Annotated in this window: 61 protein-coding genes (2 of these 61 running past the window's edge); 12 read left to right on the forward strand and 49 right to left on the reverse strand. The window is 48.7% G+C overall.

Annotated features, from left to right (window positions below; translation table 11 throughout):
- The 15 genes from K9N75_RS14575 to K9N75_RS14645 all read right to left on the reverse strand — a co-directional run.
- Positions 1-74, reverse strand: the 5' portion of a protein-coding gene (locus K9N75_RS14575) for an ABC transporter permease (RefSeq protein WP_039185427.1). It extends 643 nt beyond the left edge of the window; the window shows 74 of its 717 coding nt (coding positions 1-74); it begins with the start codon at positions 72-74; the stop codon falls past the left edge of the window.
- A complete protein-coding gene (gene hisQ, locus K9N75_RS14580) occupies positions 71-757 on the reverse strand; it encodes a histidine ABC transporter permease HisQ (protein ID WP_008814039.1) in 687 nt (228 codons plus the stop codon). Before hisQ ends, K9N75_RS14575 begins: the two co-directional genes overlap by 4 nt.
- 81 nt (positions 758-838) lie before the next feature.
- Positions 839-1,621, reverse strand: coding sequence for a histidine ABC transporter substrate-binding protein HisJ (gene hisJ / locus K9N75_RS14585; protein ID WP_008814040.1), 783 nt, complete (start codon positions 1,619-1,621; stop codon positions 839-841).
- A 366-nt stretch (positions 1,622-1,987) separates the two neighbouring features.
- Positions 1,988-2,569 carry a UbiX family flavin prenyltransferase gene (locus tag K9N75_RS14590; RefSeq protein ID WP_008814041.1) on the reverse strand — a complete coding sequence of 194 codons (582 nt, stop codon included), beginning with the start codon at positions 2,567-2,569 and terminating at the stop codon, positions 1,988-1,990.
- Positions 2,566-2,946, reverse strand: a complete 381-nt coding sequence (locus tag K9N75_RS14595; RefSeq protein ID WP_008814042.1) for a helix-turn-helix domain-containing protein — start codon at positions 2,944-2,946, stop codon at positions 2,566-2,568. The genes K9N75_RS14590 and K9N75_RS14595 overlap by 4 nt, the downstream gene beginning before the upstream one ends.
- A gap of 256 nt (positions 2,947-3,202) precedes the next feature.
- Complete coding sequence (purF, locus tag K9N75_RS14600; RefSeq protein WP_004092690.1) at positions 3,203-4,720, reverse strand: amidophosphoribosyltransferase; 1,518 nt, start codon at positions 4,718-4,720, stop codon at positions 3,203-3,205.
- Between the two features lie 21 nt (positions 4,721-4,741).
- Complete coding sequence (gene cvpA / locus K9N75_RS14605) at positions 4,742-5,257, reverse strand: colicin V production protein (RefSeq protein WP_008814043.1); 516 nt, start codon at positions 5,255-5,257, stop codon at positions 4,742-4,744.
- A gap of 255 nt (positions 5,258-5,512) precedes the next feature.
- Positions 5,513-6,310 (reverse strand): cell division protein DedD, encoded by a 798-nt coding sequence (dedD, locus tag K9N75_RS14610; protein WP_008814044.1) that lies wholly within the window; start codon positions 6,308-6,310, stop codon positions 5,513-5,515.
- Positions 6,300-7,586: a bifunctional tetrahydrofolate synthase/dihydrofolate synthase gene (folC, locus tag K9N75_RS14615; RefSeq protein WP_191279003.1), complete on the reverse strand. Its 1,287-nt coding sequence runs from the start codon at positions 7,584-7,586 to the stop codon at positions 6,300-6,302. The genes dedD and folC overlap by 11 nt, the downstream gene beginning before the upstream one ends.
- A gap of 164 nt (positions 7,587-7,750) precedes the next feature.
- On the reverse strand, positions 7,751-8,659 hold the full coding sequence (accD, locus tag K9N75_RS14620) for an acetyl-CoA carboxylase, carboxyltransferase subunit beta (protein ID WP_008814046.1): 909 nt from the start codon (positions 8,657-8,659) through the stop codon (positions 7,751-7,753).
- 308 nt (positions 8,660-8,967) lie between these two features.
- A complete protein-coding gene (locus K9N75_RS14625; RefSeq protein ID WP_008814047.1) occupies positions 8,968-9,642 on the reverse strand; it encodes a DedA family protein in 675 nt (224 codons plus the stop codon).
- Positions 9,643-9,706: 64 nt separating this feature from the next.
- On the reverse strand, positions 9,707-10,528 hold the full coding sequence (gene truA / locus K9N75_RS14630; RefSeq protein ID WP_199372007.1) for a tRNA pseudouridine(38-40) synthase TruA: 822 nt from the start codon (positions 10,526-10,528) through the stop codon (positions 9,707-9,709).
- 35 nt (positions 10,529-10,563) lie between these two features.
- Positions 10,564-11,574 carry an aspartate-semialdehyde dehydrogenase gene (locus K9N75_RS14635; RefSeq protein ID WP_224451775.1) on the reverse strand — a complete coding sequence of 337 codons (1,011 nt, stop codon included), beginning with the start codon at positions 11,572-11,574 and terminating at the stop codon, positions 10,564-10,566.
- A 166-nt stretch (positions 11,575-11,740) separates the two neighbouring features.
- Positions 11,741-12,868, reverse strand: a complete 1,128-nt coding sequence (gene pdxB / locus K9N75_RS14640) for a 4-phosphoerythronate dehydrogenase PdxB (protein ID WP_224451776.1) — start codon at positions 12,866-12,868, stop codon at positions 11,741-11,743.
- Positions 12,869-12,976: 108 nt separating this feature from the next.
- Entirely contained in the window at positions 12,977-13,753 is a 777-nt protein-coding gene (locus tag K9N75_RS14645; RefSeq protein WP_008814051.1) for an AraC family transcriptional regulator, read from the reverse strand.
- Positions 13,754-13,905: 152 nt separating this feature from the next.
- On the opposite strand from K9N75_RS14645, the gene K9N75_RS14650 reads away from it, so the two are divergent.
- From K9N75_RS14650 to malI, 3 genes are all read left to right on the forward strand, one after another.
- A complete protein-coding gene (locus tag K9N75_RS14650; protein ID WP_096080624.1) occupies positions 13,906-14,835 on the forward strand; it encodes a DMT family transporter in 930 nt (309 codons plus the stop codon).
- 151 nt (positions 14,836-14,986) lie between these two features.
- A complete protein-coding gene (locus K9N75_RS14655; RefSeq protein WP_008814053.1) occupies positions 14,987-15,160 on the forward strand; it encodes a hypothetical protein in 174 nt (57 codons plus the stop codon).
- Positions 15,161-15,389: 229 nt separating this feature from the next.
- Complete coding sequence (malI, locus tag K9N75_RS14660) at positions 15,390-16,406, forward strand: Mal regulon transcriptional regulator MalI (RefSeq protein WP_193765250.1); 1,017 nt, start codon at positions 15,390-15,392, stop codon at positions 16,404-16,406.
- On the opposite strand, the gene K9N75_RS14665 is transcribed toward malI, so the two are convergent.
- The 7 genes from K9N75_RS14665 to K9N75_RS14695 all read right to left on the reverse strand — a co-directional run bounded on the left by K9N75_RS14665 (position 16,403) and on the right by K9N75_RS14695 (position 23,647).
- A complete protein-coding gene (locus K9N75_RS14665; protein ID WP_263481234.1) occupies positions 16,403-17,299 on the reverse strand; it encodes an isoaspartyl peptidase/L-asparaginase in 897 nt (298 codons plus the stop codon). The genes malI and K9N75_RS14665 overlap by 4 nt on opposite strands.
- Positions 17,300-17,337: 38 nt before the next feature.
- A complete protein-coding gene (locus K9N75_RS14670) occupies positions 17,338-18,090 on the reverse strand; it encodes a 6-phosphogluconolactonase (RefSeq protein ID WP_096080621.1) in 753 nt (250 codons plus the stop codon).
- A 10-nt stretch (positions 18,091-18,100) separates the two neighbouring features.
- The gene (locus tag K9N75_RS14675) at positions 18,101-19,678 is read right to left on the reverse strand and encodes a PTS transporter subunit EIIC (RefSeq protein WP_004092727.1); all 1,578 of its coding nucleotides are present in this window, start codon (positions 19,676-19,678) and stop codon (positions 18,101-18,103) included.
- Positions 19,679-19,944: 266 nt separating this feature from the next.
- On the reverse strand, positions 19,945-20,442 hold the full coding sequence (locus K9N75_RS14680; protein ID WP_224451777.1) for a protein disulfide oxidoreductase: 498 nt from the start codon (positions 20,440-20,442) through the stop codon (positions 19,945-19,947).
- Positions 20,439-21,182, reverse strand: a complete 744-nt coding sequence (locus K9N75_RS14685; protein WP_008814055.1) for a DsbA family protein — start codon at positions 21,180-21,182, stop codon at positions 20,439-20,441. The genes K9N75_RS14680 and K9N75_RS14685 overlap by 4 nt, the downstream gene beginning before the upstream one ends.
- A 4-nt stretch (positions 21,183-21,186) precedes the next feature.
- Positions 21,187-23,214 carry a protein-disulfide reductase DsbD family protein gene (locus tag K9N75_RS14690; RefSeq protein WP_224451778.1) on the reverse strand — a complete coding sequence of 676 codons (2,028 nt, stop codon included), beginning with the start codon at positions 23,212-23,214 and terminating at the stop codon, positions 21,187-21,189.
- Positions 23,215-23,266: 52 nt separating this feature from the next.
- Positions 23,267-23,647, reverse strand: a complete 381-nt coding sequence (locus K9N75_RS14695; protein ID WP_130961318.1) for a copper resistance protein — start codon at positions 23,645-23,647, stop codon at positions 23,267-23,269.
- Between the two features lie 257 nt (positions 23,648-23,904).
- Here K9N75_RS14695 and K9N75_RS14700 point away from each other — a divergent pair, with 257 nt between their 5' ends.
- From K9N75_RS14700 to K9N75_RS22760, 3 genes are all read left to right on the forward strand, one after another.
- On the forward strand, positions 23,905-24,270 hold the full coding sequence (locus K9N75_RS14700; protein ID WP_039185414.1) for a DUF4186 domain-containing protein: 366 nt from the start codon (positions 23,905-23,907) through the stop codon (positions 24,268-24,270).
- A gap of 144 nt (positions 24,271-24,414) precedes the next feature.
- Positions 24,415-24,846 carry an acid resistance repetitive basic protein Asr gene (asr, locus tag K9N75_RS14705; RefSeq protein WP_224451779.1) on the forward strand — a complete coding sequence of 144 codons (432 nt, stop codon included), beginning with the start codon at positions 24,415-24,417 and terminating at the stop codon, positions 24,844-24,846.
- 372 nt (positions 24,847-25,218) lie between these two features.
- Positions 25,219-25,350: a hypothetical protein gene (locus K9N75_RS22760; RefSeq protein ID WP_020303658.1), complete on the forward strand. Its 132-nt coding sequence runs from the start codon at positions 25,219-25,221 to the stop codon at positions 25,348-25,350.
- A 242-nt stretch (positions 25,351-25,592) separates the two neighbouring features.
- On the opposite strand, the gene K9N75_RS14710 is transcribed toward K9N75_RS22760, so the two are convergent.
- A complete protein-coding gene (locus K9N75_RS14710) occupies positions 25,593-25,991 on the reverse strand; it encodes a VOC family protein (RefSeq protein WP_224451780.1) in 399 nt (132 codons plus the stop codon).
- Positions 25,992-26,206: 215 nt separating this feature from the next.
- On the opposite strand from K9N75_RS14710, the gene K9N75_RS14715 reads away from it, so the two are divergent.
- Positions 26,207-26,428 (forward strand): YgdI/YgdR family lipoprotein, encoded by a 222-nt coding sequence (locus K9N75_RS14715; protein WP_008814061.1) that lies wholly within the window; start codon positions 26,207-26,209, stop codon positions 26,426-26,428.
- A 63-nt stretch (positions 26,429-26,491) separates the two neighbouring features.
- Here K9N75_RS14715 and fabB read toward each other — a convergent pair whose 3' ends face one another.
- Entirely contained in the window at positions 26,492-27,706 is a 1,215-nt protein-coding gene (fabB, locus tag K9N75_RS14720) for a beta-ketoacyl-ACP synthase I (protein WP_008814062.1), read from the reverse strand.
- Between the two features lie 173 nt (positions 27,707-27,879).
- Between fabB and mnmC the strand changes: the two genes are divergently transcribed.
- Positions 27,880-29,898 (forward strand): bifunctional tRNA (5-methylaminomethyl-2-thiouridine)(34)-methyltransferase MnmC2/FAD-dependent 5-carboxymethylaminomethyl-2-thiouridine(34) oxidoreductase MnmC1, encoded by a 2,019-nt coding sequence (gene mnmC, locus K9N75_RS14725; protein WP_185922780.1) that lies wholly within the window; start codon positions 27,880-27,882, stop codon positions 29,896-29,898.
- Positions 29,899-29,964: 66 nt separating this feature from the next.
- Here the strand turns inward: mnmC and K9N75_RS14730 are convergent, their stop codons facing one another.
- The 4 genes from K9N75_RS14730 to K9N75_RS14745 form a co-directional block, all read right to left on the reverse strand.
- Positions 29,965-30,315, reverse strand: coding sequence for a hypothetical protein (locus K9N75_RS14730; RefSeq protein WP_048797743.1), 351 nt, complete (start codon positions 30,313-30,315; stop codon positions 29,965-29,967).
- 75 nt (positions 30,316-30,390) lie between these two features.
- Positions 30,391-30,669 carry a YfcL family protein gene (locus K9N75_RS14735; RefSeq protein WP_004092755.1) on the reverse strand — a complete coding sequence of 93 codons (279 nt, stop codon included), beginning with the start codon at positions 30,667-30,669 and terminating at the stop codon, positions 30,391-30,393.
- A gap of 22 nt (positions 30,670-30,691) precedes the next feature.
- Positions 30,692-31,246, reverse strand: coding sequence for an elongation factor P hydroxylase (locus K9N75_RS14740; protein WP_020303657.1), 555 nt, complete (start codon positions 31,244-31,246; stop codon positions 30,692-30,694).
- A 132-nt stretch (positions 31,247-31,378) separates the two neighbouring features.
- The gene (locus K9N75_RS14745; protein ID WP_008814065.1) at positions 31,379-32,191 is read right to left on the reverse strand and encodes a sulfite exporter TauE/SafE family protein; all 813 of its coding nucleotides are present in this window, start codon (positions 32,189-32,191) and stop codon (positions 31,379-31,381) included.
- 221 nt (positions 32,192-32,412) lie between these two features.
- Here K9N75_RS14745 and cuyB point away from each other — a divergent pair, with 221 nt between their 5' ends.
- On the forward strand, positions 32,413-33,150 hold the full coding sequence (gene cuyB, locus K9N75_RS14750; protein WP_114445409.1) for a cysteate racemase: 738 nt from the start codon (positions 32,413-32,415) through the stop codon (positions 33,148-33,150).
- Here the strand turns inward: cuyB and hypT are convergent.
- The 7 genes from hypT to prmB all read right to left on the reverse strand — a co-directional run bounded on the left by hypT (position 33,133) and on the right by prmB (position 39,787).
- Entirely contained in the window at positions 33,133-34,029 is an 897-nt protein-coding gene (gene hypT / locus K9N75_RS14755; protein WP_064573340.1) for a hypochlorite stress DNA-binding transcriptional regulator HypT, read from the reverse strand. The genes cuyB and hypT overlap by 18 nt on opposite strands.
- An 84-nt stretch (positions 34,030-34,113) precedes the next feature.
- Complete coding sequence (iadA, locus tag K9N75_RS14760; protein WP_224451781.1) at positions 34,114-35,280, reverse strand: beta-aspartyl-peptidase; 1,167 nt, start codon at positions 35,278-35,280, stop codon at positions 34,114-34,116.
- A 10-nt stretch (positions 35,281-35,290) separates the two neighbouring features.
- Positions 35,291-35,755, reverse strand: coding sequence for a YjiG family protein (locus tag K9N75_RS14765; protein WP_008814069.1), 465 nt, complete (start codon positions 35,753-35,755; stop codon positions 35,291-35,293).
- 4 nt (positions 35,756-35,759) lie between these two features.
- Complete coding sequence (locus K9N75_RS14770; protein ID WP_008814070.1) at positions 35,760-36,440, reverse strand: nucleoside recognition domain-containing protein; 681 nt, start codon at positions 36,438-36,440, stop codon at positions 35,760-35,762.
- 241 nt (positions 36,441-36,681) lie between these two features.
- Positions 36,682-37,509, reverse strand: a complete 828-nt coding sequence (gene mepA, locus K9N75_RS14775; protein WP_114445415.1) for a penicillin-insensitive murein endopeptidase — start codon at positions 37,507-37,509, stop codon at positions 36,682-36,684.
- A 120-nt stretch (positions 37,510-37,629) separates the two neighbouring features.
- On the reverse strand, positions 37,630-38,715 hold the full coding sequence (gene aroC / locus K9N75_RS14780) for a chorismate synthase (protein WP_096080617.1): 1,086 nt from the start codon (positions 38,713-38,715) through the stop codon (positions 37,630-37,632).
- 139 nt (positions 38,716-38,854) lie between these two features.
- Entirely contained in the window at positions 38,855-39,787 is a 933-nt protein-coding gene (gene prmB, locus K9N75_RS14785; RefSeq protein ID WP_008814073.1) for a 50S ribosomal protein L3 N(5)-glutamine methyltransferase, read from the reverse strand.
- Between the two features lie 239 nt (positions 39,788-40,026).
- Between prmB and smrB the strand changes: the two genes are divergently transcribed.
- The gene (gene smrB, locus K9N75_RS14790) at positions 40,027-40,569 is read left to right on the forward strand and encodes an endonuclease SmrB (protein WP_008814074.1); all 543 of its coding nucleotides are present in this window, start codon (positions 40,027-40,029) and stop codon (positions 40,567-40,569) included.
- A gap of 140 nt (positions 40,570-40,709) precedes the next feature.
- Here smrB and sixA read toward each other — a convergent pair whose 3' ends face one another.
- The 4 genes from sixA to K9N75_RS14810 all read right to left on the reverse strand — a co-directional run bounded on the left by sixA (position 40,710) and on the right by K9N75_RS14810 (position 45,700).
- A complete protein-coding gene (gene sixA / locus K9N75_RS14795) occupies positions 40,710-41,192 on the reverse strand; it encodes a phosphohistidine phosphatase SixA (protein ID WP_224451782.1) in 483 nt (160 codons plus the stop codon).
- Between the two features lie 379 nt (positions 41,193-41,571).
- The gene (fadJ, locus tag K9N75_RS14800; protein ID WP_130955351.1) at positions 41,572-43,719 is read right to left on the reverse strand and encodes a fatty acid oxidation complex subunit alpha FadJ; all 2,148 of its coding nucleotides are present in this window, start codon (positions 43,717-43,719) and stop codon (positions 41,572-41,574) included.
- Complete coding sequence (fadI, locus tag K9N75_RS14805; protein ID WP_039185402.1) at positions 43,719-45,047, reverse strand: acetyl-CoA C-acyltransferase FadI; 1,329 nt, start codon at positions 45,045-45,047, stop codon at positions 43,719-43,721. The genes fadJ and fadI overlap by 1 nt, the downstream gene beginning before the upstream one ends.
- Before the next feature lie 356 nt (positions 45,048-45,403).
- The gene (locus tag K9N75_RS14810; RefSeq protein ID WP_008814078.1) at positions 45,404-45,700 is read right to left on the reverse strand and encodes a YfcZ/YiiS family protein; all 297 of its coding nucleotides are present in this window, start codon (positions 45,698-45,700) and stop codon (positions 45,404-45,406) included.
- A gap of 405 nt (positions 45,701-46,105) precedes the next feature.
- Here K9N75_RS14810 and fadL point away from each other — a divergent pair, with 405 nt between their 5' ends.
- The gene (fadL, locus tag K9N75_RS14815; protein WP_008814079.1) at positions 46,106-47,431 is read left to right on the forward strand and encodes a long-chain fatty acid transporter FadL; all 1,326 of its coding nucleotides are present in this window, start codon (positions 46,106-46,108) and stop codon (positions 47,429-47,431) included.
- Between the two features lie 254 nt (positions 47,432-47,685).
- On the opposite strand, the gene mlaA is transcribed toward fadL, so the two are convergent.
- From mlaA to ccmA, 10 genes are all read right to left on the reverse strand, one after another.
- Entirely contained in the window at positions 47,686-48,444 is a 759-nt protein-coding gene (gene mlaA, locus K9N75_RS14820) for a phospholipid-binding lipoprotein MlaA (RefSeq protein WP_039185400.1), read from the reverse strand.
- Between the two features lie 121 nt (positions 48,445-48,565).
- The gene (gene ccmI / locus K9N75_RS14825; RefSeq protein ID WP_039185397.1) at positions 48,566-49,777 is read right to left on the reverse strand and encodes a c-type cytochrome biogenesis protein CcmI; all 1,212 of its coding nucleotides are present in this window, start codon (positions 49,775-49,777) and stop codon (positions 48,566-48,568) included.
- A gap of 2 nt (positions 49,778-49,779) precedes the next feature.
- On the reverse strand, positions 49,780-50,253 hold the full coding sequence (locus tag K9N75_RS14830) for a cytochrome c-type biogenesis protein (RefSeq protein WP_174705395.1): 474 nt from the start codon (positions 50,251-50,253) through the stop codon (positions 49,780-49,782).
- A gap of 8 nt (positions 50,254-50,261) precedes the next feature.
- Positions 50,262-50,813 (reverse strand): DsbE family thiol:disulfide interchange protein, encoded by a 552-nt coding sequence (locus K9N75_RS14835; protein WP_008814083.1) that lies wholly within the window; start codon positions 50,811-50,813, stop codon positions 50,262-50,264.
- Positions 50,810-52,783, reverse strand: coding sequence for a heme lyase CcmF/NrfE family subunit (locus K9N75_RS14840; RefSeq protein ID WP_130996542.1), 1,974 nt, complete (start codon positions 52,781-52,783; stop codon positions 50,810-50,812). Before K9N75_RS14840 ends, K9N75_RS14835 begins: the two co-directional genes overlap by 4 nt.
- Complete coding sequence (gene ccmE, locus K9N75_RS14845) at positions 52,780-53,286, reverse strand: cytochrome c maturation protein CcmE (RefSeq protein ID WP_008814085.1); 507 nt, start codon at positions 53,284-53,286, stop codon at positions 52,780-52,782. Before ccmE ends, K9N75_RS14840 begins: the two co-directional genes overlap by 4 nt.
- Positions 53,283-53,522, reverse strand: coding sequence for a heme exporter protein CcmD (gene ccmD / locus K9N75_RS14850; RefSeq protein ID WP_008814086.1), 240 nt, complete (start codon positions 53,520-53,522; stop codon positions 53,283-53,285). The genes ccmE and ccmD overlap by 4 nt, the downstream gene beginning before the upstream one ends.
- Complete coding sequence (locus tag K9N75_RS14855) at positions 53,522-54,277, reverse strand: heme ABC transporter permease (RefSeq protein WP_008814087.1); 756 nt, start codon at positions 54,275-54,277, stop codon at positions 53,522-53,524. Before K9N75_RS14855 ends, ccmD begins: the two co-directional genes overlap by 1 nt.
- Positions 54,278-54,487: 210 nt before the next feature.
- Positions 54,488-55,147, reverse strand: coding sequence for a heme exporter protein CcmB (gene ccmB, locus K9N75_RS14860; RefSeq protein ID WP_008814088.1), 660 nt, complete (start codon positions 55,145-55,147; stop codon positions 54,488-54,490).
- Positions 55,144-55,764 carry a cytochrome c biogenesis heme-transporting ATPase CcmA gene (gene ccmA / locus K9N75_RS14865; protein ID WP_008814089.1) on the reverse strand — a complete coding sequence of 207 codons (621 nt, stop codon included), beginning with the start codon at positions 55,762-55,764 and terminating at the stop codon, positions 55,144-55,146. The genes ccmB and ccmA overlap by 4 nt, the downstream gene beginning before the upstream one ends.
- A gap of 393 nt (positions 55,765-56,157) precedes the next feature.
- Here ccmA and K9N75_RS14870 point away from each other — a divergent pair, with 393 nt between their 5' ends.
- Positions 56,158-57,123 carry the 5' portion of an HAL/PAL/TAL family ammonia-lyase gene (locus K9N75_RS14870; protein WP_224451783.1) on the forward strand. It continues 726 nt past the right edge of the window, so the window shows 966 of its 1,692 coding nt (coding positions 1-966); its start codon is at positions 56,158-56,160; its stop codon lies beyond the right edge, outside the window.

The following is a 57,123-nucleotide window of genomic DNA, read 5'->3' on the forward strand; positions in this document are numbered from 1 at the left end:
ATCGCGATTCCGGTGAAGCGAAAGCCATCCGTCCAAATCAGCGATTTCCAATACTCATGAATAATTTCATTCATAGTTCTGCCCTTCTCACACCCGCAGAGTAGCGTTTCTCGAGCATCAGCAGCACACCATTCGACACCGTGGTAAAGAGCAAATAGATCGCACCCGCCACGATGGCAAAATAGAATGGCTGCCAAGTACCTTTGCCAGCAATCTGAGTGGCTTTGACTAAATCGTCCAAACCTAACAAAGAAACTAGCGCTGTGGCTTTTAAAATCACCTGCCAGTTATTACCGATGCCCGGTAACGCATAGCGCATCATGGCTGGGAACAAAATACGGCGGAAAATTTTGCTGGCGGAAAATCCCAGCGACGTTGCCGCTTCGATCTGACCTTTTGGTACAGCCATAAAGGCACCGCGAAACGTTTCCGTAAAATAAGCGCCATAGATAAAGCCCAGCGTGATCACGCCGGCAACCAGCGGATCGATATTAAACTGCGACCAGCCGAGTAAATCCGTTATTTGGTTTAAAACCATCTGCAAGCCATAAAAGATCAGCAGCATCAGGACAAGATCCGGTACGCCTCGAATAAGCGTGGTGTAACCTTCAAAAATCGTCGTCAGAACAGACGAACGAGAGAGCTTTGCCGCCGCACCGAGCAAGCCTATGGCCACCGCAAGCAGCACCGAGCTTACCGCAAGCTCAAGCGTCACTAGTGCACCATTTAAAATGAGTTGAGAGTAGCCTTGTAGCATCTTCAGCCTGCCATTTCATAGCGAAAAAACTTAACCCACAGACACCCACCGCACAAAATACGGTGGATGTCTCACCTCGGATTAACCGCCGTAGACGTTAAAGTCGAAATACTTCTTAGCAAACTTGTCATAGGTGCCATCTTTACGCATCGAATCGAAGGCTTTATCCAAGGCAACCTTCAAATCGGCATCATCCTTACGCAACCCCATGCCTGTACCTACGCCAAAAATTGCGTTGTCTTTCACCGATGGGCCTGCAAAGGCATAGTCTTTGCCCACAGGCTGTTTCAAGAAGCCTTCGCTAGCGGCAACTTCATCTTGGAAAGCCGCATCGATTCGGCCCGCCGCTAAATCAGCGTAGATTAAATCCTGATTCTGATACGGCACCACGTCCACACCCTGCGGACGCCAGTGCTGATTCGCATAAGTTTCCTGCGTAGAACCTTGCAGTACCCCGACGTGTTTACCTTTCAATGACTCCAACGTTGGCTGAATAGGAGAACCTTTAGCCGCTACTAAGCGAGAATCTGCTGCGTAGAGCTTCTCGGTAAAAGCAATTTCCTTTTGGCGCTTTTCGGTAATCGATAGGGAAGAAATGATGGTGTCGATCTTCTTGGCTTTCAGAGATGGGATCAGGGCATCGAAATCACTCTCTACAAACGTACATTGAGTATTGATGCGTTTACACAACTCTTTGGCTAAGTCGATATCAAATCCCACCAGTTGTCCTTGAGGATTTTTGGAAGAAAACGGTGCATAGGTCGGATCGGTGCCCACTCTGAGATGATCCGGAACCGCCGCAAAAACGCTTGAAGAGCCAACCATCGCTAAAACTAGAGATACTGCTAATACCTGCTTCTTCATACTTTACCCTCAAGGAAACGTTTTATGGTTGTGATGTCGTTGTGTTGTTTGCAGTCTGTCGAACTCAATGTATCGACTTAAAATTGTTATTTATGCGAAAGCTCGGCTCGCATTGAAAGCTGTAGCAGATTTCATGCCATACCCATTGACTCACCACGTGATACACGCTGGCGGTGAGCCAGCATCCTCAAAGGAACGATTCTAAGGATGCGGAACACCGCTGATATCAGTGAAGTGAGCCACTCAGCTTTGCTTTAGCAAAGATAGAGCAGCAATGACAAAACGACAGGTCCTGAGGAGGGAAAATTAGACTTTATGCACCAAAAGTGATCGATGTTGCAAAAACGCACTAATGTTGCACAAGTGTTACTGCGATTTATGTCCGCCGTCCCAGCGGGTGAAGAGATCTTGTGAAATCTCGATATCAAACTGATCGATCACGCGGTTAACCGTTTGATCGACGATATCTTGCAACGTCTGTGGGCGATGATAAAACGCAGGAACCGGCGGCATCACGATCGCGCCGAGTTCTGCTGCCGTGGTCATCATGCGCAGATGGCCTAAATGTAGCGGAGTTTCACGCACACAAAGCACTAAACGGCGGCGCTCCTTAAGCACCACGTCTGCAGCTCGCGTCAATAAGTTATCGGTATAGCTATGAACAATACCAGACAGCGTTTTCATCGAGCACGGTAAGATGACCATACCTGCGGTTTTAAACGAACCCGAAGAGATACTGGCGGCAATATCACGCGCATCATGCACCACGTCAGCAAGGCTCTGTACATCGCGCAGTTGGAGATCGGTTTCTAGTGCCAGAGTCTGCCGTGCGGCATTGCTCATGATCAGATGAGTTTCGATATCAGGCACGCCGCGCAATACTTCCAGCATACGCACGCCATAAATCACGCCGCTGGCGCCAGAAATACCGATGATTAAACGTTTCATGAGTGTTGGCCTACTTTGGTGGATTTAATCAGACACTCAGCTGGAATACCAAACAAGGAGTGCAAACGGCGAATCATCGGTAACGTTAAATTACGTTTACGATTCAACACTTCATAGACACGGTTAGGATGCCCAATGGCCGCAGTCAGATCACGAACCGTCAAGCCTGACTGCTCCATGCGAAACTTAATAGCTTCAACCGGGTCGGGAAGCTCCACGGGAAAGTGCTTAGATTCGTATGACTCTATAAGCGTAAGCATAACTTCGAATTGATCCCCTTCCGGCGTATTTGGCTCAGGGGGATTTTCAAAGAGTCGTGCGGCCTCTTTCAAAGCGGCTTTGTAATCTTGCTCATTACGGATTGGGCGAATATTCATCTACCACTCCATTTCTATGGTATGGGCATCATAACATCCATGAGTCCCATTCTGGGACAAGTGAATCTTATCCCATTTTGGGACTATCGCAAGGCAAAAAAACCTGCATGGTGAAAATCTACTTCAACGTAAATTTCACCATGCAGGGCAGATAGGACATAAATAATTTATGACTCATTAACTACATAGTCAATGCGGCCAAATGCGAGCAGATGCTAAAAATAGAATGCCAATCTAACATGGCTTGCAGAGGCAATTACCCCTCATTATGCATCTCAAGATTTTCAGCTTCTTCCTGACCGCGTATCGCTTTTGCATCATCACTGCGCAGCGACTGCAGATAATCGAGGTAGCCTTGATCCACATCCTTGGTGACATAAATCCCGTTAAATACTGAGCACTCAAACTGCTCAATATCGGGATTCTCTTCACGCACGGCTTCGATGAGATCGTTCAGATCTTGGAAAATCAGGCCATCAGCGCCAATGATTTTCGCAATTTCGTTCACTTCACGCCCGTGTGCAATCAGCTCATTAGCGTTTGGCATATCGATGCCATACACGTTAGGGAAACGGATTTCCGGCGCAGCCGATGCTAGATAAACCTTCTTCGCACCCGCCTCCCGAGCCATTTCCATAATCTGTTGGGAAGTCGTACCACGTACGATAGAGTCATCAACCAGCAGCACATTTTTGTCACGGAATTCAGCACGATTGGCGTTAAGCTTGCGACGCACTGATTTTCGGCGTTCCTGCTGGCCTGGCATGATAAAGGTGCGGCCTACGTAGCGATTTTTAACAAATCCCTGACGATAAGGCTTATCCAGAATACGAGCGATTTCTAGCGCGATATCACATGAGGTTTCAGGGATCGGGATAACCACATCAATATCCAAATCCTCCCACTCACGGGCAATTTTTGCCCCCAGCTTCTGCCCCATTCGCACACGTGCACTGTAGACAGAAATCTTATCGATAAAGGAATCTGGACGAGCAAAGTAGACATACTCAAACAGACAAGGATTGCTCTTCGGATTATCGGCACACTGGCGGGTAAATAACTGCCCTTTCTCAGTAACATAAATCGCTTCACCCGGTGCAACATCACGGATGAATTCGAAGCCCAGCGTATCCAGAGCCACGCTTTCGGAAGCGACCATATATTCTACTCGGCCATCTTCCAGATCGCGTTTACCGATCACCAACGGACGAATGCCGTTTGGATCGCGAAACGCCACCATGCCGTGGCCGATGATCATCAGTACGCAGGCATAAGCGCCACGAATTTGCTGATGCGTCGCCGCAACCGCTGCAAATACGTTATCAACTTCCAGCGGATAATGATCAAAACGATCCAGCTCATGAGCAAAGATATTGAGCAAGATTTCAGAGTCAGAAGTGGTATTGACGTGGCGACGCGCACGCTCAAACAATTTCTGCTTAAGTTCGTGCGCATTCGTCAGATTACCGTTGTGAGCCAAGGTAATACCAAACGGGGAGTTAACATAAAACGGCTGCGCCTCAGATGCGCTAGAGCTGCCTGCCGTTGGGTAACGAACGTGGCCGATACCCATATTGCCTTGCAGGCGGAGCATATGCCGTGCTTCAAACACATCTTTCACCAACCCGTTCGCTTTACGCAAACGGAAGCCATTATTGGCATCAATAGTGACGATGCCTGCGGCATCTTGCCCACGGTGTTGAAGCACCGTTAACGCATCATAAATCGACTGGTTTACCGGTGTAAAACCGGCGATACCGACAATACCGCACATGTTGTCATTTCCTCATCAGCGTTACCGGAGCGGGAGCGGAATAGAAGGCAAATGCTCCGGTATGAAACTCGACGTGCTCTGCAGGTAGTCAAAGAACCACCTGATAATGTAACTGAACTGCGGGATGAGCTGCGACTGTTTCCAGTCCGCACTTTGTGCCATCGAGGTAAAGGTATCCAGAAAGAACAGTAGCGCTGACACAATCAGCACTCCACGTAGCGCACCAAAGCAAATCCCTAGTACACGGTCGGTTCCGCTCAGTCCGGTTCGCTCCACCAACGAACCAATCACATAGTTAACAATGGCTCCGACAATCAGCGTTGCAACAAACAAAATGGCAATCGCAATGCCGTTGCGCACCAGCGCATCTTCAAAACGGGTGAAGTAGACGGCGAGATAGGTATAGAAATGGCTGGCGACAAAGAACGCGGCCCCCCATGTAACCAGTGACAACGCTTCTCGCACAAATCCTCGAATCAGGCTAACTAACGCCGAAAATCCGATGATGCCAATAATGACCCAATCAATCCAAACCATGACCATTCCAATCCAAGAATTGCCTCGGCATCCAGTTCGCGGCGAATTCTAACAGAAAAAGAAAACGTTTGCGTAGAGGATTTCCCTTCCTGTTCGCAAATTTTATTCTCATAAAAATTTGGCATAGATCCGGCCAATGCTTCCGGTCAGACCAACTCCCAGATGTAACAACAGCCCTGCCCCCATAACTGAGGACAAAGCTGTTGGAAAAACAAACGCCGTTCATTTCACGGTAAATCCGCGTCTACATAATGACTACTTACCACTATAGCTGCGCACCTGACCATTCAACCCACTGATGCTGTTGAGCTCAGGCAAAGCAGATTCCAGTTTTTGTTTTGAGGCATCTGGTCCCACAAACAAGCGAGTAATTTCCCCTTGAACCGGCGTTGCAGGAACCGTATAGGCACGATAGCCAGACAAACGCAGCTTCGCCACGATTTCGCTCGCCTTAGACGCATTACGTAATGCGCCAAGCTGCACCACATATGCTTGCCCTGCAGGCGCTTTTTCTTCTGGTACAGCGGCGGCTTTAGGTTGCTCAGCGGGCTTCGGTTGTTCTACGGGTTTAGACTGCTCGACAGTTTTTGGCTGCTCCACGGTTTTTTCAACCGGCTTGGGCTTAGCCTCAACCATCTTAGGAGGTTCGACCGGCTTTGGCTTCTCCACCGGTTTTTTCACCGGTTTAGGTTGCTCTACAGGCTTGCTTTCCACTGGCTTGAGATCAACGACCTCACCGCGCCCTTGCTGGACATTAGAAGGCGATGTCATATTGACACTATCGCGATCCTGATTCGGAACATTGCCACTCTCTTGAGGTATCTGCGCATTCGCACCTTCCTGCGGTAGCAGAGGTGTTTCGCTCAGAGGTTGTGTGACCGGAGGGATAACATCAGTGGGATCGTCCTCGCCCGGTTTAGGCACTAAGGGGATCGCCCCAAACTCATCCTGATAATGCTTTTTCTGGCCATCTAACAAGCCAGGCAACACAATCACACCCAGCGCAACGATAATGATCGTGCCAACAAGTCGGTTTTGAAACTTACTCGCCACTCGCGTTCTCCGTTTCTAATGCCGCCATAACATGCGCGACAGTATGGAACGAACCACAAACAATCACGATATCCTGTGGAGCAGCATCCTGCATTGCTTTTCTCCATGCCCTTTCGACGTCGGCAAACACATTAGGTTCATCTAAATGCTCAGCCAAGCGTTCAACAGGAGCGCCACGTGGCCCCTCTAGCGGAGCACAGTACCAATCATGGATTAAAGGTTTCAGACACTCTAGCGTTCCCGCAATGTCTTTATCTTCTAACATGCCAACCACCGCGCGCAGATGACGGGGTTGCGTCGATGGACGCTGCTCGAGCAACTGCTGTAAGCGTCCCGCCAAATATCCTGCCGCATGAGGATTATGCGCCACATCCAGAATTAACAAAGGCTGCTCGCGGACGATTTGGAAGCGTCCCGGTAATAATGCCGAATCTAATCCCTGACGGATAGCGGCGTCATCGATGCTCAGCGAACAATGGCGCAGCGCCGCTAACGCGGTAGCGGCATTCGGCAACGGCACCTTCGGTAAAGGTAAATGCGACCACGTTTTATCTGCATCATGCCATTGCCAATCGCGATCGGTTACGCTGAAGTTCCAGTCTGCTCCGCGACGATAAAGCTTCGCGCCCTTTTCAGCGGCGACCTCTGCGATAGTCAGCGGCATATCAGGCTCACCCACAATCGCCGGAATACCCGCACGGAAGATACCCGCTTTTTCACGACCAATACTTTCTCTATCAGGCCCTAACCAGTCGGTATGATCCAGAGCAATGCTGGTGACCACCGCAACGCTGGGATCAACAATATTGGTCGCATCTAAACGCCCCCCTAACCCGACTTCGAGGATAACCACGTCCAGAGCAGACTGTTTAAACAGCTGCAACGCTGACAAGGTGCCATATTCAAAATAGGTCAGAGAAATATCGCCACGTCCTGCTTCTAACGCGGCAAATGAGCGGCAATGTTCGGCTTCGCTGAGCTCTTCGCCTTGAATACGCACACGTTCGGTGTAACGCAACAGATGCGGCGAACTATAAACACCCACTCGGTAGCCGGCAGCCATTAAAATGGCCTCTAGCGTGCGACAAGTTGTGCCTTTGCCATTGGTGCCAGCGACGGTAAATACCGTTGGTGCGGGTTTAAGGAGATCAAGGTTTTCAGCAACGCGTTTAACTCGGTCAAGCCCTAGCTCAATCGCTTTAGTATGCAGGTGTTCGAGATAGTGCAGCCAATCAGCTAATGGCGATGTGGCTTGGGGAATTGGGAGATTATTCATAGTCATTGATCGTTCATGAGTCCCGTTCATACCGGTTCAAGAAGTCAACATAGCCCCCAGGACGGGGGCTATGGCTTTATCCTGCATCATTGAAGCGGCATCGAAATGGGGCAAAGCCCTGATGCCACGCCAAACGTTTCAGATAAAGGAACTGCAGGGCAAACCTATTCTTGAGTCTCGCCGTCAACAGGAACTTCACGAACGATTTCGTTGCTGACAGGTTCTGGCTGCCCCGTCATTTTAGCCACAAGACTGGCCAGTTTATCGCGCATTTCCGGACGACGCACAATCATATCGATCGCACCTTTTTCGATCAGGAACTCGCTGCGCTGGAAGCCTGGTGGCAACTTTTCACGTACGGTTTGCTCAATAACACGCGGTCCCGCAAAGCCGATTAGCGCTTTAGGCTCAGCCACATTAATGTCGCCCAGCATGGCCAGACTGGCTGAAACCCCACCCATTGTCGGATCGGTCAGCACGGAGATATAGGGCAGACCGCGTTCTTGCAGCTTAGCTAATGCAGCACTGGTTTTTGCCATCTGCATCAGAGACATCAGTGCTTCCTGCATACGGGCACCGCCGCTGGCAGAGAAACAAATCAGCGCACAGTTATCTTCCAATGCCTGCTCAACCGCACGCACAAAGCGCGCACCCACCACAGAAGCCATTGAACCGCCCATAAAGGAGAATTCAAAAGACGCAGCAACCACAGGCATACCTTTCAGTGTACCTTTCATCACAATTAATGCGTCTTTTTCACCGGTTTCTTTTTGCGCCGCAGAGATGCGATCTTTATATTTTTTGGAGTCCTTAAACTTAAGAATATCCTTAGGCTCCAGCTCGCTGCCTAATTCAACCTCACTGCCTTCGTCCAGCAAAGTATGCAAACGCATACGTGCAGACATGCGCATGTGGTGATCACACTTAGGGCAAACGTCTAGATTACGCTCCAGCTCGGCGCGATAAAGTACCTGACCGCAGCTATCGCATTTAGTCCAGACACCTTCAGGAATGCTCGCCTTACGGGTTTGCGTGATATTACTTTTGTTAAGAATTCGTTCAATCCAGCTCATCGATGACCTTTCTGTTTGAACCTGGCGAAATGCCAGTCCTCTGTTCATGCCATAAAAATTCGGTCAAAGCCCTTTCCTCGCGGCGAAGAACCTTCCCTTCTTGAATCACAAATTAGGCCACTAGCCAAAAGGCTTACCGCGCTAAAAGGTTCAAGATAACCAGCAGGAACAGACCATAAATGCCGTTCATTAAACCACAACGGTTCGACTCTGTGGATAAAAAACTGGTCGAACCGCGTGGAGTTTACATTTATTGAACACTCCGGGTGAACAATAAACGCATTTTATTTTCCAACTGTGACAGCCCCCTATAGATGACTGTCAGAAGATGCTGACTTTTTCGCTGCACGTTTATGACGCCAAACCTCAATCACTCCCGGCAGAATAGAAAGCACAATAATCGCGACGATCAGCAGTTTCAAGTTTTCCTGTACGACCGGTACGTTACCGAACAGATAACCGGCATAGGTGAACAAGAGCACCCACAGCAACGCACCAATCACGTTATACATGGCGAAATGGCGATATGACATATGCCCCATCCCCGCCACAAACGGTGCAAAAGTACGCACTATTGGAACAAATCGCGCCAAAATAATGGTTTTTCCGCCGTGTTTGTCATAAAACGCATGGGTTTTATCCAGATAGCTGCGGCGAAAAATTTTAGAGTTGGGATTGCTAAACAGCTTCGCACCAAACAGGCGACCAATCGTATAGTTAACCGCATCGCCAATAATTGCCGCCGCGATCATTAAAGCGACCATGGTATGCACATTGAGATCGTTAGTGGGCAACGCCGCGAGAGCACCGGCAACAAAAAGCAAAGAGTCACCCGGCAGGAATGGCGTCACGACCAAGCCGGTTTCGCAGAACAGGATCAGGAACAGAATGGCATAAACCCAAACGCCATACTGCGCAACGAGTTCCGCTAAATGCACATCAATGTGCAGGATAAAGTCGATTATCCATTGAATATATTCCATGGCACTTCACTCTCCATAAACAGTGCTGGTCAATTCCACCAGCTAAAAATCTAAGCCACCACATTTAGTCAGCGAGAAACAGCGGCCCCATCGAAACCTTTGGCAAATCAAAGTGCTCAGGGTAATCAACTGAAACCAGATAAAGACCTGCCGCTTTGGCCGTCGCCGCCGCCAGCTTACGATCTTTCGCCGCCAGCAGCTCGGCCATCCAGCTTTCAGGCTGATTACCACAGCCAATCTCCATCAAGCTCCCCACGATATTACGCACCATGTGGTGCACAAAAGCGTTGGCTTTGATGTCTACGATCACGTAATCGCCCAAACGGGTGACCTTCAGATGTGACACATTTCGCCACGGCGTGCGCGACTGGCATTGTGACGCGCGGAAAGAGGTAAAATCATTCTCTCCCAGCAACGCCTGCCCTGCCCGCTCCATGCGTTCAGCGTCCAAATGATGATAAAAATGAGTCAGCCCATTTTGCAAAACCGCCTGACGATAGCGATGATTGTAGATGACATAACGATAACGGCGAGCCGTAGCGCTAAATCGCGCATGAAAATCCTCACTGACGCTTTTTACCCAACGTACAGCGATATCTTTCGGCATGTGCGTATTCACGCCCATTGTCCATGCCGCGTCTTTCCGCGCCACATGTGTTTCGAAATGCACCACTTGCCCTGTCGCATGCACACCGGCGTCGGTTCGACCGGCGCAGGATACCGTAATGGGCTCACTGGCAACTTTGCTCAACGCCTTCTCTAAGCACTCTTGCACGCTCGGGGCGTCCGACTGACGCTGCCATCCAGCATACTGACTGCCGTCATATTCAATGCCGAGGGCTATCTTGTACACGGGCTTCGCAGACAGAACCTCAGATTCTGTCATGGGTATCAACTCGCCGGAGATTGACGCTTCAGACATTAGTACATGTACTCCTGAATCAGGCGCTCCGCAGTCTCGATAGCCATCAAAGCACCACCAAAACGCACGTTATCCGCGACTGACCAGAACTGCACGACATCAGGGGAACCATAGTCATTACGCACACAGCCGATGCTCAACAGTGGGTTGCCAGAAGCATCCCCCACCTGCGTTGGATAATCATTCTCTTCGCTGAGTTCGATACTCTCTAAACGACCGAAAACATCGCGTGCTTCTTCAGCAGATATCGGGCGTTGAGTCTCAATATGTACGGTCTGAGCATGACCATAGAATACCGGAGACTGAATGACGCTCACCGACATCGGTAGGCTTTCATCCTGCAGAACTTTACGAACCTGATCAACCACACGGCGCTCTTCACGCACGCTACCCTGAGCATCAGATACCAGAGGGAGCAGGTTAAATGCCAGTTGTTTCTGGAATAAACCAGGTTCGAATGGAATACCATTCAGCAAACGCGCGCTCTGTCCGGCTAACTCGTCTACCGCAGCTTTACCGTGGGCGGAAGCCGATAGCAGGCTCGTGACATGAATGCGTGCCAAGCCGGCCTCATCGGTCAACGGGCGAATTGCGGATAACAATTGGCTAACGAGGCTATCGGCCACTACGACCAGATTGCGGTTGCGATACTCTGACAGCGCCTGTGGATTAACGCTTGGCACAACCAAAGGAACATCGTGCTCCATAGCAAAGGCATCGCTACTATCAATGACCAGACAGCCTGCATTACCCGCCTCTTCGGCATAGCGCAGAGACGCCTCCGTCCCCGCGACGAAGAACGCAAGTTGCACTTGTGACCAGTCAAACTCAGCGGCGTTTTCTACCAGAATTTGTTTACCGTTAAAGCGAATGGATTCACCCGCGCTACGTTCGCTAGCCAATGGGAATAGTTCACCCACAGGGAATTCTCGTTCCGCCAACTGTTCCAACAGTGCGCTGCCTACAGCACCGGTTGCTCCTAATAAGGCGATATTCCAGCCGTCAGTCATGTTCTTCTCCCAAAGCAAAAATACAGAGCGCCCGACATCACTTAAGTAAGCAAAACGGGCGCTGGAAAAAACCTTAGTTCAAAATTAGTCGATGAAGCTTAGCCAAACCTTAGATAACGTTTCAGTACCGGTTTTTTTATCCCCAATAAAGGGATGAGGCCGTCGGCTAGGCCAGTTCAGCGCTAAATCCTAGCGCTCTCAGTAGCTCAACGCTCGCGCTGTCGTCACATAGGACGCACAGTGAAGACCACTCGCGGCGTTCTTGATAATGTTTACGCAAGCGATCAAATTCGCCAGCCTGCCCCGCCACACGACGCAGCGGCGCATCATCGCGGCGCACATCATACACCAGATGCATCAGACGTTTGAGTTTTGCCTGATCCAATGCGCCATGAACGCGTACGCTAGCAATTTCCGGCACAGGTAGGAGCTCGCTTAAAGCAACGTGTTGTGGCTGTCCTAAAAATTTGCTGTAGGCTTCAAACACCTGAGTCGTGCCGCGGGCTTTACCTTCTAAGCTGTAGCCTGCGATATGCGGCGTACCGATATCAACCAGATCCAACAGCTCTAATGACAACTCAGGCTCGGGTTCCCACACGTCCAAAATTACACTCAGCTTTTTACCGTTTTTCAGCGCCGCTAGCAAAGCCGAGTTATCGACAATAGGGCCACGCGCCGCGTTAATCAAAATACGATTGTCAGGTAATACAGCGAGCAAGTCGGCATCAACGAGATGCAACGTTTTATCACTACCGGTTTTATTCAGCGGCGTGTGGAAAGTCAGGATATCGGCGTCCTGCACCAACTTATCTAAGGGATAAAAGGTTTCAACATCGCCTCTAGCCGCACGAGGAGGATCGCACAACAGCGTTTGCACACCTAAAGCCTTCAGTCGGTTATTCAAACGAGACCCGACGTTACCTACGCCGACGATACCAACGGTTTTCTCTCGCAGGTCAAAACCATCGCGTTCGGCCAGCATCATTAAAGACGAAAACACGTACTCCACTACCGCTATCGCATTACAGCCGGGAGCCGCCGAAAAACCAATACCCTGCTCGCTTAACCAGCGGTCATCAACGTGATCGGTGCCAGCCGTGGCGGTGCCAACAAAACGCACACTCGTGCCACTCAGTAAGTCTGCGTTCACTTTAGTCACCGAACGCACCATCAGCGCATCCGCACCCACTAGTGCTTCTGCAGGCAACGGACGCCCACGCACCGCTTGTACGGCCCCTAAACGGCTAAACAGTTCGCCCGCATAAGGCATGTTTTCATCGACCAGAATTTTCACGTGTTTCTCCCGCCGGTGCTCAGCACTGCGTAAATAAGAAAATGATTGAACTACTATTTTGCCACCAAAAGCGAAGCGAGCCCAAATAAGTCAGCACGCATTGGCTGATCAACTCACTTTTCGGTAACGCTCAGGCGTGGTACCGGAGATCTGCTGGAACATGACGATAAACGCAGAGGAAGAACTGTATCCCACTTCAAGTGCAACTTCCTGCACCGTTTTCCCCTGCTCTAACAAAGGCAACGAGTGTAAAAAACGTAACCGCTGACGCCATTCACTAAATGACATACCCAGCTCAATCTGGCAACGGCGTGATAAAGTCCGCTCCGTGGTATATACGCGCTGAGCCCATACGCTGAGCGGCGTATTATCGGAAGGACAGCATTCGAGCATCCGCAGCACTGGAGCTAAGAATTTATCCTGCGAGGAAGGTAAGTAAGTCTGATGCACGGGGGCTTGTTTAAGCTGATCGACTAAAACTCGGCATAATCTCAAATCTTCCCGCGTTTCTGGAAATATCAAATCACGCTCAAAGCAATTATCCACAATGGCGTTAAACAAAGGACTAACATTGAGCAAACAGGCCTCCGCCGGAAGGTCTGCGCATAAGCGAGCGCTAATGTTAATGGTTCGAAACTGGGAGAGTTTCCGGTTGTAGCTCGAGTGTTCAACGCCTGCGGGAAGCCATACAGCAAATTTCGACGGAGCGAGAAAACGTTGATCGCCGACGTTAAGGGCCAAAACTCCCGTTCGGATATAAATGAGTTGCCCCCACGGATGGTGGTGCGGCAAATACTCTGTATCCGCATTCACTTCTTCACAGCGAAAAAACAGATTACGAACTGAACTCACCTCATCAGAAGGAAAAATCCGCTGTTCAGCCATAGTTCTTCACCTCAATAACATTAAGTGATAATTCAGTTTGTCTGGATTTCATTAAACATTGTCTGCTTTTCACTATATCTAATAAACCAGACACGCGTAAACTAACGCTCGTCGCCACTGTTGTCGACAATAATGTTTTGAGAAGAAATATCATGAATGCACTATTTCCACTTTTTGCCGTGCTGATTTGGTCAATGAATGCCATTGTCAGTAAGGTTTCTGCCGGCGCTATCGACCCCGCAGCCATCTCATTTTATCGTTGGGTATTAGCATTACTGGTGTTAACTCCCTTTGTATTGCCTGGCGTTGTCCGTAACCGGAAAGCAATTCGGCCGCATCTCGGTAAGCTGCTGATTTTGGGTTTGCTGGGCATGGTGCTATACCAAAGTCTGGCCTATTATGCCGCACACAGTGTCAGCGCATTATTTATGGGGATTTTAAGCTCGCTTATCCCACTGCTAACGGTGCTTATCAGCATCTGGCTATTGCGTATTGTACCCACGGTCGGTATCGCGTTGGGCAGCGTAATGTCCTTCTTCGGATTAGTCTGGTTAGTCAGCGGTGGCAACCCACAAGAGCTATTGACACACGGCATTGGTTCGGGTGAATTGATGATGTTTGCCGCCTCAGCATCCTACGCGCTATACGGTGTGCTCACTAAACGCTGGAATATCAATTTACCGAATTGGCAGTCGCTCTATATTCAAATTGTATTTGGCGTATTGTTACTCCTGCCGAATTTCCTGCTAACCGATAACGTTAGTTTGAATGCACAAAATATTCCGCTGGTATTATTTGCGGGGATCCCCGCGTCTATTATTGCACCGTTCCTTTGGATACAAGGTGTGGTTCGTCTAGGGGCCAATAAAGCTTCAATATTTATGAACCTAACGCCGGTGTTCACCGCGATCATTGCCGTTTCATTCCTACACGAGCAACTGCATAGCTATCACATCATCGGCGGTGGTATTGCTCTACTAGGGGTTGTGATTGCACAGCGTCTGCGGACGCCGCTGGCTCGTAAAAAAAAGCCTGAAAGCGTGGAAAGTACTGAGAAAAAGGCCTGTCCAACCTCGGAGTAAGCACGGTATTTGCTCGTCCTCCTCTCTTGGAGGGCGAGCATATCTTTACTAAAATAGAGCCAAATTTTCACACAGCCTAAGCTTTCCCTAATTTTCATGGCGTATGCTTTCCTCATTGCCCAACTTATTGGAATCTATAGAGGAACGAAAAATGAAAATCACGCTTGTCAGTATCAAATCCAACGCAAAAGACATCATCGCTAACTGCCGTATGTTATTTATGCTATTACGTCATCAAGCTGATGCCGCCATTCCAAGCAATCATGAAGAAATGTTTAAAGAACCCGAAAATGCCATGGTGAAAGCCGCAAGGAGAGTTTGTTGATTTCCCTTTAACCCGTCGATTTGCTAAATCCATCGACGGGTTAAACTCACCATTTATTCATTTGATTTAACATCATTGATACATAAAGACAGTGATTTATAAAGACACTACGTAATAATCCGTTCGTCGCTTGCCAATATAGCCGTCGTGATTAACAAGACGAGATGAGTCAATACACTAACTCGCTGCCTCATGCTAAAATGCCGGTTTGTTTGGAATGGTGTTACAAATGGACAGTAAACATTCAGCAAAGAAGCCCACTATTGCCGACGTTGCCGCTCTGGCAGGCGTTTCTGTTGCCGCGGTATCACAGGTTATATCAGGTAAAGGAAGAATATCTTCTTGGACCGCGCAAATTGTGAAAGATGCGATCAACGAACTTGGCTATGTGCGTAATCACAATGCTTCAACGTTACGTAGTGGTAAAACAAATCTCATTGGTATTGTGTTACATAATATCAGCGATAATTTTTGCGCAGAGTTATTAGACGGTGTGAGTGGTGAACTAGAAGCTAACGGCAAAATCCCTCTATTTATTCAATATGGTAAAGATGGCGCTAGTCTAGAAAATCGCATTGATCTTTTTCTGCATCTGAATGTAGACGGTATTATTCTTATTACACCCTATGATGTTTCTGACGATTTATATATTCGCCTATCGAATACCCCAACGACATATATATCCAGAAATTGTCATTACAATAAAAAACACCATATCGGACCAAATTATTTCAATGCGGTAGAAACCGCGACTGAACATCTGATTAAGCATGGACACAGAAATATCGCGTTTATTGGCGGCGAGAAAGATTCTTATAGCCGCGCCGAGCGTATTGGTGGTTTCTTTTCAGCGCTCATCAGCTACGACGTGATTCCCCATAATGAATGGATAATCGACTGCCCAAACAATCAGCGTATTGCGGCAGAAAAAACCAGCAATCTCCTGACGCATAATCCTCAAATAACCGCAATTCTCGCCTATGACGAAATGACGGCAAACGGAGCTATCCACGGGATACAGCAGGCTGGGAAAAGCGTGGGGAAAGACAACTATATTGCTCGGCAAATCGCGCTTCTATGTTTAGAAAATATCCCTGATACAGCCATAACCAATCTGACGTGCATTGATTTCTCGCTCAAGGAGATTGGCATGAGGGCTGCACAGGACTTGATACAACAACTTGAATCACATCCTGGGCAGCCGAATAATACCGTTCCTAAATTAATACTTCGTGATTCGGCCTAGTTGCCAGAACCATGTTTAAGTGCATCAGCATAGTTTTTAAGCCACTCATCACTCGCACGCGTATTACTGACTTTTCCTTCTACGCAGGATGAAATCCACACCTCGGTAGACCCCTCATCTTGCCCAACAACGAAAGAAAACTCATTTTTGGTTGTCGCAGCCCCCCACTCACCTTCTTTATTGAGGGCAATAACCGACATACTGCCGATAATATTTTTACTTCTTTGCAAACGTTTTTGATGTTGGGCTAATGCTGCGGTACATGCTTGCTGAGGTGACATATGCTCCATTAAACGAACGATTTCGTAAGATAAGCACCCTTTCATGATATCTTCACCCACACCGGTCGCCGCAGCCGAGCCGATATCACTATCCGCATAGCATCCTGACCCAATGATCGGTGTATCGCCCACTCTACCCGCATGTTTCATGAATAGACCCGACGTCGATAAACCAGCAATCACTTCGCCATTTTTAGCCCCTAATATACAGACCGTATCATGACCATCATAAGCTTCCTGAGTTTCATGATTTGTCTCTACAACAAGTTGCTCCTTCCATTTTTTTAGGGAAAGTGAACTTAAATTATTCCGCATCGCAAACTGATTGTTGATCGCATATTGTAAGGCCCCCTCTCCGGCCAAAACATTATTGCGCTGTTTTCCACTCAGTTTTCTTGCTACCGCAATAGGGTTTTTCAACCCTTCAACGGCCATAACTGCGCCATAGTTCAGCGTATTGCCATCCATCCATGCGGCATCAAGTTCTACCTTACCGTTTTCGTTCGGCAGGCCACCATTCCCCACGGAATGAAAGAGCGGATTATCCTCAACATTCATGACGGCTAACTGCACTGCATCGCTAATGGATGCTCCCTCATGAAGTTGAGACATTGCATTCTCCACCCCATCTAAAGCCATACGCCATGTGGCTATAATGGCTGCGCACATAGTTTTGTCTCCGGTGAAAGTAACGCGGCGGCGTCGGCGTCAATGACAAAAACAAAATTCTCATGATTGAGTAGATAAGAAGCCGGGCAGTCGATACTGGTTGGCTCTTCTAGCATACGTCTCACCGCTTCAGCCTTGCTGGAGCCAGATGCAATCAATAACACCGTCTTAGCAGACATAATTTCTTTGAAGCCCATGGTATACATTTCGGTCGGCGCTTCGTCTCGCGTAATTCCATACAAATTGATAGTACTTTGAATGGTAGATTCTTTGTGCTTAGCACAGAAAGCCGTTTGATCAAACGGCGTTCCAGGCTCACATGCGCCGATGTGACCGTTCGTCCCCAGACCTAGCAGCTGAACATCTCTTGGATAGGTGTCTAAAACCTGAGTGTAGCGCTTTATTTCGGCCTCTTTATCCTCAGCATCTGCACAAAACATATCCATATATTTTGGCAATTTATTGAGTCGGCTATACAACCGTTTTTGCATAAAGGTATTCACCGTATAAACGGCATTTCGAGGACCAACATATTCATCAACGTTTAGAAATACGGCATTAGAGACATCATGTGTTGAATTGATAGCCTCAACGAGTATATCAAACAGCCCAGCAGGAGAGGCTCCCGTTGTTAATGATATAACAGGTTTTTTATTCTCAAGCAGCGGTGAAAGAATAAACTTAGATGAAACCGCTGACATTTCTTTATAATTCTGAACGATAAATAATTTCATTATAAAATCCTTATTTTGCACTAAGTTGTTTTTTCACTGCACCACGAATAGTTCCTGCCGTAGTGCCATATATAATTTGGATATTTTCGCTATCAACTTTGACAATGCCCAGCGGCCCTGTTGCATTTAATATTTTGTCATCAACGTTATCCATATTAATAACGCTCACCCTTAATCGAGACATACAGGACTCAACGTCGGTGATATTCTCACTGCCGCCCAACCCTTTAATAATGGTCATGGCTTTCAATTGAAGTGGATCTTTATCTGAATAGGTCTCACCCAGTCCAAGGATATCTATCGTCTGCTCATAATCACTCCCCCTGCCCGGTGTTTTCAAATCAAAACGGACGATCCACCAGCGGAACAGCAGGTAACCTACGCCAGACATCACGACGCCTATCAGAATATTGATCCAGAATTTTGACTCCGGCCGTAAAAAACCATACAGAACAAGGCCGATAATATTTGCTTCCGTTCCACCAACCTGACTCTGGAACATATAGCACAGCATAAAGCTCAGGCCGTTGATTATACAATAAACGAAGTACCACAAAGGGGAGATAAATAGGAACGTAAACTCAAGTGGCTCAGTCACCCCCGCGATAATTGAGGTAAATACCCCCGTAATCAGCAAAGGCTTTATCTTTGCCTTTTGCTCAGGCTTAGCGGTATGGTACATCGCCAACGCCATCATTGGTAAAGTAAACATCGTGATAGGGATCTGTCCACCACGTAAGAACTTCACAATGTCAGGCAATGTCATATTGGTGGGGAGAATATTGGTTCTCATATAGTCGGCAAAAATCGCCCTTGCACCCTCGATAGTGTGACCATCAGGGAATGTTGCTATACCAGATACCATGGTATCTCGAATCACCGTATTCCAGATTTGGTGTAAGCCTGTTGGGATAAGCAAACGCTCTCCCATACCATAAATAAATGGCGCCAATACACCAGCATGAGATACACCAATAGCGGCACTGTTAATTATATTGGAAACAAATACCCATATAAAAGGGAAAAGCTGGCCGAATATAACAAAGAATATTGTGTTTGCTATAGGGACAAAACGAACGCCGCCGAAAAAGGCCAGCGCCATTGGCAATTTTGTTTTATGTGTATGGTTATGAATAAAACTAGACATTATCCCTGTAATAATACCGCCGACGACGCCAGTATTGACGGTTTTAATCCCTAGTGTTTCGGTCAATGCTTTCTCTGGGAACATATGTTGCACGCTGGGAATGAATGTAATCAATGCATGCATACCCATTATCAATGCTAAATACCCGACGAGAGCACCTAACGCGGCATATTCTTTATCTTCCTTCGCTAAGGTAAAACTCAGTGATATAGCGAATAGTAAAGGTAAATTGTCCATTATTACTGATGCGACCGTATTCATTAAATTCGCACAGTATTGAATTGCTGGTGTTTTTAGAATTGGAAACATATCAAGCAAAGCTTGATGCCATAGAAATAATGAAGCGACACCTAGCAGCAAGGATGCAAACGATAGCAACGCTATCGGCATAATAAATGCCCTAGACAACTTCTGAAAGAAATCGAGTGTTTCTTTTTTCATATATTACTCGCGTTTTTAATCCATTTAGATCCATTAAGGATGGATAGTAATTAACAGCAAAATAATTACATGGGATCATGATAAATGATTAAACGTTTAACCCTCCGTGACTAACATCACAATCGATACAAAAATAAACAAAGCCATCTTGCGATGGCTTTCTATAAACGATTTGATTTATTCAAAGAGAAAATAAATACAATTAACACTTAAATTAAATTATATGTATTTCTCTAATATAAAATAATGCTTGTATATATATTTCATTATTCTGCCCACCACATTCTAAACTTAACTCCCCATGCGCTGCTCCATCCGCTGGTACTGCTCACCATTTTCCCTTGTTCGAGAATAACGAACGTTGGCGTCGCGCTAATGTTCCATTCAGCACTTAAGCGCCCCAGTTCATCATTGACCACGGGGAAGGTTATGCCTTTGGCGGTCATCCCTCGCATCAGTCGTTCGTTATCTCCTGAGCGAATAGCTACGCTTAACACATTCATACCGTCTGAGTGTAGCCCTTCGACCATAGGTGAAGTGAGTTTGCAGACACCGCACCATGTGGCCCAAAAGTAAATCAGCAACGGTTTATCAGCGCTCAGCTCAGCCAAAGATACCGTTTGACCACTGATGAGAGTGACATCGGGTAAATGCATAATTTCCGGAGGCGTTGGCTTTCGCCACTGATCCATACCCCAAGAAAATGCGGCGAGAACAACGACAAAAATGGCCAGCTCTCTGGCCCATTTTCTCCATTTGATCATGATGATTTCCGTGCTAACTCAGCCTTAATCAATTGCTCAAGATCCTCATAGCTAATTGCCCCTGGAATCATTTGATTTCCCACCAGCGTGGCAGGCGTCCCCTGAACGCCCAAGATGTCAGCTAAACGCAGGCTACTACGCACTTCATCCAAGGTTTTATCATCCACTTTAAGCGTGGCATTGCCCGTGGACTTGAGTGCGCTAGCAATACTGTCTTCGGTGTGATAGCCCTTTTTCGACATCAACCGTTGATGCAACGCTTCAAATCGAGCAGGATTTTGCTGCCACAGCGTTAACGCATACTGAGCAGAGCTTTGCGAGGTTTCCCCCTTAAATGGCAGCAGCTTAATCACCACGGCAACATCCGGATATTTTTTAACTATCTTCTCAAGCTGAGGATCAAATTGTTTGCAGTATGGACAGTTATAGTCAGTGAACGAAACCAGCGTTAGCTTGGCATTCTTAGCGCCGATACGCGGACTCGCTGCATCATTAAATAACGCATCTTTATTTTGCTCAATCACCTTCCCCAACTGTGCGCCAGCCTGTTCAGCGCTTTGTTGCTGCCATGCCGCTACCGCCTCTTCTAGAATTTGTGGATTGTTTACCAACGTGTCGCGAATTAATTCACGTACCTGATTTTGTTGCTCGGTGGTTAAAGGTGCCGCTGTACCGCTGAAGCTAAGCATGGTCATTGCCAGTAAGGCGGTATTCATCAGCATTGTCATCGTCTTTTTCATGGCGTTATTCCTTAGCATTATTGAGCGTGTTGAGTAGGGTTTGACGGTCTAGCAGCGGGGATAGCACCTCGCCGTTCGGCAGACCGGGGCCATAAATTTGGTTAAACGGTACGGCGACAGCGCCGCGCTGTTGCAAAAATTGAGTCATGGCGGGAGATGGTGTGGTCCAGTCACCGCGCAGGGCGACAACATCGGGTTCTTTTAAGGCCTGTTGTACATCATCACGTAGTAATACGTTGTATTTGTTCGCTTTGCAGGTCACACACCAGTCAGCCGTGACATCCACAAACACCCGTTTATTCTCACGTAGCGCCTGAGTAATCGCTTGTTCGCTCAATGGCCGCCATTGCACGCTATCGGTCATAGGTGTGCGCCAACGCTCTGCGGTTAACGCGCCCGTTGCCAACACGACGCCAGCCAGTAGTAGCAAAACAGCGCCCCAAATTAACAATAGACGACGGCCATACTGGATCCCCGTCAGGATCAGCAAAGCCAACAGCAGCAACCCGCTGATTATCAGCACCACCACCACACCGGTATGTGCAGCAAGTAAGCTAATTAGCCATAGGCTAGACGCCAGCATCATCAGCCCTAGCACAATTCGCAGCCGATTCATCCACTGTCCCGGCTTAGGCAGTGCTTTGGCAACAAACGGGAAAGCGGCTATCAGCAACCATGGCAGGCTCATACCAATGCCCAACGCCGTAAACACCACCCAGAGATCGGCGAGCGGTGCTGCTAGTGCGAATGCCAGTGCGGTTCCTAAAAACGGTGCAGAGCACGGCGTTGCCAACAATGTAGCAAAAACGCCTTGCCAGAAATGACCACCGCTGCCATGACCTCCCGCAGTGGCCAATCGAGTGGTGGTATTACTTCCTAACCGAATCGAGAAAAAGCCAAATAGGTTTGCACTAAAGAGAGCGGTGACCACAACCATTAGGCCGATAAACCACGGGCTTTGAAACTGAATTCCCCAACCAACCGCTTGCTGGCTCAGCCTTAGCCCTGTCATTAATCCAGCTAACGCCCAGAACGACACCAGAATGCCGCTGGCCGAAGCCAAAAATTGGCGGCGAACAACGCTGCGTTCGCGGTTCTCTAACTGAAGCACTGACCCGAGTTTCATAGCTAAAACAGGGAGCACGCAGGGCATCAGGTTAAGGATTAAGCCGCCTAATAGGGCAAGCAAGATAGCCGTTGATAGTCCTAGCGGTGAAGAGCCCGACGCTGGCAATACGTTACTCACAGCTATCGTCATCTGCTGAGCAATACCTGAATCGCTAAATACCATGCTGAGCGGTTTACCATCTAGATCAGGCGCACTGCCTTCCCAACCATCGGTCACATGCACCGTCGCTAAGAGCCGTTTTCCTTCTATCTTGATACTGGGTTTTGCAAAATCCGCGCCCTCTGGCACATCAAAGAAGACATCGGGCTTTTGCCAGCCCTCTTCACGTTCGGCACTCACACGCAGTTCACCCTTGATATATCCAGCCTGAGCCTGATGTACCATGCCAGAAGTTAGCGGCAGGGTTCCTTCTGCTCGAGTAAAAGCATGCTCAAATCCCTGCGGTGCAGGCTGGGTGAGATCTAAATCGAAGGGAAAATCGGTGAGCACACAAACGTTGCTACAGGTTGAAAGGGTAAGTACGCCCTGTAATCTCGTGGCCGTTTTCGGCACGTTTAACGTGATCGGAAAGACGGTATCTCCATGATATCCCTGAGTCGAGATACCAGAAACGTCAAAACGTTGCGGGGTTGGCCAGCGCCAATTCACGTGTTCAACAGGGGTTTGCCATTTGATTTCAGGGGCAATGCCTCCCTCCCCCGGCGAACGCCAGTAGGTTTTCCAGCCGTCACTTAACCGCACGTCGAGCAGCAAACGAACGGTACCCTCCTCGGGTTGACTCGTGCTTATTTGCACGCGGGCATGGCTATTGTTTGGGTCTTGCAGCCAACCGCTATCAGCCGCCCAAGATGCGGGTAGCCACAGGCACAGGCTAAACGCCAGCGCCCTCAAAAATAGGTACATAGATTTTCTCCAAAAATAATGTTGCTACGTTAACAATCAATAACGCAGTAATTTATTCTCGGAAGACGCAAAGCCGGAGATGCACCCGTAATCGGGGTAAAGAAACCGCACGCGGCGGGGGAATAAGGGAGTATAAACGCCGTGTAGGCTCAAGCAGCAAGGCCACAAACAGCAGCAGAGCGAAAAACAAATGTTCAACCGCCATGCTATTCGCCGCCAGCAATGATTTAGCACTTAATTCGCAGGGGGAAATGGGGAGTTCTTGGTTGCCAACGCCCAGAGGCGCTACGGCAGTTTGAGTCGCAGTAATATCATCGGTCGGGAGGTATTTGCTAAGCATGTGCATGCCAGCCATGCGCTGCGTTGTACACGTGAGTACAACCAGACAAGCTAGAATTAAAAACCACTTGGCCACACGCTGCCGCTGAACCATACACCCCTAAAATTAAAAAAACCGAAAACATTAGATTGGCTTATCTTACCTTGCAAGTAAGGATAAACAAGCCATTAGCAATAACTTTACGTTTATGACGTCGATAGACACTTGTTCCGCTGGTTCCCCTAGGGTTAATGCTGATCGTTTGAGAGAGCGAGATACACGGGGCCAACATTAGCCCCTAGGGTTGCTTTTTTTGCTGGGCAAGAGGATCGTATTTCTGTTCGTTCCCCCGCAATATGTAGGATTTTGTTGTGTATCAATCTGCTGAAAATATCTGGACTCGCCTACAACGCTCTCCATTCCGCATGAAGTTTCATCTCAATGCTAAAGACAACGCTTATCTGCAGCAAAAAGGAACTGCGGTTATTTTGTCTCATGCTTATGACTTTATAGACGCGCGTCTAGCGCCTGCATTTCCAGACAATGACGGCAAACAAACGCCAATGCGTGGGCATCCCGTGTTTGTTGCTCAGCATGCGACGGCAACCTGCTGCCGCGGATGCTTAGAGAAATGGCATAAGATTCCACAAGGAAAAACATTAAACGAAGAGGAAAAACAGTATGTTGTGAGCTTCATTGCCCACTGGATTGAACACGAAACTAGCGGTCACCCCTAAAGATTTACCCAACTTTATACGCTTTGTACATGCCGTTACGTACCGACACCAAACACTTACGGAAAGTTAACATCCATCCTCCTATTATTCATTCACCGGCTCCACCAAGGGGCTTATGAAAAACAAATTCTTGAGGAATGGAAAATGAAAAAAGTTTTAGCTCTGGTTGTTGCTGCTACTATGGGTCTGTCTTCTGTTGCTTTCGCTGCTGAAACAACCGCCGCACCTGCTGCTCCGGCTGCATCTTCAACGACCGCTGCCGCACCTGCTGCCAAAGCAACCAGCACAACGCATCACAAAAAAGCTAAGCACCACAAGAAAGCAGCTACCACCGAGCAAAAAGCTCAGGCTGCCAAAAAACACGCTAAAAAAGCGCCAGTATCTCAGAAAGCCCAGGCGGCTAAAAAAGCTCAACACCACAAAAAAGCAGCGCCAGTAGCTCAGAAAGCTCAGGCGGCTAAAAAAACTCAGCACCACAAAAAAGCGGCGCCAGTAGCTCAGAAAGCTCAAGCGGCTAAAAAAACTCAGCACCACAAAAAAGCAGCACCAGCAACCGCTGCAGCACCAAAAGCATAAGTAAAAGTTTAGACAGCATTAAGGCCACGGAATAATCTGTGGCCTTAACTTTTACAGCTAGCGAATTTCGCTAGGAATATACCATTACCCCATCACAACGCCTAACTCTACTATTCAATTCACTCGAAACTGCGACGCCTATTTCTCTAAATTAAAAACTATTCTTTTAATAAAAAGCATATCAATCATAGTGTAATATAAATGCCCTATGACACAAGCATAAAAACAAGAACGGCCCCCTTATTGTATAAGGCTATACTTCCTGTTTAAAATACGAAAAATAAAGCACCATTTATTATTCTGATAAGGGAAACATAAGAATAAACCATATTTTACATTGATGTATTTCGTTTTATTCACAGGGAAATTGATATGGTCATTTTAACCAGCATTCTATTAAAAATATTTTTTAAGCAACTGACGCTACGCGATGCCGCGGCTATAGCCGCTCATCTTGTGGTTATTGTTTTTATTTTTGAACAACTCATCGCCATTGATATATAAAATACAAATTAAAAAAACAAAAGCATATTAAAAATTAATTAAAATGCAACACCTAAGTCCAAATGGACTCACGTCAAGTTTAGATCTTATTTCATCAGTGCATGATAATTCGTCAATATAACGGGTAAATCATATCGTATGGTTATTTTGCAATGCCAATAATGCACCTCATGAGAAGTACATTTAAGCACATATGCACCTTGGCTCAGGCAAAACTGTCACATTATTTCATTCTACTGCACCTAACGATCCCAACCCGAATTCTGTAGCACAACACGGTAACCATCCGGATCGGCGAAAGTTTTACCATTCAGATCCCAATAAGGATTATACGAGTCTTCGGCAATAAAACCCGCACGTTCCATTTGTGCACATGCCGTACGCCATTCCCGCTCATCGGGGATGTAAAACACCAGTAAATTATCCTGCGATGGGGCATCTGGCACAGAAGTTCCACGATGATGAGTAAATTCAAGATGATATGCATGGTTTTGGTGGCCTAAAATCACCCCATCAAACCCTTGATGATCGTCAAAACTTCCCAGAATCTCAAAGCCCAGCCCGTCTTGGTACATCTGAGCAATCTGGCTAAGACGGTTTGTTGGGCGAGCAATACGTAATCGACTATTTTTATTTAGCATTTTACTCTCCATGTTTTAGCTCTTAATCGTAGACGATAATCCTCTACTTCACCGCCCCAGGTGGATATCTCAATGGAAAACCCACTGCTAGCATCCCTTTTAGCGATACATTTGACATGATTTGTAAGGATTTTTTCATTTTAGCAGGCGAAGCGTATTGCTACGGCTTGTTATGATCTATGCTTGTAACAGACCCACTCAAAGGACGCTATAAAATGAAAAAAATGATTTCTATGCTGTGTATTGGTGCAGCGGTATTGATGGTTGCCGGCTGCTCAAGCGACTATGTGATGTCGACTAAATCGGGAGAGATGATTGTCACGCAGGGTAAACCCAAAATTGATAAAGATACCGGCATGACTAGCTACGTCGATCAGGATGGCGTCAATCGCCAGATCAACACCAATGACGTGGCACAAATGATTGAAAAAGAATAAGTTAAGCTGATAAAAAGCAAAAAACCCGCTTACGCGGGTTTTTTTATACCATCAGTAAACTGATTATTTCTGGAATTTTTTCATTACCAGAGTGGCGTTAGTACCACCGAAGCCAAAGCTGTTAGACATCACGGTGGTCAGATCGCGCTGAGTTGGCTCAGTAACGATGTTCATACCCTGAGCCTGTTCATCCAATTCTTCGATGTTAATGCTTGGCGCTACGAAGCCGTGTTCCAGCATCAGTAAGGTATAGATAGCCTCGTGAACACCAGCAGCGCCCAGCGCATGGCCAGTCATCGCTTTAGTAGACGAAATTGCTGGCGTGTTATCACCGAAAACTTCACGAATTGCACCCAGTTCTTTCACGTCGCCTACCGGTGTAGAAGTGCCGTGAACGTTCAGGTAATCAACAGGAGCATCCAGATCTTTCATTGCCATACGCATGCAACGCGCAGCACCTTCGCCTGAAGGAGCAACCATGTCGTAGCCGTCAGACGTTGCGCCATAGCCAACGATTTCAGCGTAGATGTGTGCGCCACGAGCCAGAGCGTGCTCCAGTTCTTCAACAACAACGATACCGCCGCCGCCGGAGATAACGAAACCGTCGCGCTTGGTGTCATAAGTACGTGAAGCTTTGTCTGGAGTTTCATTGTACTGAGTAGAAAGCGCGCCCATAGCGTCAAATTCACACGCCAGTTCCCAGCACAGCTCTTCACCGCCGCCAGCAAAAACAACGTCCTGCTTGCCTAACTGAATCATCTCTACTGCGTTACCGATACAGTGAGCAGAAGTCGCACACGCAGAGCTGATGGAATAGTTTACGCCACGGATTTTGAACGGTGTCGCCAAACACGCTGACACGCCAGAACCCATTGCTTTAGTGACCATGTATGGACCAACGCCACGCAGACCGCGTGAACGCATACCGTCTGCGCCCGCGACTTGGTTGCGTGGAGAACCACCGCCGGAGCCAACGATCAGGCCAGTACGGTCGTTAGAGACCATATCATCAGCCAGACCAGAATCTTTAATCGCTTCCTGCATGGAGAGGTAAGCGTAAATTGATGCATCACTCATGAAGCGCATCACTTTACGGTCAATCATGCCGGTGGTATCCAGCTTGATGTTGCCCCATACGTGGCTACGCATACCGGCCTCTTTAAGTTCAGGCGCGAAGGTGATACCCGAACGCCCTTCTTTCAGAGACGCCAGAACCTCCTGCTGGTTGTTACCGATGCTGGAAACAACGCCCAAGCCAGTAATTACTGCACGTTTCATGTCTTAACCTCTTACACAGATATTGTTCATTCGGGATTTTGAGACGCACTTTAGCGTACACTTGTACGCCGAGCAAGTCCGATCAGATGTGGTTGAACCAGATGGACGCATATTTGCTGTCCCTGTCAGAGCCCGTTAAAATCCCTTTATATCTGTATTTAGAGTAAAAAATCGTGAGCCACTCCCCGATCCAAAGCGCAAAATTAAGTTGGAATGAACAAGGTACACCTGTTTCGCAACAGTTTGATGACGTCTATTTTTCCAATCAGGACGGGCTCTCCGAAACCCGTTACGTATTTTTGCAGGGTAATCATCTAGCAGAACGCTGGCAGCAAGCACAACAGCGTACTTTCGCCGTGGCCGAAACGGGGTTTGGTACCGGTCTTAATTTTTTAACACTATGGCAAGCCTTTGATGCATTTAGAAAACAGCATCCTGAGAGCCCATTCAATCATCTACATTATGTTAGCTTCGAAAAATATCCTTTACTGTCTGACGATCTGGCCGCCGCACACGCCCGTTGGCCTGAGTTAAAGGATTTCAGTGAACAGCTGTGCGCTATTTGGCCGGCGGCTTTACCAGGATGCCACCGCCTATTTTTAGCCGATGGACACATTACGCTCGATCTATGGTTTGGCGATGTTAATGAACTCATTCCTGCCCTGCCATACAGTCTCTATGGTCAGATCGATGCCTGGTTTTTAGATGGCTTTGCTCCATCGAAAAATCCAGATATGTGGACACCGGCACTTTTTAACACCATGGTTAAGCTGGCCAAAAAAGACGGCACCTTTGCCACTTTCACCGCCGCAGGTTTTGTTCGTCGTGGTTTGCAAGAAGCGGGTTTTGAAGTACAGCGCGTCAAAGGTTTCGGGCAAAAACGGGAAATGTTGACAGGCACGCGTGCTGAACCGCTGACAGCATCATCATTAGCCCCGTGGTTCGCTCGCCCTCAAGCCAGCAACCCGCAAGATATTGCGTTGATTGGCGGCGGTATTGCCTCTGCACTTACGGCGCTGGCCCTGCTCAAACGCGGCAGTAAAGTCACCCTGTATTGTGCTGATGCTAAACCCGCGCTGGGGGCATCCGGTAATCGTCAAGGAGCACTCTATCCGCTGCTCAACGGGCGCAACACCCCCCTTGAGCGTTTTTTCATCTCTGCTTTTGCCTTCGCTCGTCGGCAATATGATGATTTAGCGAATCTCGGGTTGGCTTTTGATCACCAGTGGTGCGGCGTCACTCAGCTAGGCTGGGATGAGAAAAGTAGTCATAAAATTGCACAAATCCTCGCTACAGATTGGCCGAATTGGCTTGCTGAAAAAGGCGATGCGGCTGCGCTCACAGAGCTAACCGGCGTAGATATTCCTCATGATGGGCTCACCTATAGCGCTGGCGGCTGGCTCTGCCCTTCTCAGCTGACTCAGGTCGCTATCGACTTAGCTCGACAACAAGGTCTAGTAGTACATTTTGACACTGAGCTTACGCAACTGACCCAAAACAGCGATGGTTGGCAACTCACATTCCATCATGGCGACATTCAGCAGCATAGCTGTGTGGTGCTGGCCAATGGACATCGGTTGAATCATTTCACTCAAACCGAAGCGCTACCGCTTTCAGCGGTGCGTGGTCAAGTCAGTCATATTCCAACCACTGAGACATTAAGGCAGCTCAAGCAGGTACTGTGCTACGACGGTTATCTAACCCCAGCCAATCCGGCTAATGCTCACCACTGTATCGGTGCCAGCTATCAGCGTAACAATACCGATCTGTGTTTCTCCAACGCCGATCAGCAAGAAAACCGTGATCGTCTGCTGAAATGCCTGCCACAAGTGGAATGGCCACATGAAGTCGATATTTCAGATAATGAAGCCCGCGTCGGCGTGCGATGCGCTATTCGCGATCATATGCCAATGGTGGGCGCTGTACCCCATTATGCGGCTACGCTTGAACAGTATCAGGATTTAATGACACAAAAAACTGTCCCAGAATCCGTAGTTTCAGCACCTATTTATCCCGACCTGTTTATGATTGGTGGCCTAGGTTCTCGCGGTTTATGCAGCGCTCCGCTATGTGCAGAAATCCTGGCTGGACAAATTTATGGCGAAGCACTACCGGTCGAACAAGATGTATTAGACGCGTTAAATCCGAATCGGATGTGGGTGAGGAAATTACTGAAGGGAAAAGCGGTGTAGTCGCCTAAATAACACGAAGCGCCGTTTTATAAACTCGTTAATAAAACGGCGTTTAACCTCACGTTGCTATCTCGCGACCTGACAAAGGATGTAAAGCCCTACTAATGGAAAGCCAATTAATATAAATCTCGCCAATGCATAAAAAGAATACATGCGGGTCACCTGCAGTGATTTATTAGAAATGGTTTTCAAAATTTTACGAAAATAGATAACGAATCCCAACGAATAGAGAGGCCATAGCAAAGCAACCCAGTGAGCGAGTGAAGCCCCACCCAATAGAAACAAAATAAGCGGAATAGCAAAGAAAATAGCGACGCCAATATTATCTATTTTCTTCAGTTTATCTCGAATGAACAGATCATTTTTCATGATCGTTGTTTTAGAAAGCGCTTTAGCTTTTACGTCATCCTGATCCATACATAATCACTCCATGATAGTACGGTATACTTAAATACGATGGCGCAAACGCGTCGCGCCATCGTATTTCATCGCCTAACTCGCTAAAACCTTAGCAAACAGCGATTCCCACATGTTATTAACCAAAATCTGATCCGGAGGCGAAAGCTCACCGGCTTTGATAGCCTTATCTAGACTATGTTGGACAGCGTCTTTCAACGCCGCTGGCGTATGCTCGCCATCGGCTTCCAATTCAGCGACCGCCAGCGTTAAATGCCCACGCAGATAGCCTCCGGCAAATAGTTCGTCATCGCTGGCGTGCTCAACCATGTCATCAATCAGCGCCAGAATGCGGGTTTCAAAATCTGCGATCATCGGGGGTCCTCTGGATTATTTATTACAAATCTTCCGGATAGGGAAACCTATCAGCGGTTAGCGTTGGCGTATTGTAAAACGATTGTAACGCCTGAATAAAGCGCGCTGGACGCTCAGGGATACCGTTTTCTAAATACCACAATACCTGCTCACGCACTTTTCTCTGAAACGCGATGCGATCGGGGTCGAAATCCCCTTCAAGGTTGTCGCAACTGACGTTAAATGGATAGCCCGCCGCTTCACAAAATAACCAGTCAAACGCCTGAGGCTTAATCTCTACAACTTCAAATTCACACTGGGTTTTCGCATCGCGCCCGTCTGGACAATACCAATAGCCATAATCAACCTGCTGACGCCGCGCGGCTCCCGCAATACACCAATGAGAAATTTCATGTAGCGCACTGGCGTAAAAGCCATGAGCAAACACGATACGATGGAAAGGTGACGTTTCGTCTGCGGGCAGATAAATCGGCTCGTCATCACCGGCTACGAGTTGAGTTTGATAGTCGTCGCTGAATGTCTGGTTAAACAGGTCGATTAGCTGCTGAAAATGATGTTCTATTTGGGTTTGAGACATGATGGCCGTCGATAAAAAAATTATTAAAAAACGGCACCGCTTAAACGATGCCGTTAACCTGACAAAATTATCTCACGCTCCAAGGCGCCTTGCACCACCAATAACGTTAATACACAATTATTGTATGGATAATTAAAGCCAGTGGCTTAACCATTGAGTAATTTCTGTACCATGGTTGTCATACATTAGCTTACAGGTCATGGCGAGTGAGACCAGTACAATCATCGGGCGGATCAGCTTTTGTCCTTTGCTTAACACCATTTTGGCTCCGGTTCTGGCTCCAATAACTTGCCCCACCAGCATAACAAGGCCAATCGACCAAATCACTTTACCGCCAAGCATGAAGAACAACAGCGCGGCAAGATTAGAGGTAAAATTTAATACCTTCGCGTGGGCGGTGGATTTCGCCAGATTAAATCCACACAGCGTGACATAAGCGAGGGCATAAAATGACCCTGCTCCGGGGCCGAAGAAACCATCATAAAATCCAACACAGCAGCCTGCCACAATGGCAAAGGGAATATAGGATAGACGACGCTGTCGATCCGATTCGCCAAGACGCGGCGTCAGTAGAAAGTAGATGCCGATCCCTGCAACCAGTATCGGCAGCAACTGGCGCAAAATATCAGCGCGCATGTTCTGCACTAAAATTGAGCCAATCATTGAACCAATAAATGTCAGCGCAATAACCAATTTCTGATCGTTAAGGTCGACGGCTTTACGTCGAATAAAATAGAGACTCGCGGAGAAAGAGCCCCCGACCGACTGCAGTTTATTGGTGGCGAGTGCCTGTGCGGGAGGAACACCAACAGCCAACAGAGCAGGTACAGTTAACAATCCGCCACCGCCCGCAATGGAATCAATAAAACCAGCCAGCATGGCGACAAAAAAAAGTATCCCTAACATTTCAGGACTTACTGGCAGCCCATTAATAAAGTCCATCATTTCGTCTACCTTCCGCCTAAATATATTTAATTAACGGCCAGAATCTTATTTTAATTGGCTGTACACACTACGCTTTGTGTCATCAAAAAGAAATATTCATGTATACGTATATCATGCTATGCATTTTACGCATTGCTACTAAATAAACAGCATTTATTCTTTTAACTTCAGACTGATAGTGTTTATTCCAGACTCTGGTTTATCAGAAAAGGATAAGCGAAATGCAACACACTATTGGTATCCTGGGCGGAATGGGGCCAGCAGCCACGGCGGATATGTTGAATAAATTTGTACGCTTCAGACATGCGGGGCAAGACCAACAACACATTCCTATTATTGCCTGCTCAATACCGGATATTCCCGATCGCAGCGCATGTTTGCTCTCCGGAGGCCCTTCTCCTTACGACTACCTAGAGCGTTATCTGCACATGCTGGAAACCGCCGGTGCTGAATGCATCGTGATCCCCTGCAACACCGCGCATTACTGGTTTGATCGTTTGCAACACAGCGCGCATGCAGAAATGATCAATATCTTAGATGCCACACTGGCAGAACTTCCCCACGCTAGCCAAACCGTTGGTCTACTCGCGACGGACGCTACGTTGGCAACCGGACTTTATCAACATAAGTTGGATCAACAGGGGCGAACGCTATGTGTTCCCGAAGGCGATGGGCAGAGCGCGGTGATGCAGGCTATTTATGCCTATAAAGCTGGCGATATCGCGTTATCACAGGCGCTACTGTTTCCACAGGTAGAGGCCTTAATGACACGTGGGGCGGATATTATCATTATGGGCTGCACCGAAATCCCCTTGATTATCGGTGCCGAAGAAGACCGCTTTAACTGTGGATTTATTGATTCCACGGCCGCGTTGGTGCGTGCCGCGATTCGCTGGTACGAAGCAAAAAATGGCGAAACGGTGTTGAACGCTCAGCCAGAGCTAGCGAGCATGGAATAGATTTTTCAGATCCCGCCAAAAATTTTCGGCGGTGATACTCATACGCGTGTCCATCCGATACGCATAGGCATAAATGGGGATAGTCAGCGCTTCATTATCCAAACGAACCAGCTTACCCTGCTCTAACTCTTGCACCACAGAGCAGTCTGGTAGCCAAGCAACGCCCGAGCCATCTAACGCCAGCTGTTTTAGCAATTCACTCATCGATGAAACAAAAACGGTCCGGAAGCTGAGATGAGTATTCTTGGCTAGCATACGGTTCACCAACCTTCCCATGTAAGAAGATTGGCTATAATTCAGTAATGGAAAATCCTGTTGGTCCAAGGTGTACAGCGGTTTTCCTTGTAAGTCACTCGCGCAAACGGGGAAAAGCTGAGCTTCAAACAGGTGAATATGAGCGAAAGGCGCCTGTAGTAAATATTCGTCATGATAAGAGAGAATAAAATCGCTTTTCCCTTCTCGCAGCGTATTTACCGCGCTGTCGACGTCAATAGCCTCCACTGAGTAAGCAAAATGGTTGGGCATCTCTTTAACAATCGAAGGCAATAATCCCAAAGAAAGCGAATGAGCCGCCGCAATCTTTATTTTATGCTCGATGAAGTCACTTCCGCCGCGTAGCTCAGTGAGATTACTTTCCAACTGTTGCAGAAGATTTCTTACCTGAGAGTGGAACACCTTCCCCGGCTCGGTCAACTGAAGTGGTGAGACATCTCGGTTAAACAGGGAAACACCTGCCGCCTGCTCTAAAGAGCGGATGCGCCGACTGAATGCGGGCTGTGACACGTTGCGTTTGATTGCCGACTGAGAGAAGTTACGGCACTCCTCCAACGTGAGAAAGTCATACAACCATTTCGTTTCTATATTGTGCACTATGCTCATCTCAATTCCTGTTGTCGCACCGAGTCTCCTCTCATAAACATACCATTATCATGAGACGCAACGCGACAACAGACAAACAGTGAGTTATTCGAAGGTCCCTTTCACGCAGGCGTTCCCCTCTTGTACCATCAGACGCCCACGGGCATAGACCTGATGGATTGCCAAATCGGGAGTTAACACCACAAAATCGGCGTCTTTACCCACGGCAATCTCTCCCTTGGTTTCCAGACCAAGGAACTTAGCGACACTACGGGTAAACGGTACCAACGCATCTGCTAAGGTCATATCCTGCTCTTTCACCAAGGCAACCAGCGTCTCTAACAAGCTGCTGAAACCTGCGACACCAATGCCAGTGAGGTTCCCCTGCGCATCAAAAACAGGCTGGCTACCATTACCGTCCGAACTCACGGAAAGCAAATCAAGCGCAACACCGCGCTCCACGGCGCGCTTAACCGCCTGAGAAGGGGTAACCGGCCCAGGGATCCCGCTGGTAATATCGATATGGCCACCTTTGAGCGCAAATTCGATAGCCGCATCAAACAAAGTTTCGCTACGGTTAACATGAGTGGGTAACAGCTTATTCATTGGAACATCGCTGTTTTCAAGAATGGCATACAGCGGTGCTAAGCCTTTCTTACTGCTGCCCATGTGGAACACGCTGATACCCGCCTTATTCCCCAATAGCCCCCCCACTCTCGCCTGAGCGGCCATATTGGCTAATGAAGAATCATTAGGTGCCGAAGAGCGGTGATCGGACACAGCACACTTCACGCCGATGATTCTGTCGATCAGTGCGACATCACGTTCAATGCTGCCAGTAATGGTGGGAGAAGGAATGCTATAAGCGCCCGTAAGCATATAAGCCGTAATACCTTCGTCGTTAAGCGCGCGTGTTTTTGCCAGTAGCGCTTCAGGATGTCTAGTCACAGAGTCCGTGCCTAACAAACCAATTGCCGTGGTAATCCCCGCCTCAACCAGCTTGGATAAGCCCACTTCTGGCGTACGTGTTGCAGGCCCCGCCTCACCACCGCCACCAATTAAATGAATATGCTGATCGATAAATCCCGGGCATAGCGTTAAACCATGCAGATCGATAATCTGACAGTCGGGTAAAACATCGGCGGAAATTTGTGGCTCAATGGCCACCACTTTTCCGGCAACCAGCAATACATCCTGAATGCCAAGCGCCTGAGGTGCATATACCTGTGCACCGCGCAGCAGCATAAATCCTGCGGAAGTTAAGTCCATCACCTGTTCCTCGTTATCTCACAATCAACTGCATGACCCAGATAGACAGCAGCGAGTTAATCACGCAAACGCCAATAATATGGGGGTAATATTTCGCGTTAACCTCAGCCGTACCCAAGCAGCGCCCCACGTTTTGCACCGGATTTCCCATCAAATAAATCGCGGGCAGCAATACGGTAACGTCATGACCACTTAACGTTCCGGCGGTGACTAAGCTGGCAGCAACACCTACCGCTCCGCCCATACTGAGCAGTGATGCCAGCAACACAGTAGCGGCTTCGCCCGGTAATCCCCAGAACGCCATCACTGGCTGACAAACTTGGCCGACCAAATCGAGTAATCCGGTAATTTTCAGCGCTTGAATAATCACAAACGCCATCACGACATTTGGCAAAAGGTTGGTTGTCGCAATGGTGAATCCGCGGCGTGCACCGTCAATAAAGAGATCCATTACGTTTTTACGCACTTGTGTCGTCATTTTATTATTCCTTATTATTCACAGTGCGGTGTTCTGCGAAATTAATATAAACACGAAGAATGTTCGCGCCAACGAATTTAAACAATAAAATAACACCTAGGGGAACAATGACCGAGGTACCTAAAAAAGCAAATACGGCTACGCCCGAAGAGAAGTAATTAGTAATGATTGCACTACCGCTAGTTTGATAAGCAGCAAAAATAACTTTCTCTTGTTCGGTGATTTCTCCTTCTTCAGCTAACTCTTTAGTCATCCCCGCAGCTGCATCGGTGTTTTGCAGGTTGGCGATCAGTGCAAGAGAGCAAATACCGGGAATGCCCAGAATCGGACGTAAAATCGGCGTCATGAGTTGCTGCGCAGCCCGCAGCCCCCCCAAACCATCGGTGACAGAAATAATCCCTAGAGACAAAATAACCGATGGAGCGAGTTCTAAGGCAAAAAGAAACCCATCTTTTGCGCCGGTCCCATTCACGCCTCTGAACGTAACCGCTGTAGTCGCGCTATCGCCATTAACATGTCCGAACGACCCATTCAAAACAGTGAAGTCAAATACACGCCACCAGCCATCACTGCCAGAAAACATACCTGAGAAAAATATAATGGTGAGAAAAAAAGAAAAATAACCCACCCATGTCACTTTTAATTTCTGGCTGGGTGCAGCCAGCTCCGCTTCCTGATGTTTCATAATTACCCTGTCCTGTGTTAAATACTATATTTCCGATAAAATTCATTATTGATGTAAATATATTTCGTGCTTCTATGAGCACTTATTACAAAAATAACCCAGCCATAAGGCTAGTTTCGAACATACCATGCGATTAATAACTCAGGAAAATGCAAGAATGTATTTTGCTATGCAAAAAACGCATAGCGGCAAGAAAGTGGGATATAAAAAACGCCCCTCAACGGGGCGTTTATGGCAAGGATTAACCTGCGAAGTGCCTGTCCAACAAGGCCTGACATGACGGATACAGCGGCGGCGGAGCAGAAGGTTTTGACGGTTTGCTGCCCGGAGGTGGCGGCTGGAACCAGCTTGCCAGTTCAGCACCACAGCCATCGCCAGCCGGAGGTGGCGTCTGATCCTGACACTCAAGGCTGCTTGCCGGACAGCGCAAACGCACGTGCATATGAGCCCGATGAGCAAACCAAGGACGAACCTTACGCAGCCAGTCACGATCGGCACCGGCGGTGTCACACAGTTTTTGCTTAATAGCCGGATTGACGAAAATGCGCGTCACTTCGTCATCTTTTGCCGCGAGCTTAATTAATTCGCCCGTATCATCGCTCCACAGCGCAGGAATAACGTTTCGTCCATTGACGGCAACTAAATCAATCGGCTTCGGCTTCAGCAACTGCTGCTGACTCCAGCGCTGCTTTGGCAGCTGTAACCAAATATCGACATCCAACCCTGACTGATGACTCGCATGACCGCTGCTGAAACGCCCACCAGCGGGCATTGCCATATCACCAATCAACAAAGTCCCCATTTGGCGCTGACTCACTTCACTACTGAGACGATTAATAAAAGCCAGTAAATCAGGATGACCGTAATAGCGATGCTGATCGGGCCGCATCACCTGATAATCATCAGCTTGCAACGGTAATGGATTAGCCCCCACAATACAGCCATTGGCAAAGCCGCCTATGGCCTGCGCCGCTCCCGGGACCGGTTTTGTGATCTGTTGCCACGGTGTCAGCGCCATCGCCTGAGCACTCATCGCCAGCGCGCAGGCACCCAGTAGCCAGAATTTCATTTTCTTCATATCAATGAGCCTGCCATGATTATTCGTATCCATTCTTTCCATCTGCATACAAATACAGCCCTTACCCTGCGCAAAGCAATGTCTTGAAGCGCTTAAGATGACGCATATTTTTTACCAGCGTGGAACGTCTGAAACCACATCTCCGCACTGTGCTCTTTGACGCAACAAATGATCCATCAGCACAATCGCCATCATCGCTTCGGCAATTGGCACCGCACGGATCCCAACGCAGGGATCGTGACGACCACGCGTAACCATTTCAACCGCTTCACCTTGGCGATTGATCGTTTTCCCCGGCACCATAATGCTGGACGTGGGCTTCAATGCGAGATGCGCGATAATATCCTGACCGCTGCTGATCCCCCCCAAAATGCCGCCTGCATGGTTGCTTTGGAAGCCTTCTGGCGTGATCTCATCACGGTTCTCACTGCCGCGCTTGTTTACCACCGCAAAACCATCACCGATTTCCACGCCTTTCACAGCGTTAATGCTCATCAGCGCATGAGCCAAATCCGCATCCAAACGATCGAATACCGGCTCACCTAAACCTACTGGAACTTTTTCAGCCACCACGGTGACTTTGGCACCAATGGAGTCGCCCTCTTTTTTCAGCGCGCGCATCAGCTCATCCAGCGCCTCCAGTTTCGAAGGATCAGGGCAGAAGAAAGGGTTTTGCTCAACCTGCTCCCAATCTTTAATCTCACAGGAAATATCACCGATCTGCGCTAAACAGCCACGGATTTGCACACCATATTTTTCTTTCAGGTATTTTTTCGCGATGGCACCTGCGGCCACACGCATAGCAGTCTCACGTGCAGAGGAACGACCGCCGCCACGATAGTCACGAGTGCCGTACTTTTGTTCATAGGTATAATCTGCATGACCCGGACGGAATAAATCTTTGATCGCACCGTAGTCCTGAGAACGCTGGTCAGTATTTTCAATGATTAAACCAATGCTAGTGCCGGTGGTGACCCCTTCAAATACACCTGAAAGGATACGCACCTGATCCGGCTCACGTCGCTGCGTAGTGTAGCGCGAGGTCCCCGGACGGCGGCGATCCAGATCGTGTTGCAGATCGGCCTCTGTCAGAGGAATACCTGGCGGCACTCCGTCAACGATGCAGCCTAATGCGATACCGTGTGATTCACCGAACGTAGTGACACGGAAAAATTGCCCAATGCTATTGCCTGCCATGCGCGGCTCCTTAGCGTTGTTTTCTGACTTTGCAGATGAATGTTGTGTTTTTTTGTGGGGTGAATGAGACATTAAGCCCATTCATCCTCCCCCGGTTCGCAAGGGGAGGCGCAAATCGAAATTTGCGGAGCGTCTGCTGCTACGACCGATAGAGTGCAAAGTGTGGTGCACAGTCAATCAGCTGTTGTTTGGTCAGCATAAATACGCCGTCACCGCCGTTTTCGAATTCTAACCAAACGAACGGAATATCAGGATACTGTTCCATCAGGTGCACCATACTGTTACCCACTTCGCAAATCAGCACACCGTCATCGGTCAAATAATCTGGAGCGCACGCTAAAATGCGTCGAGTCAACTTCAGACCATCACTGCCTGCGGCCAGCCCCAGCTCAGGCTCGAAGCGGAACTCTTCCGGCAGATCGGACATATCTTCTTCATCCACATACGGTGGATTAGTCACGATCAGATCGTACTGAAGCGGTGGCAGCTCGCGGAACAGATCGGAGCGGATCGGGGTAACGCTCTGATCCAAACCATGTTCCTGAATATTTTGCTCGGTCACAGACAGTACGTCGGTTGAAATATCTACCGCATCGACTTCGGCGTCTGGGAATGCATAAGCACAGGCGATAGCGATACAACCGCTGCCGGTGCACATGTCCAGAATATGGCTTGGGTTGTGGTTAATAATGCCGCTAAAGCGGTTATCGATCAGCTCGCCAATCGGTGAGCGAGGCACCAGAACGCGCTCGTCAACATAGAACTCATGGCCACAGAACCATGCTTTATTGGTCAGATAAGCGACCGGAATACGATCGTTCACGCGGCGGATCACACGCTCAACAATGCGATGACGCTCACTTAGCGTCAAACGCGCGGTGCGCATATCTTCTGGAATATCCATTGGCAGGTACAAGGTTGGCAACACCAGTTGCACCGCTTCGTCCCACGGATTATCTGTGCCGTGGCCATAATAGATATTCGCTGCATTAAAACGGCTGACGGTCCAGCGCAGCATATCTTGGATGGTATGCAGCTCATTCACCGCTTCATCGACGAAAATCTTGTCCAAATTAGCCTCCAACAGACCTGTCTATGACTGAATACCGCCTAAAAAGGCGCCATTAAGTCTAAATAATGAGAAAAGTAAGCAATCCCGTAGTTTGCCATGAAGAGCCCCACAAATCAGCAGGAATATAGTCTGAGAGATGCCTCTGTGGCGCTAGAAGATAAGATTGATGGCGAGTTTTATTTAGATGCCGCGAGAACTTTAGTTACACTATCCCTAAGAGTGACTAAGGCAGATTGATAATGAAGAAAAATAAAACGATCAGCGGTGAGGATGCCGCACTGTTTCGTGAGTCCATCAGCGGCGCACGTAAGATCGCGCAAGACACCGTGGTACATCGCCCTAAGCGCAGTACCCGAAAAATTGCGCCTGAAAAAATGCTGCAAGAACAAATTGACGCTAGCTTCTATTTTTCCGATGAATTTCAACCGCAGCTCGACAGTGATGGGCCAACGCGTTATATCCGGCCTGACGCCAATCATTTTGAGCTAAAGAAACTGCGCCGCGGCGATTATTCACCCGAATTATTTTTAGATCTGCATGGGCTCACCCAAATGCAGGCTAAGCAAGAATTAGGTGCGCTGATCGCCGCCTGCCGCCGTGAACACGTCCACTGTGCCTGCGTCATGCACGGACACGGTAAACACGTCCTCAAACAGCAAACGCCGCTCTGGCTAGCTCAGCACCCAGACGTTGTTGCATTTCATCAGGCGTCACGTGAATGGGGAGGAGATGCCGCCTTATTAGTGCTGATAGAAATCGACGAGCGTGAAGAGCGCCGCTGATGCAGCAAAAATGATGAATATTACAGGGTTAGGCGGTTTCAAGTTGCAGAGAGGCGGTAATAGAGTCAGCCCCTAAAACTTACATTGGTAAGTGGTTAGGGCGCATCCACGCATCTGCAGCTTGAAAGATGAAGTGGATATTAAGCCTTAGCCATCACCTGCGCGGGTCCAACCTGCCAGTCAAACACGCCACGCTCTGTGGTTACGTCAAAAGAAACGCCGGCAATAGCCGAAGTGGCAAACATGGGAGGGGCTTCTTCAGGGCACAGTTCTGAAACCAGATAACCCACCAACGGCAGATGAGAGATAACCAGTACGCTACCGATACCCGTTTTGGCCAGTGCCTCGAGATAGCAACCCACCATAGCAGCATCGCCGCCCGGCGTGAGCTCCGGCATCACTTCAACATCGTCCGGTAATGCCAGTCCTTCGCGTACTGCCGCTAGCGTTTGCTGGGCGCGCAGATAAGGGCTCACCAAAACCTTTTCAATCTCACATGATTGCGTTTGTAGCCAAGAGGCCATACAGACTGATTCATCGTGACCACGGGTCGTCAGAGGCCTGATTGAATCGCTAGCTGCTTCGAGAGCGGCCTCACCATGACGCATAATAAAAACTTGCATATTGCACCGCTATTGTTGGCTGAATCCTACACCGTTTCGCCGATTGGCGTGTAAACGGTCGGGCATTCTGCCTGATTCGACACAGAATTAACACGCAAAAGTGATGCGCATTAATCACGCGGACTGGATCGCTTCCGCGTGGGGTAGAGATAACAGCACACATAACAGCTGTTTATCTTTTATCCAATATCTAAATATACTACTAAACGGAGCGTGGCGCACCTGCCCCACTCCGTTAGCCCAACGCCGTAAACTACCCTGAGCAGAATTATCTGTACAGAGTCTGACCGTGAAAGAGTTGCAAGCAGTGATCGGCCTCTCATTCCCAAATAAAGACTCACAGCCAAACGATCTTCATTTCTCTATGCAACTCTGATGGTTACAAATAAAAGCGCTGATTTTGCTCTTGCATTGCCAATAACTTGTCACATGGAGCGAAATGCGAACCATAGCGTTGAGCTAATGTTTGCAGCGTATTGACAACGTTATCAATACCTAAGCGATCCATATAGCGGAATGGACCACCGAGGAATGGCGGGAAACCTATACCAAATACTGCGCCAATATCACCATCGCGCGCACTGCGGATAATATTTTCATCCAAGCAGCGTGCCGCTTCGTTGAGCATCAGCATGACGCAGCGCTGGAAAATTTCTTTTTCATTCATTTGCGGTTTTGGCGTCACTCGCAACAATGGGTAAACCGATACATCCACCTCTTTTTTCCCTTTTTTGCCCTTGTTCTTGTAGAGATAGAACCCTCGACCATTCTTGCGTCCTTTGCGGTCATCCTGAATCAACGCATCAAATGCCGGCGGAGCAGCAAATCGATCGCCTAATTCAGCCACCAAAATAGGGATAATTTTCGTACCAACGTCGATCCCAACTTCATCTAGCAGAGCAAATGGTCCAATAGGGAATCCCCCTTTCACCATCGCTTGATCGATGCCGTTGATCGATTCGCCCTCTAACAGACAGCGTGCCGCCTCACTGATATACGGGGCCAAAATACGGTTTACATAGAAACCGGCGCGATCGCCAACGACGATCGCCGTTTTCCCCTGCTTTTGTGCTAGAGCAACCGTGGTAGCAATAGTGACTTCGCTAGTTCCCGCATGCGGAATGACTTCTACCAACGGCATTTTATCGACTGGACTAAAATAGTGCAGACCAATCACCTGCTCTGGTCTTTGTGATAACGCCGCGATTTGAGCAATAGGTAAAGAAGAGGTATTCGATGCGAAAACCGTATGCGGCGCACAATAGCGCTCAACGTCCGCCACCATTTGCTGCTTGAGCTTAAGATCCTCAAACACCGCCTCAATCACCACATCCATCTGATGAAAACCGCTATAGTCTGTGCAACCTGATAACAGTTGCATCTGTTTTTGTCGCTCAGATGGGCGCATACGACGAGCGCGAACCCGCTTGGTCAACGCATCCCAGCTGTAGCTTAACGCGTGGCTAATCCCCTTCTCGCTAATATCTTTGATGCGCACAGGTAAACCGCCTCGTATTGCTGTCACACAGGCAATCCCTCCGCCCATCAGCCCGCCGCCCAAGACACCTACGTGGCGTATAGCCTGTGGCTTAGCAGTGCCTCCAGCCTCTTTCTTCAGCGAAGTAGAAGCAAAGAATAAACTTCGCAGCGCGGCGGACTCAGGCGTCATCACTAATTCACCAAAGGCCTTAGCCTCTGCCTCGTAGCCGCTGGTGCTGCCGTGCTCCAAGCCTTGACGTACGACCTGAATGATTTTTTCCGCCGCGGGATAGTTGCCCTGTGTTTTCGCTAAGGTTTTCTTACGCACGATGTTAAACAGCAGAGAACGCCCCAGAGGGCCATTCAGCAAGCGCTCCATCACTGGCAGTTCAGGGCGCGTGCGCCAGCCCTGTCGCGCCAGTTGAATCGCGCTTTCCAACAGGATCGAGGCGGGAACGGCATCATCTACCAACCCCATCTTCAGCGCCTGTTTAGCGCGAACATGTCGCCCCGTCAGCATCAAGTCCAATGCCTGTGAAGCACCAATCAAACGTGGCAACCGCTGAGTGCCACCCGATCCTGGCAATAAACCGAGCTGTACTTCGGGTAGTCCCAGCGCAGTTTTGTCATCTAAAGAACAGATTCTGCGGTGGCAAGCTAACGCGAGCTCTAAACCGCCCCCTAGGCAGGCACCATGAATGGCGGCAACCACGGGAATAGACAGCGCGGCGATCTTCGCCAGCGTAACCTGCCCTTTCTGTGCCAGCATGCGTGCCTGCTGCTCGCTTTGGCACGCATCAAGCATGGTGATATCGGCACCGGCAATAAACGAATCAGGTTTGCCCGAGATAATCACCAAGCCCTGAAGCTTATGTTTTTGCGCCTGTTGTAAAACGTCATCCACCTGCTGAACAAATTCGGCTTTCAACGTATTCACGCGCTCATCCGGCACATCGATGGTGATAAGACCAATGTCGTTATCCACTACGCTAAAGCGGAAGGCGCTTGGCTTAGCGTCCTGCATGAGAGGGTATTCTTGTGCAGACATTACTCCACCTCCACGATCATGGCAGCGCCGAGGCCACCCGCGGCGCAGGCCGTGGTTAGGCCAAGACCACCGCCGCGACGACGCAGTTCATTCAACGTTTGGGTAATCATACGAGCGCCAGTGGCAGCAAATGGGTGCCCATAGGCAATTGAGCCGCCTAGAACGTTGAATTTATCCATGTCGACTTCACCAATCGCGCGATCACGCCCAAGTTTTTCACGCGCAAATTCATCGCTGGCAAACATTTTCAGGTTCGCCAGCGTTTGCGATGCAAAAGCTTCATGCATATCGATTAAGGTTAAATCCTGCAGCGTGATCCCCGCGCGGTCTAGTGCCAGCGGCGTTGCATATGATGGCCCGAGCAGCATGTCCTCCCAAACATCGATGGCAGAAAAAGCAAAACTGCGCAGGTAGCCTAGCGGTGTCAGCCCAAGTTCACGGGCGCGGGACTCACTCATCATCAGCACTGCGGCGGCACCGTCGGTTAAAGGAGTACTGTTGGCCGCCGTAACGCTACCGTGGCGGCGATCAAACGCAGGTTTCAGCTTGCTATAGGAAGCTAAAGTGGAATCGCCACGCACGTTGTTGTCTTTATCCAGCGACTGCTGGTACGGAGGAATATAGGCGGTGATCACTTCATCGCGCAGCACGCCGGATTCCCATGCTTTGGCCGCCAAAGTATGAGAACGGTGCGCCAAGGCATCTTGTTCCTCTCGGCTAATATGGTGGCTTTTCGCCATTTGCTCTGCAGTATCCCCCATGCGCAAACCGGTTGAATACTCAGCGACCGCGGGAGGAACAGGAAGTAAATCACGCAGTTTCAGCTTACTGAACAACTTGAGCCGCTGAGACAACGTTCGGGCTTTATTGGCATCGACCAGCGTGCGCGCTAAAGCCTTGCTCACGCCGATGGGCAGCACTGAGGAAGAATCCGCACCACCGGCAATACCGACAGAAATTGAGCCAGCCATAATGCTCTCTGCCACATTGGCGATCGCTTGAAAGCTGGTAGCGCAGGCACGCGATACGCTGTAGGCATCGGTGTGAATACTCATTCCGGTGCCTAACACGATTTCACGTGCAATATTCGGCGCTTCGGGCATCTGCACAACCTGACCAAAAACCAACTGATCGATAACGTCAGGAGAAATATTACTGCGAGCCAACAGCTCACTCACCACCATATTGCCTAACTCTACGGCCGGAATTCCATGAAATGCGGTGGCTTGGCGGGCAAACGGCGTTCTCAGCCCCTGCACAATGGCAATACGATCACCCGAACGGGTTGTCAAAGCCAACGGGGATGATAAAGGAAGTGCCTGACTCATTTTGAGCTCCTGCGCAATACGATAAAAATATTAAAAATGTAACCATTCCCTGAATTGTAAAGACCACGGAGCGCGATACCTGCGTGGCATTTAGTAAACAGGTCTGACCTGATGACGTAAATTCTTAACCCAATTTTTACATTTCGCAAACAAGAAAAGGCAAAAACTGAGAGCAGGAACAGGTTTCTTTGCGGGAGAAAGAGGGGTCAGTGAAAAAGGTATGTCGGAATCGATATATTTAATGAATGTATTAATCAATAAAATCGAATTTATGTGATGAAGAAGGGGCGCTGGCAAAATATAAAAAAAGCACGACCGAAGTCGTGCTTAGAATATTACTTTCGATTAACCCGCGATTAACGCAGGCCGAGTTGAAAAATCAGGGTTTCCGCTTCACAAGCAAAAGTGAAATCAACGGTCAACTCATAGCCTTCCGCTTTTTTTACGATATTGCTTTTGATAACACAAGGATCGGATTCGATGCCGCGCGCTTTTTGTGTCAGTTGTTCCAGCATAGCTTTCGCATCAGCTTCCTGAGCAAAAACATTGCAATAGGATGCGGTGCAGTCGGTGTTATCCATGATGGTGCCGACATCAACGCAGCAGCAAGCTGCCGTTTCTTGTGCACTGCACTTTTTAATAGCATCAGTCATTTCAATCATCTCCTCGACGGGGAATAACCCCCACTTTATATCGCCAATTATGATCTGGCTCAAAAAATATAAAAACTGTGGGTATTTTACTCCTCTCCCACTACAGAGACTAGCGATATGCCATAGGAATGACACTTAGTGAGCAAAATCACATTATTTGCTGTTTATTTCCCCGCACTTGTAACCAGCTCTTTATTAGTTCCGTTGTTTTTTGTCACACGGATCTCTTTTTTTGAATCATTTTGGAAATATTTAATAAACATTCTTGCAACACACCAAGAGGTCAGACCTATACTCTGCTCACTGGTCTGATTTGTCAGATCGAACTCGGACCCTACAATCCGCGCTCATTGTTACAGTACGTAACATAGTTTAAATAAAACACACAATAATGAGGTTTCGGTCATGCGCCAGAAAAACCTGTTTACTAAGTCAGCATTAGCTGCAGCAGTGGCACTGCTTTCATCTAACGTCAATGCCGCTGGTTTCCAGCTGAATGAGTTCTCAGCCGCTGGCTTAGGCCGAGCCTATTCAGGTGAAGGTGCCATGGCTGATACCCCGGCATCTGCGAGCCGTAACCCGGCGCTGTTGAGCATGTACGATCGCCCAGCGATTTCCATCGGCGGCGTATTTATCGACCCAGACGTAGACATCTCAGGACGCTCTCCAAGCGGTCAGAGCCTGAATGCTAAAAATATTGCTCCAACGGCGTGGGTGCCTAACTTCCACTACGTGCAGCCCATCAACGATCAGTGGGCCGTGGGTGCATCTGTAACGTCAAACTACGGTTTGGCAACTGAATTCAACGATAACTACGCCGCTGGCTCTATGGGCGGTACTACCGACCTAACCACAGCGAACTTAAACCTCAGCGCAGCTTATCGTGCGAATGAACACTTCAGCTTCGGTTTAGGCTTTGATGCCGTATATGCGAAAGCTAAGATTGACCGCTATGCAGGTGACCTGCCACTGCTTATTGGCAGCAAACTTCCCCCTCCGTACAACAGCATGGTCGGTCAGATCCCAGCCAACACACAGATCTCACATCTGAAAGGCGACGAATGGGGCTTTGGCTGGAACGCGGGTATTCTGTATGAAGTGGATGAAAATAACCGCTTTGGCCTGACCTATCGCTCTGAAGTTAAAATCGATTTCGACGGCGACTATCGTAGCGACCTGCCAACCAGCGTGAACGCATTAGCAAATCAGTTCGGTATCCAAGGTTTACCAATGGGCACCGGCGGAGCCACCGTACCAGGTTCTTTAACGCTGAATCTGCCTGAAATGTGGGAAATCTCTGGCTACCACAAAGTGGCACCACAGTGGGCTGTCCACTACAGCATGGCCTACACCAGTTGGAGTCAGTTCCAAGAGCTGAAAGCCAAGGGATCAAACGGTCAGACCTTGTTCTATAAAGATGAAGGCTTCAAAGATGCCTACCGCATCGCGATTGGTACTACCTACTTCTACGATGACAACTGGACGTTCCGTACCGGTATTGCCTTTGACGATAGCCCAGTACCTGCCGGCACACGCTCTATCTCTATCCCAGATCAGGATCGTGCTTGGATCAGTGCGGGTACCAGTTACGCATTCAACAAAGATGCATCTGTTGACGTCGGTGTTTCCTACATGCATGGTTCAAAAGTTACCATCAATGAAGGGCCGTATGAGTTCAAATCTGTAGGTAAGGCATGGTTGTACGGTGCTAACTTCAACTACGCGTTCTAATTTTTAAAACGAGTAGACATTAAAAGCGCCCTTTTAGGGTAATGCTGGTCACTTAAGCGAGATTTTAGGGGAAGTACACCGATGGGGTCGTAGCAGCTTTAGCTGCCGGAGCGCCCCGCGGTGTGCTAGCCCCGTGTATCTCGATCTCTTAAACGATCAGCATTACCCTTTTAGGGCGCTTTTTCATTAAGAACAGCGGCAATCTATTCAGACGTAAAAAAAGCGCCCTAAGGCGCTTCTTTACGATCTATCCATCAGTTTGAATCAATGTCTTTCAAATCATCCTGAATCGCTGAGGCATTTGGATTGGTTGGCGCAACCAATTCACCACCGGTTGCCAAGAAATCATTACGCTGGAAATACGCTTCGCGCATAAAGAGATACGGATCTGAAGAATTCTTCAGCAAGCCATCGGAATCCAATAGCTGTGCTCGAGTCTCTATACCTTCGATGGCCCATTTACCTGCTGACATCCAGAAGGTCAGCCAGCTTAACGCTGGATAGACATAGTCGACATAATTACCACCGTCCTGACGTGGGGTCGCGCTGCCGTAGCCCGGAAGCACCACGTATGGGCCATATGGCACATCATAGTAACCTAATGTGCTACCGAAACGATGGGGTTCCTGCTTCGCCAGTTTAGGGTTTGCCATTGATGCGACGTCCATGAACCCCCCCATGCCGAGAATGGTATTCAGGAAGAAGCGGTTAAAGTGTACAAATCCATCGTAAACATTACCTTCAAGGAAACTGTTCACCATGCTAGCAGGTTCTTCAAGGTTGCTCGTGAAGTTCGCAATCCCCGAGCGAGCAGGAACAGGCACATAGTCACGCCAAGCTACGGCTACAGGCCGTAACAAATACGGATCCAGATAATTGTAGTTCACGCTAAACATCGCACGGTTAAAACCTTCCAGCGGGTCCGAACGCCCTTGAACTGAATCCGATGCATTTGTAGCACACCCAACCAGCAATACGCTTGCCAGAGCCACTCCTGTCAGCCGAAGTTTCATATCCTTCTCCATGAAAAGGGATCGCTGATGACAGGCTGTCAATCTTATCCCGCCGTCAACGATCCACATATTTTTATTCTGATCTTATTCATGCCCAAAGACTGTTTTTGCAATGGGCGATTTATGGTACTTGATGTTCAATCTGTACGCTAATCTGACTCTCTTTATTATAGGGCATAACCGCACTTTCACCGAACCAGTCACCTGATTGTGGATTGGCTAAACCATCTCGAGAGATGCGTGCACGAACTTTCACCTGTTTTTGCGCCGACAGTAAACGTTCTGGCATCATGGCATTGGCATCAGATAATGAAACTGTCACAGGGAAATGACCCAGTGGCAACTGCTTCACCGCAACAGGTATTGGTGTTGCACCATCAGTAACTGAAACCACCAAGACCGCCGTTGGCGGTAGCTGGCGCTCAACGTCAGGCGACAGATTAATGGTGACGTTCAGTAGGCTATTATCCTCACCAGACTGCACTTTGGCTTGTTCAATGCTGCGCTTTAGCACTTCACGACGACTATCGTTGGCAGGTAATGTTTTCAACATCATCTCCCACGCACCAATCGCCTTCTTATAATCGCCCTGTTCGAAAGCATTAAATGCCAGCAGGCTTAGCACCCGCACGTCTTCATGATTACGCGCCATCATATCGCGCAGCATGTCGGCTGCCTGTTTATTATCTTCTGGATCGCTAGAACGGGTGAGCACTTCCGCGTACCCCAGCGCAACCTCAGGCTCATTCGGCGCCAACTGGTAGGCGTGAGAGAAGGCCTGAGTCGCGGTCGTCGCGTTATTTAATGCCATACCGATTCGGCCTAACATAACCCAATCGGCCACATTACGCGGATCGGTCTGCAGCTCAGTACGCAACCCTAAGCCTAAACGAGCAATTTCTTCCATCGTCAGCGGCTGCTTGTCTTCATTCATGACCCGCTCGCGCAGCGAAGGCATTTCACTCATCACTAAATTCCAGCCTTGAACCTGAGCTAATCCGCCGGTTTTCAAATAAAAACCGACTGAAATCAGTACAAGGACGACGACGCCAGGCAGCAGCACCCAGCGGTTGAGTGGCTCAGGTTTGGCCTTTTCCGCATGAGGTACATCAGACAGCAGGTTTTGTTGAAGCTCTTCGATCATCGCCTGACGCTCAGCAACCACACCCTGCTCTTCGTCTTGCTCCAACTCTTTTAATCGCTGATGGTAAAAACGTGTGTTTAAACGATCGCGATCTTCTGGTAAATCACGCTGAGGCTGACGTAACACCGGAACCAGCAGCAACGCAGCGGCGGCGATCAGCAGCACTAAAACTATTAACCAAAATGCCATTATCAATGTTCCCTGTCGCTGTCGTTAAGAAGCTGCTTTAATCGTTGTTTCTCAGCATCGCTTAGCGTATCACCTAAAACCTCCGGTTCCTCTGGGCGACGGCGACGAGCGCGTGTAATCACTACGATGGCCCCCAGCAGGACAAACAATGCAGGGCCAGCCCAAAGAATCACGGTCGCGGCAGTTAACGGTGGCTCATAGGTCACAAAATTACCGTAGCGGGCCACCATATATTCAGTAATCTGCTTGTTGGTGTAGCCTTTTTCCATCAGCTCATACACTTTCTGGCGCATGTCTGCAGCAATGATTGCATTGGAATCCGCAATGCTGTTGTTCTGACATTTCGGGCAGCGCAACTGCTCAGTTAATTCGCGGTATTGCTGTTCTTGCTCCACGCTTTTAAAACTATAAGTATCAATCGCCGCCCAAGCGCTAACGGAGAGCATAACGCCGATCAACATGCTGGCTAATCTTATTGCTCGCATTATTTAGCTCCTTCATATTGGCGGTATAAAGGTTCGATTTCCTGTTGCCAAACGCGATCGTTAAGATCTCCCGCATGACGATAACGGATGATCCCATTGCCATCGATCAGGAAAGTCTCAGGAGCGCCATATACACCAAGATCAAGTCCCAGCATGCCGTCGCCGTCGTAAAGACTCAGCGCATAGGGATTGCCCAAATCATTGAGCCATTTCACGGCTTTTTGACGGTCATCCTTATAGTTTAACCCCACCACGCGTATCCCTTTCGCCGCCAGCTTATTGAGATACTGATGTTCGGCGTAGCAGGTCGGACACCAGGTCGCCCACACGTTGAGCAACATCGGTTTGCCATCGTGCAATACACTCTGATCGAAGGTTTTACCCGGCTTATCCAGAGACTCCAGCTTAAACTCGGGAACCGGTTTACCAATCAGCGCCGACTCCAACATGGTGGGATCTTCACCGCCGGCATTACGCTGAAGCTGGATCACAAACGCCAGCACCAGCAACATAAATAAAACTAACGGGATAAAGAGCAGCTTACGATTCATGCTGTTTTCTCCAGTTTTTCTTGTTCGCGCTCTTCCTTACGACGTGAACGATAGCGTGGGTCGAGAATGCAAAGCACACCGCCAATCGCCATTAACACACCGCCGTACCAAATCCAACGTACAAAAGGTTTGTAGTACAGGCGAACCGCCCATGCGCCGTCATCCAGTTCTTCACCCAGCGCCGCATATAAATCGCGTGTTAAACCGCCGTCAATGGCAGCCTCAGTCATCATGCTACGCGCAGTAGCGTAATAGCGTTTTTCAGCCCGTAGCGTCGCTTCTGGTTTTCCATCGCGAGTAACGTCAATAATACCTACGCCGCCAGTATAGTTAGGGCCTTTAATATCGTGAACGTCGCGGAATACAAAGTGATAATTGTGAATATCGACGCTATCTCCCGACTTCATTCGAACATCGCGTTCGATGCTATAGCTTTGGCTAAACGCGATACCAATCACCGTCACCGCGACACCAAGATGGCCTAACACCATACCCCAATGACTACGTGGCAGTTTGGTAAGACCTTTCCAGAAGCCATAACGATGTGTCGCACGCTCGTGCAGTTCCATCAACGTCAGGATAACGACCCAGAACGCCATCAACAGACCCACAACCGTCATGCCTTCAACGCGATCCTGCATCAACCACGGCAATACGACGGAAAGGATCACGGTGACAATCATTGCCATCAGCAGGCGCTTCCAGAATTTTGCCGGCTCATCACGACGCCAGCGCACCAGAGGACCAACCCCGAGCAGTAATGCAAACGGCGCCATCAGCCAAGTGAACATTGAATTGAAGAAAGGTTCACCAATCGAAATACTGCCCAAGCCAAGCTGCTTATGTACCAACGGCAATAACGTGCCCAACAACACCACTAACATTGCGGCAACCAGCAACACGTTATTACCCAGCAAGAAGGTTTCACGTGAAAACACTTCATGTTGAGTGCGACTACGTACCTGTGCACCCTTCACGGCATACAACAGTAAAGAGCCACCGATCACGATCACCAAATACGCCAAAATGAACATTCCACGCGCCGGATCGGAGGCAAACGAGTGCACGGATACCAAGACCCCCGAGCGCACCAAAAACGTTCCTAGCAAACACAGAGAGAATGCAGTAATGGCGAGGAGAACTGTCCACGCTTTGAAAGTGCCACGCTTTTCAGTAACCGCCAGTGAATGCAGCAACGCCGTACCCGCCAGCCAAGGCATAAAGGAGGCATTTTCTACCGGGTCCCAGAACCACCAGCCGCCCCACCCGAGTTCGTAATAGGCCCAAGCAGAACCTAAAACGATCCCCATGGTAAGGAATACCCATGCTGCCGTTGTCCAAGGACGTGACCAGCGTGCCCATGCGGTATCTAAGCGCCCCGCCATCAGCGAGGCAATCGAGAAGGCAAAAGCGACCGAGAATCCAACGTAACCCATATACAGCAACGGTGGATGGAAAATCAAACCGATATCCTGCAACAGCGGATTCAAATCGCTGCCGTCAATCGGGAAATTCGGTAGGGTGCGAGTAAACGGATTCGAAGTAAGAATGATGAATAGCAGGAAGCCTACGTTAATCATCCCCATCACCGACAACACTCGCGCCACGGAATCTTGTGGCATGCTACGGCTAAACAGCGCAACGGCAAGGGTCCAACAACTGAGTAGCAGAACCCAAAGCAGCAGCGATCCTTCATGCGCGCCCCACGTGGCCGCAATACGGAAATAAACCGGTAGTTGCGTATTGGAGTTCGCTGCTACATAAGAAACAGTAAAATCGTTAGTGATAAAGGCATACACCAAACAGCCAAAAGAAACTGCAATGCTGAAGAACAGTCCGTAGGTCAACGGTCGTGCCGACGACATCATGCGCACATCTTGTCTAGCTGCGCCCCAAAGCGGATAAATGCTCAGCAACACGGACAGCGCGAGAGAAAGCGCCAGTAGGAAGTTACCAATTTCAGGGATCATGGCTGCGGGCTCCCCGCATCAGAACTACCGCCGTTTTGTTGGTAGGCGTCTGCTGGGCGATTATGGTTTTGCTCCATCGCTTCTTTTACCTCTGGGGGCGTATATTTTTCATCATGTTTTGCCAGAACTTCTTTGGCGTGCACCACGTTATTTTCGCCCATGACGCCTTGTGCCACTACGCCCTGCCCTTCACGGAACAGATCCGGCAGAATGCCTTCGTAGGTCACACCGATAGCGCCGTGAGCATCGTAGATTTTGAATGACACCTTCAGGCTTTGCTGATCGCGTTTCACCGAACCCGGCATTACCATGCCGCCAATACGTAAGCGCTGACCCACTTCAGGTTTTTCATGATTTTCGCCTTTACCCTGCAAAATTTCTGTTGGGGTATAAAATAGGTCAATGTTGGAGCGCAATGCGTAAAGAACCAGAGTTATTGTCACACCGAGGCCAAGTAAGACAACAATGGCCAGATACAAGCGGCTCTTGCGACGTGGATTCATAAAGACTGCTCTCCTTGTGAAACTGACGAAGCGCGTTGTTGACCTTGCGCTTGTTTAATACGTTGCTCGCGCGCCTGATGACGACGAATCTCCGTCAAAATTTGTCGACGTTGCCAGCGGGTATGGCATACCAGCAACAGTAAAGGAATGAGGGTTGCGGCAACGGACAGCCATACGTAAAACGCATAACCGCCCATGGCAAAGAAGTCCTGCCACGATGAAAATGCGGGGGTCATCAGGAACGCTCCTTGTGCTGATTATTCTGGCGAGTATTCACTAACGCATTCACCCACGGACGGCGGCGCTCCTGCATTAAGATCAGATTACGCAAACGCATTAACGTCAGGGTTATAAAGAAGAAAAGATAACCGAAGATAGCCCAACGCAACGGATAGCGCATGCTTGGGTCAATGGTGTTTTGCATGTTGGTAGACCCTTGATGAAGGGTATTCCACCACTCAACGGAGAAATGAATAATCGGCAGATTTACCACGCCAACCAGCACCAAAATGCCTGCTGCACGACCTGCGGTGCGGCGATCCTCAAACGCGTTGTACAATGCGATAGCGCCCAGATACAGGAACAGCAACACGAGCTCAGAAGTTAATCGCGCATCCCAAACCCACCACGTTCCCCACATTGGCTTGCCCCAAGCAGAGCCCGTTGCGAGCGCAATAAAGGTGAAAACCGCGCCTACAGGTGCCATTGCAGCACTCACAAGATCGGACATTTTCATCTGCCAAACTAAGCCGATAAACGCCGCAATTGCCATGGAAGCATAAATCCCCATCGACCAAATAGCCGCTGGAACATGGATGTACATAATGCGATAGCTATTGCCCTGTTGATAGTCGGACGGTGCGAACCCAAAGCCCCAGATCCAGCCAATCAATAGACACGCCGCCCCAGCTAATCCTAGCCATGGCACAAACTTACCGCACAGATGATAAAGCCGTTCAGGCTTAGCAAGCTGATGAAGCCATTTCCACATTGAGATTTATGCTCACAAAACGAAAAGTCACTGTTTCGACTTTGATGTCGAAACCCCATAAAAAGGCGCTGTCTTGTACTACCTGCAGGCTCTTTTCAGACAATCTATCTTATACGGTGTTACTTATTATTGACCTATTAGTCTGAGCGATATTATCGCTGACAAACAAAACGGTTTTTCAAATCGTTGAATTCGGTTTCATCGAACAAGTTACTGCACGCTGACACGGAGCGCTGCCGCTGCTGCAAACGGTGAAAGTGTAACGCTTCCCGCTAGCATCGCGCCTAAGATAGCGAGATATCCACCAATAGGCATACCCATCGAGGCCGCATCAATCGCAGAGGTCGCAAAAATTAAAATAGGAATATAGAGAGGAAGCACCAGCAGACTGAGTAATACTCCACCCTTGCGTAACCCCACCGTGAGTGCGACACCTATCGAACCAATAAAACTGAGCGTTGGCGTTCCCAACAGAAGGGTTAAAGCCACTGCCCACCACGTCGCAAAATCGAAAGAAAGCAAAAGCGCGACCAACGGAGACAAGATCAGCAGTGGCAGGCCGGTCACTAACCAATGAGCAAATACCTTCGCTAACACCGTTAATGCTAACGGCGACGGCGTTAACATGAGTTGTTCTAGCGTGCCGTCCAGATAATCATCTTTAAACAGACGCTCCAAAGACAAAAGCGCAGCTAACAATGCAGCCACCCACACAACACCAGGCGCAATGCGCGCAAGCAACTGCGGCTCGGGGCCGATGCTGAGAGGGAACAGCGTGATCACGATTAAAAAGAACCACAGCGGATTAATAATTTCAGCGCCGTTGCGAAAGGCAATTTTTAACTCACGTCGCAGTATGGTTCCGATCATCGCGAAACTTCCTCGCCGCTCAAACGCAGCTTACGCATGCGATAATCCAGATCCTGATGGGTCGTCAGCAAAATAATGCCTCCCGCCTGCGTATGTTTCTCGAATAATGCGATCAGCTTCGCTACCCCAGACTTATCAATCGCGGTTAGCGGCTCATCCAAGATCCATAGTGTTGCCTTACTCAACCACAGTCGCGCTAATGCCACTCGCCGTTGCTGTCCCGCAGAGAGCTGAGCGACTGGCACATCTTCATAGCCAATTAAATCAACCTGAGCCAAAGCATCCCAAATGGCATCTTGGTTATGTTCACCCTGTACCGCTTGATAAAACGCGAGGTTTTCAAAAGGCGTCAGCACCGATTTCACACCGGCCTGATGGCCAAGGTAAATCATCTGCTGTTGGTACTCTTCACGCTGTTTACGAATAGATTTTTGCTGCCACTGAATATCACCGCGGTCAGGCTGGGACAAACCGGCAATCATCCGAAGCAGGGTCGTTTTGCCAGCTCCGTTAGGGCCTTCTATTTGTACCATTTCGCCCGCTTCCACCTGAAAACTGAGCTGGCTAAACAGCACACGCTCGTCACGGCTACAGGCTAAAAGGGAGATATTCAACATCGAAGAAACCATTCCTATCATCGGGGTAACGCATCATATCATAAGCCTATAGCTGCTCGTACCCCGTAACACGAGTGATGCCTACCTACATGGAGGTAAAATTGTGGTTCAAATCAATAACTGACCCATCGCCTATGAGTCGCGTCTATCCCTCCAATAATTCAAGTTGCAGAAGGGCGACAAGTGAGTGATTACTCGGGTGAACCACGCACATGCAACTTGAAGTATGACGGGGATATACATCTATCATCCCAGCGAAGATTAAATCTGGCATACGTCAATTTTTATATCGATTCTTGATATTTCAAAAATCGGCACAAAAAATGCTGAGCACAATTCAAACTTTTCTCCTGTGGTTGCCCCTTATGATTTTGCTATTCAAACAGGAGAATTATGATGAAAAAAACGGTATTAGCACTTACGTTGGCAGGTTTGTTTCTTTCACCGACCGTTTGGTCGGCCACATCAGGGATAACGTTGGATGGGCATTCACTCACGCTGGAAGATGCATGGGAAATTGCTTATTCAAACAAAGAGGTTCACATCGCCCCCGCGGCAATGAAAAAGGTTGAAGAAGCCAATCAGCTCTTAATGACGGCAGCCAGCAAAGGGATCCCCGTCTATGGTTTAACCGTCGGCGTGGGGTTGAATAAGGATAAATCCCTGTTTGATGCCCACGGAAAACTCACACCAGAAGCCATTGCCGCATCAAAAGCCTTCAACGTTAACGCGCTTCGAGCTCATGGCGCGGGTATTGGCCCAGCGATGCCCGATGAACTTGTGCGCATGGCGATGGTTATCCGACTCAATACGTTACTCGTAGGCAGAACCGGTGCTCAGCCACAGGTAGCGACCCTATACCAACAACTGCTCAATAACCATATTACGCCCGTCGTGCCTTCACAAGGCTCCGTTGGGGAAGCCGATATCACTCTGGCCTCCCATATCGGCGATGTCATGATGGGAGAGTGGAAAGTTCACGTAAATGGTCATGAACAGGATGCAGCCAGCGCATTACAGGCAGCAGGGATCACAAAACTCGATCCTATCGGTAAAGATGCCCTCTCTATTTTATCGACCAACGCGATCTCCGCTGCATACTCAGCACAAGCGCTGCTCGCCGCTAAACAAATAATTAATGTCACTCCTGAGGTATTTGGATTATCACTCGAAGGTCTGAATGGCAACGTTGCGCCATTTCTGCCACAAAGCCTTAGCGTTCGTCCATTCCCTGGCGTCCAGGATACAGCCAAAGTGATGCGTGAGGTGCTTAAAGGTTCTTATCTCTGGCAACATCAGGATGGGCGAGCATTACAAGATCCACTCTCCTACCGAACCACGGTGTTTGTTCTCAATGAG

It is taken from the genome of Hafnia paralvei, from assembly GCF_020150375.1.
GTDB classification, from domain to species: Bacteria; Pseudomonadota; Gammaproteobacteria; order Enterobacterales; family Enterobacteriaceae; genus Hafnia; species Hafnia paralvei.

Bases quoted from the DNA above. Each gene is read 5' to 3' on its own strand.
- ccmA (WP_008814089.1), bottom strand. From the start codon at position 55,764: ATGTTGAATATCTCCCTTTTAGCCTGTAGCCGTGACGAGCGTGTGCTG.
- K9N75_RS14765 (WP_008814069.1), bottom strand. From the start codon at position 35,755: ATGACGACACAAGTGCGTAAAAACGTAATGGATCTCTTTATTGACGGT.
- truA (WP_199372007.1), bottom strand. From the start codon at position 10,528: ATGACAGAATCTGAGGTTCTGTCTGCGAAGCCCGTGTACAAGATAGCC.
- malI (WP_193765250.1), top strand. From the start codon at position 15,390: ATGGACAGTAAACATTCAGCAAAGAAGCCCACTATTGCCGACGTTGCC.
- purF (WP_004092690.1), bottom strand. From the start codon at position 4,720: ATGTGCGGTATTGTCGGTATCGCCGGTTTTACACCGGTAAACCAGTCG.
- K9N75_RS14670 (WP_096080621.1), bottom strand. From the start codon at position 18,090: ATGAAATTATTTATCGTTCAGAATTATAAAGAAATGTCAGCGGTTTCA.
- aroC (WP_096080617.1), bottom strand. From the start codon at position 38,715: ATGGCAGGCAATAGCATTGGGCAATTTTTCCGTGTCACTACGTTCGGT.
- K9N75_RS14710 (WP_224451780.1), bottom strand. From the start codon at position 25,991: ATGCTAAATAAAAATAGTCGATTACGTATTGCTCGCCCAACAAACCGT.
- asr (WP_224451779.1), top strand. From the start codon at position 24,415: ATGAAAAAAGTTTTAGCTCTGGTTGTTGCTGCTACTATGGGTCTGTCT.
- K9N75_RS14740 (WP_020303657.1), bottom strand. From the start codon at position 31,246: ATGTCTCAAACCCAAATAGAACATCATTTTCAGCAGCTAATCGACCTG.
- K9N75_RS14655 (WP_008814053.1), top strand. From the start codon at position 14,987: ATGAAAATCACGCTTGTCAGTATCAAATCCAACGCAAAAGACATCATC.
- K9N75_RS14690 (WP_224451778.1), bottom strand. From the start codon at position 23,214: ATGTACCTATTTTTGAGGGCGCTGGCGTTTAGCCTGTGCCTGTGGCTA.
- K9N75_RS14590 (WP_008814041.1), bottom strand. From the start codon at position 2,569: ATGAAACGTTTAATCATCGGTATTTCTGGCGCCAGCGGCGTGATTTAT.
- hisJ (WP_008814040.1), bottom strand. From the start codon at position 1,621: ATGAAGAAGCAGGTATTAGCAGTATCTCTAGTTTTAGCGATGGTTGGC.
- accD (WP_008814046.1), bottom strand. From the start codon at position 8,659: ATGAGCTGGATTGAACGAATTCTTAACAAAAGTAATATCACGCAAACC.
- fadI (WP_039185402.1), bottom strand. From the start codon at position 45,047: ATGAGTCAGGCACTTCCTTTATCATCCCCGTTGGCTTTGACAACCCGT.
- cvpA (WP_008814043.1), bottom strand. From the start codon at position 5,257: ATGGTTTGGATTGATTGGGTCATTATTGGCATCATCGGATTTTCGGCG.
- ccmD (WP_008814086.1), bottom strand. From the start codon at position 53,522: ATGACCCCCGCATTTTCATCGTGGCAGGACTTCTTTGCCATGGGCGGT.
- K9N75_RS14855 (WP_008814087.1), bottom strand. From the start codon at position 54,277: ATGTGGAAATGGCTTCATCAGCTTGCTAAGCCTGAACGGCTTTATCAT.
- cuyB (WP_114445409.1), top strand. From the start codon at position 32,413: ATGCAACACACTATTGGTATCCTGGGCGGAATGGGGCCAGCAGCCACG.
- fadL (WP_008814079.1), top strand. From the start codon at position 46,106: ATGCGCCAGAAAAACCTGTTTACTAAGTCAGCATTAGCTGCAGCAGTG.
- folC (WP_191279003.1), bottom strand. From the start codon at position 7,586: ATGAATAATCTCCCAATTCCCCAAGCCACATCGCCATTAGCTGATTGG.
- K9N75_RS14685 (WP_008814055.1), bottom strand. From the start codon at position 21,182: ATGAAAAAGACGATGACAATGCTGATGAATACCGCCTTACTGGCAATG.
- K9N75_RS14650 (WP_096080624.1), top strand. From the start codon at position 13,906: ATGAATGCACTATTTCCACTTTTTGCCGTGCTGATTTGGTCAATGAAT.
- mlaA (WP_039185400.1), bottom strand. From the start codon at position 48,444: ATGAAACTTCGGCTGACAGGAGTGGCTCTGGCAAGCGTATTGCTGGTT.
- K9N75_RS14745 (WP_008814065.1), bottom strand. From the start codon at position 32,191: ATGATGGACTTTATTAATGGGCTGCCAGTAAGTCCTGAAATGTTAGGG.
- K9N75_RS22760 (WP_020303658.1), top strand. From the start codon at position 25,219: ATGGTCATTTTAACCAGCATTCTATTAAAAATATTTTTTAAGCAACTG.
- K9N75_RS14635 (WP_224451775.1), bottom strand. From the start codon at position 11,574: ATGACTGACGGCTGGAATATCGCCTTATTAGGAGCAACCGGTGCTGTA.
- K9N75_RS14645 (WP_008814051.1), bottom strand. From the start codon at position 13,753: ATGGCTGAACAGCGGATTTTTCCTTCTGATGAGGTGAGTTCAGTTCGT.
- fadJ (WP_130955351.1), bottom strand. From the start codon at position 43,719: ATGTCTGCACAAGAATACCCTCTCATGCAGGACGCTAAGCCAAGCGCC.
- K9N75_RS14680 (WP_224451777.1), bottom strand. From the start codon at position 20,442: ATGATCAAATGGAGAAAATGGGCCAGAGAGCTGGCCATTTTTGTCGTT.
- ccmB (WP_008814088.1), bottom strand. From the start codon at position 55,147: ATGATCGGAACCATACTGCGACGTGAGTTAAAAATTGCCTTTCGCAAC.
- K9N75_RS14665 (WP_263481234.1), bottom strand. From the start codon at position 17,299: ATGTCTCAACTTCATGAGGGAGCATCCATTAGCGATGCAGTGCAGTTA.
- K9N75_RS14840 (WP_130996542.1), bottom strand. From the start codon at position 52,783: ATGATCCCTGAAATTGGTAACTTCCTACTGGCGCTTTCTCTCGCGCTG.
- ccmE (WP_008814085.1), bottom strand. From the start codon at position 53,286: ATGAATCCACGTCGCAAGAGCCGCTTGTATCTGGCCATTGTTGTCTTA.
- hisQ (WP_008814039.1), bottom strand. From the start codon at position 757: ATGCTACAAGGCTACTCTCAACTCATTTTAAATGGTGCACTAGTGACG.
- sixA (WP_224451782.1), bottom strand. From the start codon at position 41,192: ATGCAAGTTTTTATTATGCGTCATGGTGAGGCCGCTCTCGAAGCAGCT.
- K9N75_RS14675 (WP_004092727.1), bottom strand. From the start codon at position 19,678: ATGAAAAAAGAAACACTCGATTTCTTTCAGAAGTTGTCTAGGGCATTT.
- hypT (WP_064573340.1), bottom strand. From the start codon at position 34,029: ATGAGCATAGTGCACAATATAGAAACGAAATGGTTGTATGACTTTCTC.
- fabB (WP_008814062.1), bottom strand. From the start codon at position 27,706: ATGAAACGTGCAGTAATTACTGGCTTGGGCGTTGTTTCCAGCATCGGT.
- K9N75_RS14730 (WP_048797743.1), bottom strand. From the start codon at position 30,315: ATGGATCAGGATGACGTAAAAGCTAAAGCGCTTTCTAAAACAACGATC.
- K9N75_RS14695 (WP_130961318.1), bottom strand. From the start codon at position 23,647: ATGGTTCAGCGGCAGCGTGTGGCCAAGTGGTTTTTAATTCTAGCTTGT.
- ccmI (WP_039185397.1), bottom strand. From the start codon at position 49,777: ATGGCATTTTGGTTAATAGTTTTAGTGCTGCTGATCGCCGCCGCTGCG.
- K9N75_RS14835 (WP_008814083.1), bottom strand. From the start codon at position 50,813: ATGAATCGTAAGCTGCTCTTTATCCCGTTAGTTTTATTTATGTTGCTG.
- mepA (WP_114445415.1), bottom strand. From the start codon at position 37,509: ATGAAATTCTGGCTACTGGGTGCCTGCGCGCTGGCGATGAGTGCTCAG.
- K9N75_RS14735 (WP_004092755.1), bottom strand. From the start codon at position 30,669: ATGATCGCAGATTTTGAAACCCGCATTCTGGCGCTGATTGATGACATG.
- K9N75_RS14595 (WP_008814042.1), bottom strand. From the start codon at position 2,946: ATGAATATTCGCCCAATCCGTAATGAGCAAGATTACAAAGCCGCTTTG.
- K9N75_RS14770 (WP_008814070.1), bottom strand. From the start codon at position 36,440: ATGAAACATCAGGAAGCGGAGCTGGCTGCACCCAGCCAGAAATTAAAA.
- K9N75_RS14715 (WP_008814061.1), top strand. From the start codon at position 26,207: ATGAAAAAAATGATTTCTATGCTGTGTATTGGTGCAGCGGTATTGATG.
- K9N75_RS14625 (WP_008814047.1), bottom strand. From the start codon at position 9,642: ATGGAATATATTCAATGGATAATCGACTTTATCCTGCACATTGATGTG.
- smrB (WP_008814074.1), top strand. From the start codon at position 40,027: ATGAAGAAAAATAAAACGATCAGCGGTGAGGATGCCGCACTGTTTCGT.
- K9N75_RS14810 (WP_008814078.1), bottom strand. From the start codon at position 45,700: ATGACTGATGCTATTAAAAAGTGCAGTGCACAAGAAACGGCAGCTTGC.